This window comes from Ruegeria sp. AP11 (assembly GCF_056535865.1).
Genome location: NZ_JBQFJB010000001.1, coordinates 2,877,053 through 2,931,972 on the forward strand (window position 1 = coordinate 2,877,053; position 54,920 = coordinate 2,931,972).

Genomic DNA, 54,920 nt, shown 5'->3' on the forward strand with positions numbered 1-54,920 from the left:
GGCTTTGATGTCATCCTCGCCAAGCCCCACCAGATTGAACTGGATCGAATCCGGTGCACGACGTTCAGGCGCCAGCGGCGCAGGTACGTCGATATGAGGCGATGCGTTCAGCCGGTCGGCAACATAGTCATGGTTTTCCAACCCGTCACGGACCCGGCGCGCCAGTTCAGGAATTTGCGGACGGATCACGGCGGCGCTGAGATTGCTCATCCGCAGGTTATACAGTGGTAATTTATTCTGCCAGCGGGCAAAGGCCAGCTCAAGCTCAGATCCGCCCGTGTGTTTCTTCCAGTTGTGCTCATATGCACCGGACATGATGACCGTACGGGCAACCAGATCGGCATCGTCAGTGATCAGGATGCCACCTTCTCCGGCATTGATCATCTTGTAGGACTGGAACGAGAAACAACCGACCTTGCCGATGGTTCCGATATTGCGCCCATTCCACGTGGTGCCCAGCGAGTGGGCAGCATCTTCGATCACGGGGATATCGCGCGCGTCGCAAAGTTCCATGATCGCGTCCATATCCGAGGTATGGCCGCGCATGTGGCTGACGATCACTGCCTGCACACCGTCCAGCTTGGCCGCGAAATCGGCCATATCGATGCGGTAATTCTGTCCGACCTCGCACAAAACCGGAATGCAATCCGCATGAACGACCGAGGACGGCACTGCGGCAAAGGTAAATCCGGGGATCAACACCCGTGCATCTCGGGGAAGCCCCAGAGCTTTGAGCGACAGAAACAGCGCGGCTGAGCAGGACGACACGGCCAGCGCGTATTTGCTGCCCAGCAGCGCGGCAAACTCGGCTTCAAGCAGCGCAACCGGCGCGTCTTGGGGTGCAGTATAGCGGAACAGGTCGCCTGATTGCATCAAGACGTCAATGGCATCTCGTGCGGCGGCGGGGATGGGTTCGGCGTCATGAACGTTGGGTACAAGCGTCATATTTGGATTTCCCGAATTGTATCTTTGGGAAATATAAAATCATAAGTCATCCAAGCCAAGACCCGTTTCGCCGCACAGGCGAAATTTCACCAAATCGTCGTGATTGCAGGGTTCAGAATCCCAGACGGTCGCGCAGGGCAAACCAGGTCATCGCCAGCACCAACAAGGGGCTACGCAGAGCGGGGCCTCCGGGAAATGGCAGGGCGGGGACACGGGCCATGGTGTCGAAACCCTCGGCCTGACCCTGAACAGCCAATGCCATCAACTGCCCGGCATGGGTGGCCGTACCCACGCCGTGGCCGGAATAGCCCGATGCCGAAAGGATGTTGGGGGCCAGCCGCGCCAGATAGGGCATCCGCCGCATGGTGATCGCAAGCGTGCCGCCCCAGGCGTAATCGATCCTGACATCACGCAGATGCGGGAAGATCTCGGTCATCGGTTTGCGCACCTTGGCGGCGATATCGGACGGAAAGCGATACCCATAACTCTCGCCACCGCCAAACAGCAGGCGATTATCGGCGCTGAGGCGGAAATAATTCACCACAAACTTGGTATCGGCGACTGCGACGTCCCGCGTCAGAACGCGGGCCGCGTCAGCGCCCAGCGGTTCAGTTGCGGCGATGAAGTTGTTGATCGGCATCACCCGCTTGGCCACTTTGCCGTTCAGGCCGCCTAAGTAGCCATTACAGGCCAGAATGACATGGTCGGAAGTTACCGTGCCCTGCGCTGTGCGCACGGTGGCCGGGCTTGTTTCCTCGATACCGGTGACCTCGGTGCTTTCGAAGATTCGCACGCCGGCTTTGGCGGCGGCCTGAGCCAGACCCAAGGCGAAGTTCAACGGATGCAAATGCGCAGCGCCCCTATCCAGATACCCGCCGCGATAGGTGGGCGAGGGGCAGAGCGCGTGCCCTGCGCCTTCGTCCAGAATCTCCATCTGGTCATAGCCATAGCGGCCGGACAGATGCGCCGCGTGCTCATGCAGCTCTTGCTGTTCCCCATGGCTAAGTCCCAGAACGGCCACGCCCGGTTTCAGGTCGCAGTCGATCTGGTGCCTTGCAATCAGCGATTTGACCAGATCCTTCGCATCCTCGGCCAGATCCCACAGCTTGGCGGCGTCATCGTTACCGACCAGCCGCTCAAGGTCTTCCTGATCCATCCGCTGCGCGCTGCCCAACTGGCCACCGTTGCGGCCCGACGCGCCAAAACCCACGCGATGCGCCTCGAGCAAAACCACATCGAACCCGGCTTCGGCCAGATGCAGAGCGGCGGACAAGCCGGTATACCCCCCGCCGACCACACAGACATCCGCCTTTATGTCGCCTGACAGTTCAGGAAACCGATCCATCGGATTGGCCGTCGCAGCGTACCAACTGGCCGGAAACTCGGCCTTGCGGTCGTTGGCATAAAGCAGGTTCATCGCGGGCCTCAGACGTTCATCAGCAGATGCTCACGCTCCCACGGAGAGATGACCTGCAGGAACTCCTCGTATTCAGCGCGTTTGACGATGCCGTAAACGCGGGCGAATTCTGGGCCAAGCACCTCATGCAGGGCGGTGGCCTCATCAAACAGGTCCAGCGCGTTACCCATGACCTGCGGGATATCTCCGTCCCCTTCATAGGCGTCGCCATAGAACTGACGGCGCGGACGTTCCTGCTGGGTCAGGCCCAGATAACCGCAGGCCAGCGACAGCGCGATGCCCAGATAGGGGTTGCAGTCCATGCCTGCGATGCGGTTTTCCACCCGGCGCGCCTCGGGTCCGGATAGCGGCACGCGGATACCGGTGGTGCGATTGTCGCGCGCCCATTCCAGATTGATCGGCGCGGCGTGGTCTTTCACATAACGGCGGTAGGAGTTCACATAGGGGGCCATGACGGCCAGACCTGCGGGCAGGTGGTTCTGCAGACCCGCAATGTAATGATAGAAAGCGTCGGTCTCGCCCCCTTGCGGGCCCGAAAAGATGTTCTGGCCGGTTTCCATGTCGATGATCGAATGATGGATATGCATGGCCGAGCCCGGCTCATCCTCGATCGGTTTCGCCATGAATGTGGCAAAGCAGTTGTGACGCAGCGCGGCTTCGCGGATCAGACGTTTGAAATAGAACACCTCATCAGCCAGTTTGACCGGGTTGCCATGGCGCAGGTTGATCTCAAGCTGACCAGCGCCGCCTTCCTGCGTGATGCCGTCAATCTCAAACCCTTGATGTTCCGCGAAATCATAGATGTCGTCGATTACGGGGCCGAACTCATCGACAGCAGTCATTGAATAAGCTTGCCGCGCCGCAGCCGGTCGGCCCGAGCGGCCCATCATCGGTTTGATCTCTTGCGCCGGATCGACATTTGGGGCGACCAGAAAGAACTCCATCTCGGGGGCCACAACCGGTTTCCAGCCTTTGTCGTGATAGAGTTGCACAACGCGTTTCAGCACGTTGCGCGGACTGAAGGGGATCGGGTTGTCGTCGCGGTCATAGGCGTCATGGATCACCTGCAACGTCCAATCGCCGGTCCAGGGCGCGGCGGAGGCTGTCGAGAAATCGGGCTTCAGGATCATGTCGCGTTCGATGAATCCGTCTTCACCGGCGGCCTCGCCCCAGTCGCCGGTGATGGTCTGATAGAAGATGCTGTCGGGCAGATGGAAATAGGCCTGTTTGGCGAATTTCGACGCAGGAACGGCTTTGCCACGCGCAATGCCGGGCAGGTCCGAGATAATACACTCGACCTCATCCAGCCGCTGCCCGTCGATATAAGCGCGTGCCGCTTGCGGCAGTTCGTCTTTCCAGTCGGCCATCAGGCCCTCGCTTTCTTCAGGAACTCAGCCATGTAGCGCCCGATTTTGCTGTTATCGTCCGGGGCGTCGCTGCGGTTGGCAGCGGCCTGCATCAGATCGTCGGGGACGACGCCCTTGCCGCGTGTCTCCATCAGGCCCTGGATGAAATCATTGCCGTATTCCGGGTGGGCCTGCACGGTCCAGATCGTATCGCCATAAGAGATCATGGCGTTGCGGCAAAAGTCGTTTGTCCCCATCACCCTGGCGCCTTCGGGCACTTCGGTCACCTGATCCTGATGCCACGCATTCAGCGTGACAGTTTGATCATCAAACGCATACTCAGTGCGCCCGATGGCCCAACCCCCTTTGAACTTTTCCACTTTCCCACCAAGCGCTTGCGCAATGATCTGATGACCAAAGCAGACACCGATCAGCGGATTGCCGGTCGCCTGAATATCACGGATCAATTGTTCGAGCTTTGGGATCCACGGATGATCCTCGTAGGCGCCGTGGCGCGATCCGGTGATGACCCAGCCATCGGCCTGGAGGGCATCGTTGGGGAACTGGTTGTCGACGACTTTATATGTCTGAAATTCAAAGCCGTTCCCGCCCAATAAAGCGCGGAACATACCATCATATTCTCCAAATTGATCATACAATTCATCGGGTGGGTGGCCGGTTACGAGGATGCCGATTTTCATGAGTCACCAAATTTGATCAAATTATACTCTAGCGGAGCACGGACTGCCGGGCAAGGGGATCATACGGCCTCGAGATAGCTGAGCCAGTGGTCTTCGGGCCGCAGATCCGCAAAGCGCGCGATTTCCTGCCGTTTGGTCATCGCCATATAACGGATCAGATCGGCAGGGAAGATGCGGGCAACTACAGGGTCGGTCTCGAAGGCAGAGATGGCCGCAGACCAGTCCGCCGCCAGTTGCGGCAGGCCCTCGATCTCATAGGCATTACCCGAGATCGGGGCAGGCGGCTGCATGTTGTCCTCGATCCCGACCAGAGCGGCCCCGAGCACTGCCGCCAGCATCAGATAGGGGTTGATGTCCCCTCCGGCCACGCGGTGTTCGATGCGTCGCGCGGCGGGCGCACCGCCCGGAATACGCAGCGCGGCGGTGCGGTTTTCATAGGCCCAGCTGGCCCCGGTCGGCGCGTGCGCGCCGGGCACCAGCCGCGTATAAGAGTTGCCATGCGGCGCAAAGATCAGCGTTGAGCCCGGCATCGCCGCCAGGCATCCGGCCACGGCTGAGTGCAGCACATCGGTTCCCTCGGGCCCGCCATTGTCAAAGACGTTCTTGCCCTGCGCGTCGACCACCGAAAAATGCACATGCATCCCGTTGCCCGCATCCTGCGCATAAGGCTTGGCCATGAAAGTTGCCGTAAAGCCGTGTTTGCGCGCAAGACCGCGTGTTAAAGCCTTGAAAAGCCACGTATCGTCGGCGCAACGCAGGGCGTCCTGATGGTTCAGGTTGATTTCGAACTGACCTATGCCGCTTTCGGATATGGCGGTCTGGGCGGGGATCCCCATGGCGGTGCAGCCGTCATAAAGATCGGTGAAAAAGGCATCAAATGCGTCCATCTCGGCCATCGAGAGAACCGACTCTGCCAGCAGCCTGCGCCCGGTCACGGGGTTGATCGGTGGCTGGGGTTCGGCGCCTGAGGAATCCAGCAAAGTGAACTCAAGCTCGGTCGCTGCGATCACCGACCAGCCGCGTTCGGCATAGCGGTTCAGGACGGCAGATAAAGCGTGCCGCGGGTCGCCCGGAAAGGGCGTTCCGTTGTCGTCATACAAGCACATCGGCACCAGCGCAGAGGGTGTTTCCAGCCACGGCATCGGGACGGCTCCACGTTCGGTCGGGCGCAGGACACCATCGGCATCGCCGCTTTCGAAGACCAGCGGGCTGCCTTCGATATCCGCCCCCCAGAGGTCGACATTCAGCGCCGAAAACGGCATGCGCACGGCCCCCTGTTCCAGCTTTTCAGCGTAGGAGGGAGGCACGCGTTTGCCGCGCATCTGGCCGTTCAGGTCGCAGGCGGCGACGCGGAATGTGTGCAGGGCGCTGAGGTCCATATTGGGGCTCCGTTGCTCGTGTTCCTGCAGGTTTAAAGGAGGTCCGGCGCGTTGTCACGAAATTTGATCAAATTATTGCTCACCATATCCCGCCGCCTTTTGCGGTTTCGGAAAATGTCCGTGTTGTACCCTGTCTGGAGGCAGAGTCTTATGTGTTGTACAAGACCTGACGGTCGATTGTGCCCGGCCAAGTGATGCATATATTCTCTCATCATGTTCATCTTTCTTACCATTCTGTTACTGATCGCCGGAGGTCTGGCTTTTTACCTCTGGTCGAAAAGACGGGCGCGTGACGCGCTGTTGGCGACCCCGCTCAACCCGCATCAGCGCGATATCATTGACCGTCAGGTGCCGATCATCCGACGATTGCCGCCGCCGCTGCGCCAGCATCTGGATGGCAAGGTAAACCTGTTTCTGGATCAGGTGAGCTTTTACGGATGTGACGGGCTGGAGGTGACCGAAGAGATGGAACTGTCGATTGCGGCGCAGGCCTGCCTGCTCGTGATCAACAGCGATCTTTGGTACGACAATCTGACGACGATTCTGATCTACCCGAACGCGTTCAAGTCAAAGCAGCAGCGCCATTCAGGTTATGTCGTGACCGAGAAAGAGATCGTGCGCACCGGCGAAAGCTGGGATCGCGGGCCGGTCATTTTGTCATGGGCGCACAGCCAGCAGGGCGCATTGGATGACCGGGACGGACAGAACGTGGTGCTGCACGAATTCGCGCATCAGATCGATGACCTGTCTGGCAGCACCAATGGCGTGCCGATCCTAAGTGCTGGCCAGAGCTTTGCCGAGTGGGAGAAAGTGTTTCTGACCGCCTATGACGCGCATGTGCGGGCGGTTGAAAGCGGGCGTCATACGGTGATCGACCCTTATGGCGCGACGGGCCATGAGGAGTTCTTTGCCGTTTCGGTCGAGGTGTTCTTTGAACGCCCCCGCGCCCTGCAGCGCGAGGTGCCCGAGGTTTATGAGCAGCTTTCGAAACTGTTCCGGCTGAACCCTGTCGCGTGGGCTTAGCGCGCCAGATTCAGACGGAACCGCATCTTGGATTTTCTGGCCTCGGGCAAGTGCCGGTTCAGGCGCTTGTTGACCCTGCCGAAACACCAGACGATCACCAGCGTCAGCAGGATGAAATAGAACGCCAGAATCGGGTAGGGGATGAACGGGTTGAAGGTTTTGTCCGCGAAATAGCTGGCGTAATAGAGCGCATCTCCGCGTTGTTGCCAGGCGGGGAAGGCCGAGAAAAAGACCAGCGTGGTGGATTGGAACACGAAGATCGCTTCGTTGGTGTAGGCGGGCCAGGCGAGCCGCAGCATGGTCGGCCAGACGACCCGGCGGAAGCGGGACCAGCCGGTCATGCCATAGGCATCCGCCGCCTCGATATCACCCTTGGGGATTGATCGCAGCGCGCCATAGAAAATCTCGCCCGAATAGGCGGATGTGTTCAGGAACAGCACGATCAGCGCCCCCAGCCAGGCCGAGGTGAAGGCGTCGAACATCGGATAGGGTTTCTTCAGCGACAGGAAGAAGAAATAGGCGAAGAAGAACTGGATAAAGAGCGGTGAGCCGCGGAACAGGAAGATGAACCATTCGGACGGCTTGCGCAGCCATTTGTTAGATGAAGCTTTGCCAACGGCCAGCGCGGTAGCGAGGAAAAATCCAGTGACCATCGCCATGATGCCGAAATAGATATTCCAGATCATGCCCGAGCCGATCAGGGTGAAATGCTCACACAGGGTGAAATCGGTCTTGGGAAGAAGGCGTTCGCCATAGCCAAGGGATCGCAGGCCATAGTCCTGAATGGTCTGGAGGCAGCTCATGCGGTGGTCTCCTTGCGCAGCAGCTCTCCGCCGGATGTGGCCTGACCGTGGGACAGCCGGCGCATCAGTTTCTCAAGCCCGATCTCGGATACACGCGTCATGCCGAGGTAGAAGATCAGCAGAGCGAGGAAGTACCACATGCGCCAGTCGCCATGGGGATAGTCGGTGAAGCGCGAGGTCTTGGTGCCGCCCAACTCGCGCGCCCAATAGACGATATCTTCGATCCCCAGCAGGAACAGCAGCGGTGTGGCCTTGATCAGCACCATCCACAGGTTGCTGAGGCCGGGCAGGGCATAGACCCACATTTGCGGCACAAGGATGCGCCAGAAGGTCTGGCGGCGGGTCATGCCATAGGCCTCGGCCGTTTCCAGCTGGGCGTGTGGCACGGCGCGCATACCGCCGAACAGGACGTTGGCGGCAAAGGCGCCGAAGACGATTGAAAAGGTGATGACCGCAAGGAAGAAGCCATAGGTCTCGTGTACCCATTCGGGCGCGGTACCCAGCGGCAGTTTGGCGGCCTGACAGACGATGAAGTCATTGCCCTGCCGCACCGGGTCGGTCCAGTCGGGGCAAAGCACCTTGTGACGGAGCCATTCGAAGCCCTGATCCAGCGCGATCACGAAGAACAGGAAGAAGGCGATATCCGGCACGCCGCGCACGATGGCGATATAGGCTTTGCCCAGCCAGCTGAGCGGCGGGATATGCGACCGGGCCGCCATGGCACCTGCAAACCCGAAGCCAAGCGCGACGGGGGCGGTGACGGCCAGCAAACCCAACACCTTGAGGAAGGACAGGTAGAACGACCAGTGGACGCCATTGGTCAGATAGCACGAGAACCAGCGGAACGTGCCCAGCGTGTCGGGATCGGCGCAGTAGGAGAACATAAGGCGTCTTTCGAACGTCTGGCCGGTCTCAGGGCCCGGCATGTCCGGCGCGGGTGCGCGCCGGACGATTGGACGGAAGGCTTAGTTGGTAACGACCGAGCCGTCGCTGTTATAGGTCGGAACGCCTTCGCCGAACCATTTCACGATCAGCTCGTTCAGCGAGCCGTCCGCTTTCATCGAAGTAATGGCTTCGTCGAACTTGCCGCGCAGTTCCGCGTCGGATTCGCGGATGCCCAGACCGATGCCGCCGCCCAGCGGTACGTCGCCGCCAACAAAGACCAGCTCACCGCCCGATTCCTCGACGATCGGGACCAGGAAGTCCTTGTCCGCGAACACAGCGTCCGCTTCGCCGTTGCGCACGGCTGCGATGGTTTCTTCGGGGGTTGCGAACTCGACCAGTGTTGCGCCCGATTCAGCCACATGACCGGCCTGAATGGTGGCGGTCTGCGCAGCAACGATGCCGCTGCCTACATCCACACCTTCCGATGCACCGACATAGGCCGAAGCTGCGGGCGGGAAGTAGTTCTGGGTGAAGTCGATGACCTCATCGCGTTCGTCGGTGATCGACATGCCGGCGATGATGGTGTCGTAGTTGCCTGAAACCAGGTTCGGGATGATCGAATCCCAGTCGTTCTTGACCCATTCGCAGTCCAGATTGGCGCGCTTGCACAGCTCGTCACCCACGTCACGCTCGAAGCCGTCAATCTCACCGGCATCGTTGATGAAGTTATACGGAGGGTAGGCGCCCTCGGTGCCCATGCGCACGGTTTGGGCCATGGCGACACCGGCGGTCAGCGCCAGTGCTGCGGTGGTCAGAATCAGGTTTTTCATTGTTACTCCCCTTATTGGTTCTGTCCGTTGGTTAAGCCGCCTGAGTGGCGGAGAGAAAGCCCTGAAGCCGTTGGGATTCAGGTGCGGTGAAAATGTCTTCGGCCGAGCCCTCTTCCTCGATCAGGCCCTGATGCAGGAACACGACGTGGCTGGAGATATCCGCCGCCATCTTCATATCATGCGTCACGATGATCATGGTACGCCCTTCGGCGGCCAGATCCTTGATCACCTTGATCACTTCCTGTTCCAGTTCCGGGTCCAGCGCCGAGGTGGGTTCATCGAACAGCAGCGCCTCGGGCTCCATGCACAGACCACGCGCAATCGCGGCGCGCTGCTGCTGGCCACCCGACAGCTGCGCCGGATAGACGTCGCATTTGTCGCCGATGCCGACCTTTTCCAGATATTTGCGGGCGCTGTCCTCGACTTCGGCCCTGTCGCGACCCAGCACGGTCACCGGAGCCTCCATCACGTTTTGCAGGATGGTCATATGGGCCCAGAGGTTGAACTGCTGAAACACCATCGACAGGTTGGTACGGATGCGCAGCACCTGTTTGGGATCGGCCGGGCGGCGGGCGTTGCCTTGTCCCGACCAGCTGACCGGCTCGCCCTTGAAGAGGATTTCGCCCTGCTGGCTGTCTTCCAGCAGATTGCAGCAGCGCAGCAGGGTGGATTTACCGGATCCCGATGATCCGATCAGCGACACCACATCGCCGCGATGGGCGGTAATGTCCACTCCCTTGAGCACCTCGAGATTTCCGAAGCTTTTATGCAGGTTCCTGATCTCGATGACGGGAGCGGCTTCTGTCACGGGCAGTCCATGTCTTGTGAAAGGTGTTGGTGCGGTAATAGGGCTGAATTTTTGGATCAATGCAATGCGCAAATGACATGTTGACGCTGCGAATTGACCAAAATGAGCAGTGGTGCTGTCTGAATTGTCAGTTGGTTGGGCGTGTGGCGGGTTGTTGGGGCGAACAGAAAGGTGTGCCTGTGAGGTTTGCGGTGGTTGTTCACATTACGTCGACAGATGAACCTCACCTAATGTCGGTCTTGCGGAGATAGTGTTGAAAAAGTCGGTTGATTGGTTGGTCTGGCGCTGATTCACTCGTTTTGAGAGTGGAGGACTTAGCAATGATGGGACCGAGGCAGGTGGCGCAGGGTGCGCTGTTTTATGAGTTCTCGATTGACGAGTTTGTTCCTGCCGATCACTCTCTACGCGGCATTGATCGTTTCCTTGACCTGTCAGACGTTCGACCGCTTCTGGCACCGTCTTATAGCGCGCATGGTCGTCCTTCGATTGACCCTGAGTTGATGATCCGGATGCTGTTGTTGGGCTACTGCCAAGGCATCAGGTCCGAGCGCCGCCTTTGCGAAGAGGTGCATGTCAATCTGGCGTACAGATGGTTTTGCAGGCTCGACCTGACTGACCCGGTGCCTGACCATTCAACTTTCTCGAAGAACCGGCATGGGCGTTTCCGGGAGAGCGGTTTGTTCCGACATCTCTTCGAAACCGTTCTGAGACGCTGTATTGATGAGGGTTTGGTTGGCGGCGAGAGTTTTGGTGTCGATGCCAGCCTGATCCCGGCGAATGCCAACCAGACACGCGGGATTGAAAGCAAGGAAGGTCTGCCCCCCGAACTGACCACCCGCGTGGTTGAGGAATATCTCGAAACGCTGGATGACGCCGCATTCGGCGCGTCCACCAAAGTCGTCCCCAAATACATCTCGCCGGTGGACCCTGCGGCGCGCTGGACAGGCGCCGATGGAGGGGCCGCATTCTTTGCATATTCCACCAACTACATGGTGGATTTGGACAATGCAGTCATCGTGGATGTGGAACCATCCGTACCGATCCGAACCGCGGAGGCCTTTGCCGCGCGACGGATGATCGACCGCATCACGGATCGCTTTGACATGACGCCAGACAAGTTGGTTGGCGATACAGGCTACGGATCGGCAGAGATGCTGGGCTGGCTGGTCGAAGAACGCGGCATCGCCCCGCACATCCCGGTCTGGGATAAATCCAAACGGACGGACGGCACATTCTCACGCGAAGACTTCATCTACGACCCCGCGACCGACAGCTACTCATGCCCTGGCAACAAGGAGCTGCGAACATATCGCCGGAACTTCTCCAAACCGCGAAAGCCGAACGGCGGCAAAGACGGGTTCATCAAATATCGAGCGTCAAAGCACGACTGCGACGCATGCCCATTGAAGGCAAATTGCTGTCCAAAACAGCCAGCTCGAAACGTGCTTCGCTCCGTCCACGAAGCAGCACGCGACGCCGCCCGCGATATCCGAAAAACAGACGCCTACATGACCTCGTTCATTCAAAGACGGAAAGTCGAGATGCTGTTTGCCCACCTGAAGCGATACATCGGCGTGCCGATGATGCGACTTCGAGGACCCAAAGGTGCATATGAGCAGTTCCAACTCGCAGCCACAGCTCAAAACCTAAGGAAACTCGCAAAACTAGCCCCGCAACCAGAACCAACAGGCTGAGAGGAACATCCCAAGCGGCTTTTGCCATCGCTCATCGGCAGTTCCAACGTCGACTTTTTCAACACTATCCGGACAAAGTTGCCATTCGTTTGGTTTACGTCTCAATGCAACATATCCGCTGAAGAACAGACCAAACTGATAACCGCATCAGAGTTTTCTTTCGATATCGCGCCTCATTGTGAATGTTCGCCGCCAAAGTCGTTCGTATTCAGGCGTCGAACGAATACGGTATATCTCGCTGGCGGTGGTAAGATCGCCCGCCTCGAGTTGATTTGCCAATTCTAGGCCGGTTTCGATCGCTGCTTCAAACATACTGATGATCTCGGACAATTCGGATGCCACATCGTCGTCCACATCACCCTTGCGAATGCGCGCCTTTATCCGGTTGAGATTGATTGGAATTACTTGCTCGGAAATGCCTGTAAAACTGTCCATCTCAGAACCATCTTCATTGGCCGGACGCGCCCAACCGCCAAGATGCGCAACAAGCGCTTTTGTCTGAAGGTGATAAAGGTGGCGGGAATCGTGCTCAATTGCGATGATGGTTTGATAGTCGGAGACAAGCAGTTCGATTTTATTTTCGTTTGCGATTTCCTGAGCCGAAATGCTTATCGGTGAAGTCATCCAAAAAGCTGTGGCAAGCGTCAGTACGGTACTTCTCATCACACCCCTCCATTTCAGAGCAAGGGGAGTTTAACACGCACTCTGCCGTGTGTCGGCATTGGGCTCTAAGCAGACATTAAGTTGGTTCGGCTGACTTAAGAACTTCGAGCAGCGCAAAAGATGGAATTTCTACCCGTTGGCATTCCAACCGGCTCAGGCCTTGGCCGCCCTTTGCCTCGCGCGGGCCGAATCGACGTCGCTGACGCCCAGCAGGCTGACCACGAGGCGCAGTAGCGAATCCTCTTCGCCGGTGCGTTGCCCGTCAGCAAGCGCAACTGACCACATCGCCTGCACCACGGCCAGCCGGTCGTCATAAGCGACGGCCTCTTTGATGGCGCGGGTGAAGCGGACGGTGTCGGGGGCTTCGGCCTCGAGGTCTTCGGCGCGGGCGCGCAGGGCGGCGGCCTCGAACGGGGACAGGCCGTAGCGCTCGGCCGAGATGCGGTCGATCCGGGCCATTTCGGTATCGGCATAGTCATTGTCGGATCGGGCGATGCGCACCAGAAGGGCGGTCAGGGCCAGACGGGCGTCGTCTTCGACAAGCGGATCGGGCTGGGGCTGCGTGAGCCGGGACAGGAAATCACTGAACATTCTGAACCATATAGTTGCTGGTTATGTCGCTTCCAACCGGCTTTGCACGCGTTCGCGCGCGGCCTTGCTGTCGTTGAAGCTGAGGCCCATGGCGATGCGCGCCTCTTCGACGATCTTGATCTCGCCCTCGTCCGAGTTGCCGTCGGCTAGCACCACCTCCCACAGGGCATCCAGCGCGGCCAGCCGTTCCTGCAGATCGGTGGTCTCGCGGATCAGCTTGCCGAACGTGTCGGTCTCGGGCGCGGCGGCGTGCAATTTTTCGCAGGTGGCGCGCACTTTGGCGGCCTCGATCGCATTGTGCTGATAGAGGCGGGCGAGGATGCGGTCGATCAGGCTGATCTCTTCCAGCTTATAGTCGCGGTCGGCCTGCGCCACGCGCACCATCAGCGCCCCCAGCGCCAGTTCGGCATCCGGGTCGGGCAGTTTGTCATGTTGCGGCGGGCGAAAGGCCTGAAAGAGCTTCTTCAACATATGGTTAGAATATTCCCAAATATCCGGCGCGCCAAGCGCTGCTAGGCCTCATAGCCCTGAATGATCACAAGATCGCCGGTCGAAACCGGGTCGCGCAGGGCTTTTGCGGCTTGATACCCCTCACTTTCATAGCAGGCCAGCGCCTGTTCATAGCTGGGGAATTCGATCACGACGGTGCGGGCGCGGGCGTTGCCCTCGACCTCGGTCCGTTCACCGCCGCGCACCAGGAATTTGGCGCCGTATTCGGCGAAAGGGGCTGCATTTGCGGCGATGTAGGCCTTGTAGGTGTCGAAGTCGTCGACATCGACATGGGCCACCCAGTATCCTTTGGCCATTGCGGCATCCTCCTCCACTTATGACGCGCAAGTTGCGGAGGATTAAGCCGGAATGCAATCCCCCAAAAGTGGATCAACCGCCCGATTGCAACGCCTCACGCGCCTTGTCCTGCAGCCAGGCGAGCATCTGCCGGTAGGGGACCGGACCATAGCTGATCCGGGCCACACCCAGCTTGGCAAGCGTTGGCGTATCGGGGGTGCCGGGCAGAGCGATGATGTTGACGGGCAGATCGGTCGCCTCGCAAAGCTGGCCGATCATGGCCTCGTCTTTCAGGCCGGGCGCGAAGAAGCCGCTGGCCCCGGCGTCGGCATAGGCTTTGGCGCGCGCCATGGCATCGTCCAGCATCGCCTGATCATGCGTGTCCGGGTGGGCCTTGAGGAAGATATCTGTGCGGGCATTGATGAAGGCGGGAACACCGGCCACATCGCAGCTTTCGCGCATGGCGGCGACGCGGGCGGATTGGGTTTCGATGTCATAAAGATCTTTGGTTCCAACGATCTGGTCTTCGAAGTTAAAGCCGATCACACCTGTTTCGAGCGCCCGTTTGACATTGGCTGAAATGCCGAACGTGTCCTCGGCATAGGCGCCTTCCAGGTCCATGGTGACCGGGATATCAACCGTCTCGACAATGCGGCGGGCATTGTCCAGCGCCATCTCGAAGGGGATGTTCTGGCCGTCGGAAAAACCCTGCGCCATCGCGACCGGAGCGCTGCCCGTGGCCAGCGCCTTGGCCCCCGCATCGCGCACGGCGGCGGCGCTGCCTGCGTCCCAGATATTATAGAGGATGACCGGATCGCCCTTCTTGTGCAGGGCGGCAAAGGTTTCTGCTTGGGTAATCTGATCGGTCATGGCTGGCCTCCTGTCGCTGCTATGGCGGCAGTTAACCGTGCAAACCGTCGGCGCGTAAAGATGTTTCGCGCCGACGGGTACAATACTGTTATCGGGCCGTGATCAGACTAGACGCGAAGTGTCCTTGGCCGCGCGCACGAATTCGCGGAACAGGGGGTGCGGATCGAAAGGTTTCGATTTCAGTTCCGGGTGGTACTGAACGCCGATGAACCACGGGTGATCCGACCACTCGACGATCTCGGGCAGGCGGCCATCCGGCGACATGCCCGAGAAGTTCAGGCCGGCCTTTTCAAGCTGTTCGCGGTACTTGATGTCGACCTCATAACGGTGACGGTGGCGTTCCTCGATCTGGGTGCCGCCATAGACCTCAGCCACTTTCGAGCCTTCGGCCAGAACCGCGTTATAGGCGCCCAGACGCATCGTACCGCCCTTGTCGTCGCCGACCTTGCGTTCCACCTTGTGGTTGCCCTGCACCCATTCCTTCAGGTGGTAAACCACCGGTTCGAAACGCTTTTTCCCGGCCTCATGGTCGAACTCCTCGGACCCGGCCTCGGTAATGCCCGCCGCGTTGCGCGCGGCTTCGATCACCGCCATTTGCATGCCGAGACAGATGCCCAGATAGGGCACTTTGTGTTCACGCGCGTATTGCGCGGCCTTAATCTTGCCCTCGGTGCCGCGTTCGCCAAAGCCGCCGGGGACGAGGATGGCGTGGTAGCCTTCCAGATAGGGGGCGGCGTCTTCGGTGTCGAACACCTCGGCATCGACCCATTCGATCTTGACCTTGACACGGTTGGCCATACCGCCATGAGTCAGCGCCTCGGCAATCGATTTATAGGCGTCTTCCAACTGGGTGTATTTGCCGACGATGGCGACCTTTACCTGACCTTCGGCGTTGTGGATGCGGTCGCTGACATCTTCCCATTTGGCCAGATCGGGCTTGGGGGCCGGGCTGATCTGGAACGCGTCCAGAACCGCCTGATCCAGACCTTCGCGGTGATAGGCCAGCGGGGCGTCGTAGATGGTGCTGAGATCCTGCGCCGCAATCACGCTGTCGGGGCGGACGTTGCAGAACAGGGCCAGCTTCTCACGTTCTTTCTTCGGGATCGGACCTTCGGAGCGGCAGACCAGAATGTCGGGGGCCAAACCGATTGAGCGCAGCTCTTTGACCGAGTGCTGGGTCGGCTTGGTCTTCAGCTCTCCGGACGCCTTGATGTAGGGCAGCAGCGTCAGGTGCATGAACAGACACTGACCGCGCGGCTTGTCCTGACTGAACTGGCGGATGGCTTCGAAAAAGGGCAGGCCCTCGATATCGCCGACGGTGCCACCGATTTCGCACAACATGAAATCGACCTCATCCTCGCCAATGGCGATGAAATCCTTGATCTCGTTGGTGACGTGCGGGATCACCTGAATGGTCTTGCCGAGGTAATCGCCGCGGCGTTCCTTTTCCAGCACGTTGGAATAGATCCGCCCCGAACTGACCGAGTCGGTCTTGCGTGCGGCCACACCGGTGAAGCGTTCGTAATGGCCAAGGTCCAGATCGGTTTCGGCCCCGTCGTCGGTGACGAACACTTCGCCATGTTCAAACGGTGACATAGTACCCGGATCGACGTTCAGATAGGGGTCCAGCTTGCGCAGACGCACCGAATATCCCCGGGCCTGCAACAGCGATCCCAACGCCGCCGAAGCCAGTCCTTTGCCCAAGGACGAAACCACACCACCAGTGATGAAAATAAAACGCGCCATGTTTTTCGGCTGCTCCCGTGAGACGTCATTATCAGCTGCCCGGCGGTTCGAAAAAACCGCTGCATCACGGGACTTCACATATAAAGGATTCGCGCGTGCAGCGCAAGAGAACCGCAAGATGCTGTTGCAGTTCTCCTCCGATTTTCTAGGTTTTGTGGCTTAGTCGGCCTGCGGGATCAGCGGCGCGTTGTCGCCCTGTGCCGGTGGCAGCAGGTCATCCGCCGACGGAACCGCCGGTGTGCTGTCCTCGGTCGCGGCCGGGGCCGGAACGCCCAGACGGTCGATCACCGAGCTGCCCGAGGATTTCTGGGCCGCCAGAATGGTCAGCGTGATCGAGGTCACGATGAAACAGGCCGCCAGGATCCAGGTCACCTTGCCCAGAGCCGTCGCTGCGGCGCGACCGGTCATGGCGCCACCGCCGCCGCCCCCCATACCAAGGCCACCGCCTTCGGACCGCTGCATCAGAACAACGGCAATCAGGCCCAAGGCCAACAGAAGGTGGATGATGAGAACGACGTTTTCCATGGTGGTCCTGTACAGCGAGACGTGTATCGCGTGGTACTTATGCAAGTTTGATCTTGGGGGCAAGTCAGGAGTTCGCATCACCATGCGTGATGTATCATATCACAGCAAAGGGACTGGACAGAGTGCCGAATCCTGACGCAGGCTCTGGCCCATGCCGCATGACGATCACGACCACCCGCACGCCTTATTGCCGCCGGAACCCGCTTTGCGCGTCAAAGCGCTGGTAACAATTCTGACCCGGAAGGGGCTTATCGACCCGGCGGCGCTGGATGAAATCATCGACACCTATCAGAACCGGATCGGCCCGCAGAACGGCGCCCGCGTTGTCGCCAAGGCGTGGAGCGACCCTGACTTCAAGGCCGCCTTGCTGGAGGATGCGACACCTGTCATTGCCGATCTGGGCTATTTCGGTCGGCAGGGCGAACATATGGTTGTTGTCGAAAACACGCCCGCGCAGCACAACATGGTCGTCTGTACCTTGTGCAGTTGCTATCCGTGGCCTCTGCTGGGTATCCCGCCCGGCTGGTACAAATCCGATGCCTACCGCGCCCGTGCCGTGCGTGAGCCGCGCAAGGTGCTGGCCGAGTTCGGTGTCACCTTGCCCGAAGGCACAGCTGTTCGCGTCTGGGATTCGACCGCCGAGATCCGCTATCTCGTCCTGCCCATGCGCCCCGCCGGAACCGAGGGCATGGCCGAGCATGAACTGGCCGCGCTGGTGACCCGCGACAGCATGATCGGAACGGGTTTGCCCAAGGAGGTCGCATGACCCGCGTACATGACATGGGCGGACGCTTTGGCGACGGTCCGATCCACCCCGAACCTCAGGACGAACCGGTCTTTGCCGAACACTGGCACGCGCGGGCGCTGGCGGTCACTCTGGCGGCGGGTTTTCTGGGTCAGTGGAACATCGATGTCTCGCGCCACGCCCGCGAACGCTTGTCGCCCAAGGATTACACCCGGTTTTCATATTACGAGAAGTGGATGGCCGGGCTTGCCGACCTTCTGGTGGGGCAAGGTGTGCTGACCCTGGACGATCTGCGTGAGGTGTCCGCTGACGCAGATCACCCTCTGGCAGCGCGAAAGCTGTTGGCCGAGAATGTTTCGGCGGCTCTGGCCAAAGGCGGCCCCGCGGACCGTCCGTCGAATGTTGCGGTCAAATTCGAGATTGGACAGGCGGTGCGCACGGCGCGCCCAAGCGCGAACAGATTGGTAGACGGCGGGCATACGAGGCTGCCGGTCTACGCCGCCGGCGCAACGGGCCGTATTCTCAGGCTGCACGGCACACATGTTCTGCCCGATTCCAACGCCCATGGGTTGGGCGAGGCGCCTGAACCGCTCTACGCCGTGATCTTCCCGGCCTCCGAGCTTTGGGCTGACCCGGAACATCCCGGCGATGAGGTGGTTCTGGACCTTTGGCAATCCTATCTGGAGCCCGCATGACCACATGCCTTACCCATACTGCGCTAGAGCCGGTTTTTGCTGAACCCTGGCACGCTCAGGTCTTTGCCGTCACCGTTGCGCTGAACGAAGCGGGGCGTTTTGACTGGCCCGACTGGGCTGACCGCTTTGGCGCAACGCTGAAACGACATGGGCTGAGCCGGGAGCTGGATGGGGGCGAGGATTACTTCAATGCCTGGCTCGAAACGCTGGAAGCGTTGCTGGCCGAGCAAGGCGCCGCCCCCGCCGGTGATGTCGCCACACTGCAGCGCGCCTGGGAAGAGGCTTATCTGACGACGCCCCATGGTCAGCCGGTGTGCTTGATGCCCCGTTAGAGGGGGGCGCTGCCCCCGCCGCCCGTTCCGGGCGACTCCCCCGGGATATTTAGAGCCAGATGAAGCAGGGGATCCGCGCTTCATCTGGCCAAAAATATCCCCGCCGGAGGCATCGCGCGTAGCGCGATTTCCCCATGCGGCGAAATATCGGTTTCCCTGCCGACTGAGCCTCGTTATATCAGCCGGGTTTGATATCTCAGCGCAAAAGGACCGGATATGGCCAATGTGGTTGTTGTCGGCGCCCAGTGGGGCGACGAAGGAAAAGGCAAGATCGTCGACTGGCTCAGCGAACGGGCGGACGTGATCGCGCGTTTTCAGGGCGGGCATAATGCCGGGCATACGCTGGTCATTGATGGCGAAGTTTACAAGCTGAACGCGCTGCCTTCGGGAGTGGTGCGCGGCGGCAAGCTGAGTGTCATCGGCAACGGCGTCGTTCTGGACCCCTGGCATCTGGTGAGCGAGATCGCCTCGATCCGGCAGCAAGGGGTGGAGATCACACCCGAGACGCTGATGATCGCCGAGAATACCCCTCTGATTCTGCCAATCCATGGTGAATTGGACCGGGCGCGCGAGGAAGCGGCCAGTAAGGGCACCAAGATCGGGACGACCGGTCGCGGTATCGGCCCGGCTTATGAGGACAAGGTCGGGCGCCGTTCGGTCCGTGTGGCCGATCTGGCGGATGACGCCACGCTTGAGGCGCGCGTGGACCGCGCGTTGCAGCACCACGATCCGCTGCGGAAAGGACTCGGCATCGAGCCGGTCGATCGCGATGCACTGGTGGCGCAATTGAAAGAGATTGCTACTGAGATTTTGCCCTTTGCCGCGCCGGTCTGGAAGGTGCTGAATGAAAAGCGCAAAGCGGGTAAGCGCATTCTGTTCGAAGGGGCGCAGGGGGCGCTGCTGGATATCGATTTCGGCACTTATCCATTTGTCACCTCGTCCAACGTGATTGCAGGGCAGGCGGCGACGGGTGTGGGCATCGGCCCGGGCTCGGTCGATTTTGTGCTCGGCATCGTCAAAGCCTATACAACCCGCGTCGGCGAGGGGCCGTTCCCGACCGAGTTGGATGATGACGACGGCAATCGTCTGGGCACCCGCGGGCATGAATTCGGGACGGTAACAGGCCGCAAGCGTCGCTGTGGCTGGTTCGATGCCTGTCTGGTGCGCCAGACCTGTGCCACCAGCGGTGTGAACGGTATTTCGCTGACCAAGCTGGATGTTCTGGACGGGTTCGAGACGCTGAAAATCTGCACGGGCTATGAGCTCGATGGCGAGCAACTGGATTATCTGCCCACAGCCGCAGACCAGCAGGCGCGCTGCACGCCCATTTACGAGGAAATGCCGGGCTGGAGTGAATCCACCGAAGGCGCGCGCAGCTGGGCCGAGCTGCCGGCGAACGCGATCAAATATGTGCGCCGGGTCGAAGAATTGATCGAATGCCCGGTTGCGCTTTTGTCCACCAGCCCGGAGCGGGAGGATACCATTCTGGTAACCGACCCGTTTGCTGACTGATGAGCGGCGAGGACAAGCCCGGTCTCAGCTATAAGGCGCGGCGGCGGTGGTCGCTGGTGCTGCTTCTGATCGGGCTGCCGCTCTATATCGTTGCGGTTGTGACGATCGTGAACTGGCTGGATCGCCCGCCGATCTGGCTGGAGCTACTGGTTTATGTCGCTTTGGGCATCGTCTGGGTCCTGCCGTTCAAATTTATCTTTCGCGGGGTGGGCAAGGAAGACCCGGATCAGAACTGAACACCTCGATCTAAGGCGCGGAATGATGCTGGGCAGTGGGCGCTGCTCATCAGAAAAGGGCCAGAGTTGCCTCTGGCCCTGTCGATCTTCGAGGGGGTTATTAAATGCGCCGTGTTCAGCCCGCAGCGCGTTCGTCGTCATCCGGGCGGAACCCGATCTGGGTCGAGGCGGCGAAACGACCGCCACCGGCTTTTTCGATCTTGCCGTCGCGCAGCAACTGGCCGAATGAACGCAGGCTTTCTTCGCGATTGAACGCATCCTGTTTCAGCGAGCGGACCTTGTTCATCAGTTGCGGGCGCGAGAACTGTTCCTGACCTTCGATGAAGGACAAGTATGAGGCGGCGGCCTCCAGCAGATCGGGCAGCGATTGTGCGCCCTGTTCCTGCGCGAAGGTGGCGAAACCGCCTTCTTCATCCGCGTCCTGTTCCGCTGTGGTCACGCGGCGCGGCATGACCGGGCCGGTGTCGGCGTCGTCGGTGTCGATGCGCTGTTCCGCGACCAGCTTCAGCGGCGCCGCGGTCTCGGCTGCGGGGCGTTCACTGGTGACTTCGACCTCGGGGCGGCGGGGGCTGACGACCGAGGCGAGATCGCCGCGATAGTCATCTTCACGCTCTTCGGTGGTGTCCTTGCCTTCGGCACGCTCGGCTTCAGTTGCGGCGACGGCGGTGCGCAGGTGTGAATAGGTTTCGCGCTGATCGCTGGTCGACGGATCGTCGAGCTGCGCCCCTGCTTTGTCCATCAGGCGCGAGACATCCTCGTCGAGACCGGACATATCCGTCCGCTCGGCCGAAACACCGGCTTCAAGCTCGGATTCGACCAGCGCAATCTCGTCCAGCAGCAGCGCTTCATCCTCGGCCGAAATCACATCGCGCGAAATGTCGGCCAGTGTCTCCGAGGCTTCTTCCTCGTCGGTCTCGGACACGTTGAGAATATTGGTCTGGTCTTCGGCCTCTGCCTCGGGCTCTTCATCGAGATCCGAGAACAGAACGTCGCTGTCTGTGACCTGATCCTGCTGTTCTTCTTCCTCGGCGTCCTCGGCGGGTACCAGCGCGGTGACATCGCCTTCGTCCTGCTCGATGGTCACCGGCAAGGCGGCCGTCAGATCGTCGGCGGGGGCTTCGGCCTCTTCCATCTGGGAGGCCGGTTCGGGAAGATCCTCGATCTGATCTTCTTCGGGACCTGTCGACAGGTCGGCCTCGGGGCTCACAGCGGGCGCGGAGTCTACAACCGGCTCGTCCAGATCGGCGGGGCTGAGCGCGCCGGCTTCGAAGGCAGCCGAGATGGCATCGACCTTGGGTTTGGCGGGCTGAATATAGCCGTTGTCTTCATCCTCGGAATAGGCGGTCTGCCCGTCATCGGAATGCGAAACCACGGCCCGGATACGCTGCAGCTTGGCGGCGATGCTGTCGGCTGCAGGTTCCTCGGTCGGGGCTGAGGGGGCGGCGCTGACCGGGGGCTGCGCGGGTGCAGGTGTCGGCGCAATGGCAGCGGGGGTCGGTGCTGCGGCGGCGGTTGTATCTGAGGCGCGCAGAAGCAGGCCGGTGTCGTTCTGGCTTGCCTCGACCTTACGTGCGACATCACGTTGGGCAATACGGGTCAGCATTTCGGCGTCTGGCTGAGGGGGTTCGGACCCGAAATAACGGTCGTCCGCGGCGAGGTCCCTGAAATATTCGGCAATGGCTTTCATCGTTTCGAATGAATCGTCGAAGCCTTCCAAAGTGCACGAGAAGGTTCCGTAAGAAACGGTTAACACCTTGTTGTTCTGTACCATCAGACGCACGTCCTCTACAAACTACCAGGTCACATTGCCAAACACAGATTTAGGCAATCGACTTTAAACTGTAGCCATGAGTCTATCAATTTGTGGTCTCATTATGTCCAAAACCGGGAAATATGGTCAATCTTGCGAAAAATGAGTCAATTGTTCGGTCCGAGGGGCCAATCGGGTTGTTTGGCGGCGGGGAAATCGGGCCTGAAGACGTGAATCTGGTGCTGAATCGCGTCGATTCTGCGGTTGCGGCGGATAGTGGCGCTGCGGCGCTGATTGATTCGGGGCGCATTCCGGACGCCGTGATCGGGGATTTCGACTCGCTTTCGCCTGCTTGCAGGTCGCGGATTCCTGAGGATCGGTTGTTTCCAATTCGTGAACAGGACAGCACGGATTTCGACAAGGCGCTGCGCAGTGTTCAGACCCCTCTGATCCTGGCTGCGGGGTTTCTGGGCGCCCGGGTGGATCACCAGTTGGCAGTGTTCAACAGCCTTGTGCGCAGGCCTGACAAGACCTGTCTGCTGCTGGGCGCACGCGAGGTCGTGTTTCACGCGCCGCCGCGTATCACGCTGGATCTTGCGGCGGGCGCGATCGTTTCATTGTTTCCATTTCGTCGCATAACGGGGCAGAGCCGGGGGCTGGAATGGCCGATTGACGATCTGGTGCTGGAACCGGACGGGCGCGTCGGGACCTCGAACCGGGCGCTGGGTGAATTCACGCTTGAGGTCGACGGGCCGGGGCTGTTGATGATGGTGCCGATCGGGGCGCTGGATCAGGTCATGCAGGCGTTTCTGTCGGGCCGGACCGGGCGTTGGCCCGCTCGTGCAGAATGACATAGAGACCCGCGGCGATGGTGATCAGGATGCCGATGGCGGCCATGCCATTGGGCAGGTCGCGGAAGATCAGCCAGCCGATCACCGTGGCCACCGGGATTTCCAGATACTGCATCGGGGCCAGCGTCGCCGACGGCGCATAGCGCAGCGACCATGTCATCAGCAGATGCGCGACGGTGCCCAAAGCGCCGATCGCAAAAAGCAGCCACAGCGTTTCCCGGTTCGGCATGACGAATGAGAGCTGATCGATACCAGCGCCGGTTCCCAGCAGCAGCACCGGCAACAGTGCCACCGTGGCCATTGCCCCCGACACCGCCTGCAGCGAGACCGGATCGGTCTCTTTCGCGATCTGGCGGGTCACCAGCATGAACAGCGCGAATACCACCGCGACGATCAGCGGCAGCAGGGCAGGGGCGCCCACCTCGGCAAAGCTGGGCTGGATTACCAGCAGCGTGCCGATAAAGCCGATGACGCAGGCCATCAGACGCCGGGGGCCGACCTGCTCGGCCAGAACGAATTTGCCCAGCAACAGCATGATGAAGGGCATCACAAAGGCGATGGCCACCGCATCCGCCAGCGGAAGGAAGCGCAGCGCGCCGAACATGGCCGAGATGCCGATGATGTGCAGGATCGTGCGGATCGCCGTCAGCCGCAGCACCCGCCCGCGCATCCGCCACGAGCGGCCCGTTGCGGCAATCAGTGGGGTCAGAATAAGGACCTGGACCGCAAAGCGTACCAGCACCAGCAGACCGATGGGTGTCGTCTCGCCCAGCACTTTGGCCATGGCATCGCCCAGCGGGGCGAGCACGCAAAAGCCGAGCATCAAGACGATGCCGAAAACGGGACGATCCTGGGTCATGGCGCGACGCTAGCGGTTTCGTGGCGCGGTGAAAAGGTCAGGCGTCGGGCAGCGGCTGCACCTTGGTATAGTCCGGGCCGATGCAGGTGGGCAGGTCGTCGTTCAGGTGCAGCCAGCCAAGCTTTTCCTCATGGGCCACATGCAGGGTGGGCGTCAGCGCCTCGGGGTTTTCCAGAGTGGCCACGTAGAGGTGCAGCACATCCGACATCTTGGCCGAGCGGAACGAGATCGGCGTGCCGCAATGGGGGCAGAAGCTGCGCTCGACCCCCGGAGAGGAATTGAAGCGTTTCGGTTCTTCACCGGTCCAGCGCCAATTGCCATCGCGGATGGCGAAATAAGTGGTCATCGGCGCAGCGCATTGGCGGCGGCAGCTGTCGCAATGGCAGGACACGCAGGACAGGATGGGGGGATCGACCTGATACGCAATCCTGCCGCACAAACAATGTCCACGCATGATGTCCCCTCCGTTATGACCTCAGCAGTTCGGCACGTTCACGGCCAAACCGCCCAGAGATGTTTCCTTGTATTTCTCGTGCATGTCCTCGCCAGTCTGGCGCATGGTTTCAATGGCCGCGTCCAGAGGCATGAAGTGCTTCCCGTCGCCGCGCAGCGCCAACGACGCCGCCGAGACGGCCTTGATCGCGCCCAACCCGTTGCGCTCGATACAGGGCACTTGAACAAGACCCGCGACTGGATCGCAGGTCATGCCCAGATGATGTTCCAGCGCAATCTCGGCTGCGTTCTCGACCTGCTCGGGCGTGCCGCCCATAACGGCGCACATGCCTGCTGCCGCCATGGCTGAGGCGCTGCCGACCTCGGCCTGACAACCTGCCTCAGCGCCCGAGATTGAGGCGTTGAACTTGACCAGGCCGCCAATGGCTGCGGCAGTTAAGAGAAAGTCTTCAATATGGCTTTCGGATGCGCCCGGAACATGGTCGAGATAATAGCGCAGGACCGAAGGCAGCACGCCAGCAGCACCATTGGTGGGGGCGGTGACGACCTGCCCACCGGCGGCGTTTTCCTCGTTCACGGCCATGGCGTAAACGCTCATCCAGTCGTTGATCGTGTGCGGTGGGTTCAGGTTCATGCCGCGCTCGGCCAGAAGCGCGTCGTGGATGCCCTTGGCGCGGCGGCGCACATTCAGGCCACCGGGCAGGATGCCATCGGTGGTCAGGCCGCGCTCGATACAATCGTTCATCACCTGCCACAGACGGGCCGAACCCTTGGCGAAGCTTTCGGCACAGCCGCGCGCGATTTCGTTGGCGCGTTTCATCTCGGCAATGGATTTGCCGCTGGATTTCGCCATCTCAAGCATCTCGGCGGCTGATTTGAACGGGAAGGGCACAGGCGCGCCTTCGTCGGTGGCTTTGCCTTCGGCCAGTTCCTCTTCGGTCAGAACAAAGCCGCCGCCGATGGAATAGAACACCTGCCGCAGGATCACGTCGCCCTGCGCATCGGTGGCCATCAGTATCATGCCATTGGCATGGCCGGGCAGGTTGTGGTCGTAGTCAAAGATCAGATCGGCCTTGGGATCGAACTGCAGGGTGGGCAGCCCGTCGGGTGTGACCGAATGCGTATCCGCAATCGCGGCCAACGCGGCCTCGGCCTTGGTGTTGTCATAGGTGTCCGGCACGAACCCGGCCAGACCCAGAATGGTGGCCCGGTCGGTGGCGTGGCCAACGCCGGTAAAGGCCAGTGATCCGTGCAAGGACCCGCGCAGGCCGGCGAATTCGAAGGGCGAGGCGCGCATCATGTCCAGAAAGCGCGCGGCGGCAACCATTGGCCCCATTGTGTGTGACGAGGACGGGCCGATGCCCACTTTGAACATATCGAAGACAGAGAGAAACATGTCAGGTAGCTGAGCCTTCTGGAGGTGTGGCGTGTATGGGTGAGGTGAACGGGGTCGCCCCAAGACCTTCGGCCGCGATGGCGGTTCGGGTGGCGGGGCGGGTTTCAAGCTTGACCAGGATGCGGTGCAGATAGGGGGTGTCGGCCAGTTGGTACCAGCTGCGATCAGCCTGCGCGGGATAGAGCGCCATCCAGCGCATCATGCAGGCTAGATAGTATGTCAGAACCGAAGGCTGGTCGGCGCGCAGCCAGTCCGGGGCTTGCGCTGCCACCGCATCCAGGTTTTGCAGATGAGTGCGCAGCCTTGGACGAATTCCGGTACGCAGAGTATCGGCCTGATCGGGGGCAATGTATTTTTCCGCATAGAACAGGATGCGCAGATCGGCGTGCAGGGTGTTCGATGCAAAAAACAGCCATTTCAGAAACGCGGCACGCTCCGGGCTGTCTGCGGTCGGGGCGAGTTGCCCGTGCGTATCCGCCAGCCACAGCAGAATGGCCGCGGTCTCGAATACCGGCCCATGGGGCGTTTCGAGCACCGGGATCAGCCCGTTGGGGTTCAGCGCCCGATAGGCCGCACTGTCCTGCGCGTTCTGGCGGCGATCAACCAGAACGGTTTCATAGGGCAGGCCCATCTCTTCCAACACCAGCCGGATCACCAGCGAGGCGTTGTCGGGGGCATAATGCAGGCGGTACGGCGTCTTCATGTCCTCTATCTACGTCGCACGTCACCCTTATACAGCGCCGATTGCGACGTTTCCTATCGGAAAGGCGTATTTCGGACATATGTCTGCAGGGTTGCGGACGATTTGCCTCTCGCAGTTGAGGGGGGCATTCCGTATAAGGCGAGCAGAATGCCTGGGGGTGAAGAATGAGCAATGATTTGTCGCCGATCGACAAAGCCAAATTTGTTGCGGCCTATCGCGCAGCGGATTTGGTGGAAGACGGCATGCGCGTGGGGCTGGGGACCGGCTCGACCGCAGCGTGGCTGGTGCGCCGTTTGGGGGAGCGCGTGCGTCAGGATGGGTTGAAGTTCCGAGGGGTGCCGACCTCGACCGCGACGGCGCAACTGGCGCGCGAGGCGGGAATTGAGGTCATTTCGCTGGATCAGGCCGGGTGGCTGGACCTGACCATTGATGGCGCCGATGAGTTCGATGGCGAGTTCAATCTGATCAAGGGCGGCGGGGCAGCCTTGCTGCAGGAGAAAATCGTGGCCACGGCCAGCGACCAGATGGTGGTGATCGCCGATGCGGGCAAAGAGGTGGAAACGCTGGGCGCGTTCCCGCTGCCGGTCGAGGTGATCCCGTTCGGCTGGCAGACCACCCGCACCCTGATCGAGGAGGCGCTGGATTCACTGGATGTGCTGGGCACCATGGTCACCTTGCGCATGAGCACAGAGGCGCCGAAGGTTACCGACGAAGGCAACCACATTCTGGACCTTCACCTTAAACGCATCGGCAATGCCCGGCAGTTGGCCTTGGTGCTGAACCAGATCCCCGGTGTGGTCGAAAACGGGTTGTTCATCGATATCTGTGACAAGGTCGTGGTTGGCTATGGCAATGGCCGGGTGGAGCTGCGCAACCTCAACGAGGGTACGATTCAGACCGATATGCTGGGCGACGACGGGGACAATCTGTTTTCGGATCTGGCGGATTAAGTCCGGGTAGATGATCCATGGGCGTTGAAAGAAAACCCAAATATCTGTTGGCCCGGGGGTTGGCAGCCGGGAATTCGCGCCCAGATAACCAAGGCCTTTTGGCCATGCGGAATAAAGAAGGAACGCACCTATGAGCTTTGACTATGATCTGTTCGTCATCGGAGGCGGCTCGGGCGGGGTTCGCGCGGCGCGTGTGGCGGCGGGTGAAAACGGGGCCAAGGTGGCGCTGGCGGAAGAGGACCGCTATGGCGGGACCTGCGTGATCCGGGGCTGCGTGCCCAAGAAGCTGATGGTGTTTGCCAGCGAGTTTTCCGGGATGGTTGGCGATGCGCAGGAATACGGCTGGGATATTCAGCCCGGCGCGTTCAACTGGGACACGTTCCACGGCAAGCTGGTTGCCGAGTTGGACCGGCTGGAAGGCATCTATCGAAATATCCTGAAAAACAATGGGGTCGAGAGCTTTGATCAGCGCGCCCGCGTGGTTGATCCGCATACGGTCGAGCTGGCCGATGGCACCCGCAAGACGGCCAAGCACATCCTGATCGCCACCGGTGGACGCCCGGTCGTGCCCGAGCTTCCGGGTTCGGAACTGGCGATTACGTCGAACGAGATTTTCCATCTGGAAAAGCTGCCCGAAAGCATCCTGATCGTCGGCGGCGGCTATATTGCCTGTGAATTTGCCGGGATCATGAACGGGCTGGGGGTCAAGACGACTCAGTTCTATCGCGGTGCGCAGATCCTGCGGGGCTTTGATGATGAAGCGCGCGGGCTGATCAGCGAAGAGATGTGCCAGAACGGTATTGATGTGCATCTGGGCACCAATGTGCTTGAGATGACCAAAGACGGCGACAAGATTCGCGTCAAGGCCACCAACGGGTCCGAGCAGTCGTTTGACGTGGTGATGTATGCGACAGGCCGCGCGCCGAATGCGGATGATCTGGGGTTGGAAGCCTTGGGTGTCGAACGCGGTCGCAAGGGTGAGATCGTCGTGGATGAGTACAGCCAGACCGGCGTACCCTCGATCTACGCCATCGGCGACGTGACCGACCGGGTCAACCTGACCCCGGTGGCGATCCGCGAAGGCATGGCCTTTGTCGAGACCGTGTTCAAAGGCAACCCGACGCCGGTGGATCACGAGCTGATCCCGACCGCGATCTTCACCCAGCCCGAGATGGGCACCGTAGGTCTGAGCGAGGAAGAGGCCGCCGCGCAGGAACCGATCGAGGTCTATGCGACCTCGTTCAAGCCGATGCAGAAGGCGTTTGCGGGTGGCACGCAGCGGGTGCTGATGAAGCTGATCGTGTCGCAGGCGACGCGCAAGGTGCTCGGGTGCCACATTGTTGCGCCCGGCGCGGGTGAGATGATCCAGCTGGCCGGGATTGCCGTAAAAATGGGCGCGACGAAGGAAGATTTCGACCGCACGGTTGCGGTTCACCCGGTGATGGCCGAAGAACTGGTGACAATGCGGCAACCTGTACGCACGGCTTGATTTGCAACCGCGCGCACACACGTTACAAGGGAAGCCGTGATCACACGGTCCAATACAAGGGAAAACACACATATGGCGGGCAACAGCGGCGGCCCCTGGGGGGGCGGAGGCTCATCCGGTGGCGGAGGAAATCGGGGTAACAACGGGGACGGGCGCAAGCCCCCCGAAGGCGATGGCCCGCAGATCCCCGAGATCGACGAGCTGATGAAAAAAGGCCAGGAGCAGCTGCGCGTCCTGATGGGCGGTCGCGGCGGCGGTGGCCGTGGCGGCAGCGGTCAGGGTGGCGGCGGTGGTCCGGCGTTCACCAAAGGCACGGTTGCCATAGGGATCGTGGCTGCGGCGGTGCTGTGGGGGCTGGCCAGCTTCTACACCGTCAAGCCCGAAGAACAGTCAGTTGAGCTGTTTCTGGGTGAGTTCTCGGCTGTCGGTAATCCTGGTCTGAACTTTGCCCCGTGGCCGTTTGTGACCGCCGAAGTTATCCCGGTCACCCGCGAACAGAACGAAGACATGGGCGGCGCGCGTGGCAGCGACGATGGTCTGATGCTGACCGGTGACGAAAATGTGGTCGATATCGACTATCAGGTCGTCTGGAACATCAATGACCCGGCCAAGTACCTGTTCAACCTGCGCGACCCACGTCAGACGATCCGCGCCGTGTCAGAATCGGCGATGCGCGAGATCATCGCGCAAAGCGAACTGGCCCCGATCCTGAACCGGGATCGTGGTATCATCGCCGAACGTCTGCAGGAGTTGATTCAACAGACGATGGACAGCTACGATTCGGGCGTGAACATCGTCCGTGTGAACTTTGACAAGGCTGACCCGCCGCAGGACGTGATCGCCGCCTTCCGCGACGTTCAGGCCGCCGCGCAGGAGCGTGACCGGCTGCAGAACGTGGCGGATGCCTATGCCAACCGGGTTCTGGCGGAAGCGCGCGGTGAAGCCGCGCAGGTGCTGGAAGAGGCCGAGGCCTATCGCGCCCAGCAGATCAACAGCGCCCAGGGTGAGGCCAGCCGTTTCAGTGCCGTTCTCGAGGAATATTCCAAAGCACCGGACGTGACCCGCAAGCGCCTGTATCTGGAACGGATGGAGCAGGTTCTGGGTGACGTGGACAAGATCATTCTGGATGAAAACTCGACCGGATCAGGGCAAGGCGTCGTGCCATATCTGCCGCTGAACGAACTGCGCCGTAGTCAGACCGAGGGGAACAACTGATGCGTAAAGCAACATTCATTCTGCCGGTCATCGTGATTGCGATTGTCGGTGTTTTGTCCTCGATTTTCATCGTGGACGAGCGTGAACGCGCGCTGGTTCTGCAGTTTGGCCGCGTCGTTGCGGTGAAAGAAGAGCCCGGACTTGCGTTCAAGATCCCGCTGATTCAGGAAGTTGTCCGCTATGACGACCGGATCCTATCGATTGACGTACAACCGCTGGAAGTGACGCCTCTGGACGATCGCCGACTGGTGGTTGACGCCTTCGCCCGCTATCGGATTTCCGATCTGGAGCAGTTCCGTCAGGCCGTTGGTGTCGGTGGCATCCCGGTGGCCGAGGATCGTCTGGACCGCATCCTGCGCGCAGAAACGCGTGAGGTCCTGGGTTCGGTATCCTCGCGCGATATCCTGAGTTCGGATCGTGCGGCGCTGATGCTGCGCATTCGCAACAGCGCCATCGCCGAGGCCCGCGCGCTGGGCGTCAGCGTGATCGACGTGCGCTTGAAGGCGACCGATCTGCCGCAAGCGAACCTTGAGGCCACATTCGACAGAATGAAGGCCGAGCGGGAACGTGAGGCAACTGACGAGCGTGCCCGAGGTAACGAAGCTGCGCAGCGTGTGCGCGCGCAGGCTGACCGGACCGTGGTCGAGCTGGTGTCGGACGCCAACCGCGAGGCCGAGATCATTCGTGGTGAGGCCGACGCCGAACGCAACGCGATCTTCGCCGAAGCCTTTGGCAAGGACCCGGAATTCTTCGAGTTCTACCGCTCGCTGTCCGCCTATGAGCGCGCGCTGCAGGGCGGCAACAGCTCGATGGTGCTGAGCCCGGATTCCGAGTTCTTCAACTATCTAAAATCGCCCACCGGGCAGGCGACCCGATAATGGGCATGATCCTTCTGGCCTTCGGGCTGGTGCTGATTGTCGAGGGGCTGGCCTATGCGCTGGCCCCTTCGCTTATTGAACGGATGCTCGAGGCGCTGAGGGCGTTGCCGGAACAGGCACGGCGGCTGCTGGGGCTGCTCTGCGTCGTCAGCGGTTTTATCCTGCTATGGGGCGCCTATCAGGTCGGGTTTTAAGTCAAGGTTCTCACTTGCCGGTGATTTCCCCCCGTTCCCGAGTTGCGGGCTTGGTCAAACTGACTACATTGGTTGTCGAGGGCGGGGCGCAGGCTAGTTCCCGCTGAAATATGTTCGACAAGGAGAACCCCAAGTGCAGGCGAAAGCGCGCAGTATGTCCGTCCGGCAGGACGATGTTGGTGTTATGGTGCGGCTGATGTGGCTGGCCTTTCTGGGGATGGTGTTGGTTCTGGCGCAGACCCTGGCCGCGCAGGCGCGCGACAGTCTTGCGCCGCTGGCCGAAAAGATCAGCCCGGCGGTGGTGAACATCACCACCTCGACCCTGATCGAAGGGCAGACCGGCCCGCAGGGGATTGTACCCGAGGGTTCCCCGTTCGAGGATTTCTTCCGCGAGTTTCAGGATCGCAATGGCGGCAACGGCGAAAACCGCCCGCGCCGCAGCAATGCGCTGGGATCGGGGTTTGTGATCTCGGAAGACGGTTTTATCGTCACCAACAACCATGTCATCGCGGAAGCGGATGAAATTCTAATCGAATTCTTTCCCGGCGACGGTCAACCCTCCGAGGAACTGCCCGCCAAGGTGATCGGTACGGATGAAAAGACCGACATCGCGCTGCTGAAAGTCGAGGCCGAGGGGCCGCTGAAATATGTCCAGTTCGGCGACAGCGACACCATGCGCGTTGGCGATTGGGTTATCGCGATGGGCAACCCGCTGGGACAGGGCTTTTCGGTATCCGCCGGGATCGTCTCGGCCCGGAACCGGGCGCTGAGCGGGTCTTATGACGACTACATCCAGACAGATGCGGCGATCAACCGGGGCAACTCGGGCGGGCCGCTGTTCAATATGGATGGTCAGGTGGTCGGTGTGAACACCGCGATTCTGTCGCCCAATGGCGGCTCGATCGGGATCGGGTTCTCGATGGCATCGAACGTGGTGATCAAGGTGGTCGATCAGCTGCGCGAATTTGGCGAGACCCGCCGCGGCTGGCTGGGCGTGCGCATTCAGGACGTGACCGAGGACATGGCCGAGGCGATGGGGCTGGACAAACCTGGCGGCGCGCTGATCAGCGATGTGCCGGAAGGTCCGGCGAAAGAGGCGGGCCTGCTGGCCGGCGACGTGATCATCAGCTTTGATGGTGTCGAGGTCGAAGATACGCGCGCTTTGGTCCGTCAGGTGGGTGAAACCACGGTGGGCAAATCCGTGCGCGTGGTGGTTCACCGCGATGGCGGCACACAGACAGTTCTGGTGACGCTGGGCCGCCGCGAGGACGCCGAGCGTGCCGACGAAGGCGGAGAGCCCGAGTCTGAGGCACCGACAGAAGAGGACAAGGATGTTCTGGGCCTGACCATCGCGCCGCTGAGCGATAGCCAGCGCGAGGAATTGGGTTTGGATGCTGATGCCAAAGGTCTGCTGGTGACCAATGTCGACGAATCCTCGGAAGCCTTTGAGAAGGGGCTGCGCGCCGGTGATCTGATCACTGAAGCCGGGCAACAAGCGGTAACCTCGATTGCGGATCTTGAAGCGCGGATGGATGAGGCGCGCGAGGCAGGGCGCAAATCGCTGCTGTTGCTGGTCCGCCGTGGCGGAGAACCCAGATTTGTGGCGCTGAGCCTGGAATAACGGCTCAAGCGAACAGATCGGATAAACAGGCCGGGGTCACGATCCCGGCCTTTTTTCATAGTTTGTTAAGAAGAAAGCCATATGCCGGGGATGGCATATGGCTCTGGTACAGGGAGAGATCGGTGGACAGATATCGGGGATGATAAAACCGACCTCCTACGGTAACAGGATTGACCTTAGGGCAATCTATTAGGCTCGTATGTGAAGCGGATCACATCTGTGCCGAAAATTTAGATTAAATCGGATTCGGCCAGTTGTCGCAGGGCGTCGAGATCGTGAATCTGCAGCCCCCCGCGCGAAGCTTCGACCACGTTGTCGCGCTTCCACGTCGAGATGGTCTTCGACACCGCCTCGCGCGTGGCGCCGACGAATTCGGCCAGTTCGCTTTGCGACAGAGTGATGCGCGCGGTCGGCTGATCCTGCTGACCGGCCAGATGCAGCAGCTTGCGCGCCAGCCGGATCGGCATCGGCAAAAAGACCTGTTCGTTCAGCTGATCGCCCATCCAGCGCATGCGCACACCGGCAAGGCGGATCAGGTCAACCGCCAGATCGGGGTTCTTCCGGATCTGATCCATTACATCCTTGTGCCGGACCCGCAGAACCTTGGCAGGGTCTGCCGCTGTCACCGTGGCGGTCCGGGGACCGCTGTCGAACAGCGCAATCTCGCCAAACACCTCGCCCGGGCGCATCAGCCTGAGCGACAGCTTGCGCCCGCTCATGGCCAGGAAGGACACTTCAAGCGTGCCCGAGAGGATTGCAAAAAGCGCTTCACCCGGATCGCCTTGTTCAAACAGTACATCGCCGCTGTCGAGTGTCACCTCGGAAGCCAGCGAGGCCAGCATCTTGCGCAGCTCTTCTGAAGCTTCGGACAGGAATCCACTGTTGGGAAATGCCATCATTCGGGCGGAAGTCTCCGGTGGTGAGTGGTGCGAGTTTGTCCAACCTTCCACAGCTTCGCGCTTAAGCCAAGCTGTTTTATTGGGTTTTCCTGATGTTTGGTGGTCCGCTATTGCTGATCCGGATCGTCCATATAGCGTTGCAACATGCTGAATTGCAGCATCAGAAAGCCCATCAGCGCGATGGGAAATCCAAAGGTTTCGATCTTGACCCAGAGGTCGGTCGACAGGGTGCGCCAGACCAGCTCATTAGCCACCGCAAGCACCGCGAAACAGGCGCAGAGGCGGCGGGTCAGGATCATCCAGCCTTCGTGCTGCATGGGCAACATCTCGTCCAGAACATAGGCCAGATAGGACTTTCGTTGCAGCAGACCGATGCCGAGGATCAGGGAAAAGAAGCCGTAGACCAGCGTGGTTTTCATCTTGAAGAACCGCTCGTCATTGAACCATGCGGTGAGGCCGCCGAAGAAAATCACCATGAAGGCGGTGAAAATCTGCATCCGGCTGAGCTTGCCCGTGAGGTACCAGAGGATGCCCATCGCGGCCAGCATCAGCGGCACAAACAGGATCGTGGCGACGATGAAGCCCGAATATTCAATGCCGCCGATCACGAAATTGTCATCACGCAGGCGCAGGTAGATGAGGAAGAAGGCCAGCGGCGGGCCAAGTTCCAGCACCTGTTTCAGGAATGGGTTGATGTCTTTTTTCTCTGCCATGATTCCGACCTGCTGCTTACCCGCCCATTTCAACTATTACGGCGCCGAGTGCAATCAATGCCATCAGCGCTATGCGTCTGGGGCCGACGGTTTCTTTCAGCACCAGCCAACCGATGAGAGCGGCAAAGACGGTGGAAGTTTCGCGCAAGACCGCGGCCTCTCCGACCTTGTCGAGGCGGGTGGCGAGCATGATGGCGCCGAAGGACAGCGGGGCAATGATCCCACCGGCAAGGCCACGCAGCATCAGCGGGCCGAGGGCCGGGCGGTGGATCATGGTCCGGTATCTGAGCGCGGCATAAATCGGCATCGCGGCCCCGTCGATCATGAAGAACCACGCGAGGAAGGTGAACGGGTCGGCCGTGGCGCGGATGCCGTAGGCGTCATAGGTGGTGTACAGCGCCACGAAGAGGCCGGTGGCAAACGCCAGAGCGAGAGCGATGCCCAGCGTCTCGCGATTGGTTTCGAGATAGCGCAGATTATAGGCGGCGAGGCCGAAGATGCCTGCCAGCAGAGTGGCAACGCCGAGCCATTGGATTGAGGAGAAGGTTTCTCCGAACAGAAGATAGGCCCCGATGACGGTAAAAAGGGGGCCGGTCCCGCGCACCACCGGGTAGACGACTGTGTAGGACCCTTTGGTATAAGCGGCGGCTTGCAGGACCTTGTAGCCGATATGGATCACCCAGACGGTTGCGAAGATTGGCCACATATAGGGTTCGGGCCATGGCACGACGAAGAAGGCAAAAGGCGCTGCCATAAGGCAGTAGCTGGCATCGATCGCGCCACGTGACATCCATGGATCGTGGCGGCCTTTTTGCAGCGCACCGAAAACGGCATGCAGGAAGGCGGCCATCAGCGCCAGACCAAGGGCCAGCTGGTGGCCTGCTTCGGTGCCTTCTAATGAGATCAGCCAGTCGCTCAAATCAGGGCTTCCGCTTGGGTGGAGAGGGTGGGGGGCTGTCTGCCCCCCACACCCCCCGAGGATATTTATGGCCAGATGAAGAGGCGGATCAGGTTTGCAGACCGGTGAGGGCGGCGGCGAACTCTTCCGGATCGAAGGGGGCGAGGTCGTCGATCTGTTCGCCGACGCCGATGGCATGGATCGGAAGGCCGAACTTGTCGGCGAGCGCCACGAGGACGCCGCCCTTGGCGGTGCCGTCCAGCTTGGTCATCACGAGGCCCGAGACATCGGCCAGTTTGCGGAAGGTTTCCACCTGGCTGAGCGCGTTCTGGCCGGTGGTGGCATCCAGCACCAGCAGCGTGTTGTGCGGGGCGGTATCGTCGACCTTGCGGATGACGCGGACGATCTTGGCCAGCTCCTCCATCAGGTCGGCGCGGTTTTGCAGGCGGCCTGCGGTGTCGATCATCAGCAGATCGGCGCCTTCGTTTTGCGCCTTGGTCAGGGCGTCGAAGGCCAGCGAGGCGGGGTCAGAACCTTCGGGGGCCGTCAGGACGGGCACGCCCGCGCGGTCGCCCCAGACCTGCAGTTGTTCGACGGCAGCGGCGCGGAAGGTGTCTCCGGCGGCGATGACAACTTTCTTGCCCGCCGCTTTGAACTGGCTGGCCAGCTTGCCGATGGTGGTGGTCTTGCCCGAGCCGTTGACGCCCACGACCAGCACCACCTGTGGGCGCTTGGGGTAGATCGGCATCGGTTTGGCCACAGGCTCCATCACGCGGGCCACCTCTTGCGCCAGCAGTTGTTTGATTTCCTGGGTCGAGAGTTTGCGGCCAAAGCGCCCCTCGGCCATGTTGGAGGTCACGCGCAGGGCGGTGTCGACGCCCATGTCGGAGGCGATCAGAAGCTCTTCGAGCTGTTCCAGCATGTCGTCATCCAGCGTGCGGCGGACGACGGTTTGGGTGTCGCTGCGGCTGAACAGGCGGCCCAGCAGGCCCTTGTATTCGGGAACCTCGGGCGGCGGCGGTGCGGGTGTGGGATCGGCAGGGATCGGTGCGGGCGGTTCGACCGGTTGAGGCTCTGGCGCCGGGGATGGAACTTCGGGCACCGGTTGCGGTTCGGGCTGCGGCTCGGGGATCACCGGGTCGGGCGTTGTTTCCTCGCCGCCATCCTCGACAATCGCGTCCAGCCCCTGTTCGAGGCGCGAGGAGGATTTGAACAGCTTGTCCTTGAGCTTTGAGAAAAACGCCATGTCTTGGTCTCCGCAGGTGTTCCCCCCACCTAATGCGGAATTGCGGCAGTTGCAAAGGGTCCAATGAAGGCGATCAGGAACCCGGCCTGCGCCCCCCAGTAAAGCGGCCAGACCATATAGGGTGTCAGCCTGAGGGCTGGGTGATCGGCGGGCAGCAGGAATTTCTCGGTCGCTAGGATCAGGTCCGAGGCGATGAAGGCCAGCGCAGCGGGCAGGGCCCAGCGTAATGCGCTTGCCTCGGGCAGGGTCAGAACCGCAATGCCCATGCCGAGGATGATCGGGATATAGGCAAGGACAGGACCTTTAAGCGCGCCAGCGCGGGGGGTGAGCAGGGTGGCCATGATGATGCCCAGTACAAGCAGGGACCAGAAGATCGCCGGTTGGGTCAGGATCAGGTCCGGGTCGCTGGCCGGATGGGTCAGGAACAGTGCGATATAGGTCAGGTGCCCTGCAGCAAAGGCGGCGATCCCGGCCATGAAAGTGGTCTCGGTTTCGCGTGACAGCAGGGCATCGCCGATAGCGCAAAGTGCGAGTGCAAGGATCAGCAGCCAGGGCGCGACCGTGAGCCCTGCGACGAGGGCCAGCAGCGCGACAGAAGCGGTTTTCAGCAGGGTGCGCAGCCCCCCGGCGGCACGGGCGGTGAGGGGCAGGTAGGCCAGCGCGCAGGCGGCTGCGGTCCAGAACAGGAGTGTCGGCATCAATTGTCCCCGTGGGTTTACGCGCATGTCGCCATGGTTTCGGGGATGCATCAAGATGTGACGTGGCGGAGGCCGCGCGAAAGGGTGAATGGCGCAGGCGGGCGGCATCTGACAGAATGTGGGCATGATCAGATTGTCGATGATTCTGCTGGCGCTGGGGGCGCAGATTGCTGCGGCGCAATCGCCTTTGTCGGGGGCGGAGTTTGACGCCTATACCCGTGGAAAAACCTTGTTTTACGGGTTTGACGGTCAGGCCTATGGGGTCGAACGGTATCTGTCCAACCGCCGCGTCATCTGGTCGTTTCTGGATGGCGATTGCAAGGAAGGAGTCTGGTACGAGCGCGACGGTCAGATCTGTTTCCTGTACGAAGACCGACCGGACCCGCAATGCTGGGTCTTTACCGAATCCGGGGGTGGGTTGATTGCTCAGTTCGAGGGTGATCCGACGGCGACCGAGCTTTATGAGGCTGAAGACATTGGCGAAGAGATGCTTTGCTATGGGCCGGAGATCGGGGTCTGAGATCAGGGGCCTGCGGGCTTTAGCTCGTCATAGCTGATCATGACGTGACGCTGAAACGCGGGCCTGCGGCTCAATGCCTCGTAATAGCGGCGTAAGGCAGGGAGTGCCGCGCGCCTGATATCGATATCGTAATACCGGAACAGTATGTGACCCAGTTGAATATCGGCCAGCGTCAGGGTCGGGCCTGCCAGATACTCGGTTCGGGACAGCTGCGCATCCGCGATGGCCAGCCGGGAGTCCAGTGACGAAACCGCCTGTGCAATCCGGGCATCGTCGCGCAATGCCGGAGTGGTACGTGCGACCTGCCAGAAGATCGGCACGGTGAAGCCCATCGCGACGTTGATCTTTGCCCATTCGGCCCATTTGTCGATCTCGGCACGTTGCACGGGATCCGAAGGCCAGAACCCGTCATCGCCATATCGGGATGCAAGATAGCGCAAAATGGCCCCCGTCTCCCACAGGGGAGAGGTGTCGCCATCCTGAAGCACCGGGATGGTCCGGTTCGGATTGAGCTTGCCGAATTCGGGGCTGTCCAGCCCGCCGAATCTGTGGCCGACATCATGGCGTTGGTATTCCAGTTCCAACTCGCCAACGCACCACATCAGCGCCTGCACGTTCGAAGATGTTTTGCGGCCCCAGATCGTCAGCATCGGTCAGAACAGAGACCCTTGATCCGGCGCGGGTGGCTTGGGCGTGCGCTGCTTGGGTTTGGCCGCGCCGCTCTGACCGGTGCTGAGCGTGCCGTCGGCGAATTCGATCTCGAGGTTTGTATGCTGCTCGGCCTGTGCCTTGCGGGTCAGAACCTGATCCCCGGCACGGACAACCGCATAGCCACGGTCCAACGTCGCCTTGTAGCTGAGTGTTTCGCGCAAACGGTCGGTGGCGTCCAATTGTTGGCGCAGGCGGTCCAGGCGGGTGGTCTGGGCGGTGTTCAGACGTTCGGACAGGCGGTTCAGCGTCTCACGGCGGGTCTCCAACTCGCGTTGAATTGGACGTAGCGACAAACGGGATGACAGGTTGCGCCAGCGGTCGCGGCGGGTTTCGACCAGTCCCCGCAGGGTCGAAGGGCGCAGATGCGCCGAGGTATCCAGCAGTTTGACCCGGCGGTTCTGAACACCCCGGATCAGGGCGTTGGGCAAACGCTCGGCCACCTGATCGAGCCGTTGGCGCGGAGTGTCCAGCAATGTCTCGGCGCGCGGCAGGGCGCGAGAGAGGTCGCGCAGGCGTTGGCTGCGCCGCTGTACGGCGTCGGTGGCGGCTCGGGACAGGCGGGCACCTTGTTCATTGGTCCAGGCCAGCAGTTCCATGCGCACGGGCACCGCGAGTTCGGCGGCGGCGGTGGGTGTGGGCGCGCGTCGGTCCGAGACATAGTCGATCAGGGTCGTATCGGTCTCATGCCCCACGGCCGAAATCAACGGGATGGTCGAGGCCGCGGCGGCGCGGGCGACGCTTTCTTCGTTGAAGCCCCAGAGGTCTTCGATCGAACCGCCGCCGCGCGCGACGATGATCAGGTCGGGGCGGGGAAGGGCTCCGCCGGGGGTGAGCTGGTTGAAGCCTTCGATGGCGCGGGTGACTTCGGGGGCGCAGTTCGCACCCTGTACGGCGACGGGCCAGATCAGCACCTTGCGGGGGAACCGGTCGCGCAGGCGATGCAGGATGTCGCGGATCACCGCGCCAGAGGGCGAGGTGACGACCCCGATGATCTGCGGCAGGTAGGGTAGGGGTTTCTTGCGCTCAGCCGCGAACAAGCCTTCGGATTCGAGCTGTTTCTTGCGCTTTTCTAGCAGCGCCATCAGCGCGCCTTGTCCGGCGACGGCGACCTCATCGACGTTCAGGTTGTATTTCGACTGGGCACCGAAGGCAGTGAGGCGACCGGTGACGACGACTTCCAGCCCCTCTTCGGGAACCACGGACAATCCCGAGATCTGGCCTTTCCACGTGGTGCAGGCCAGCACATTCCGGTCATCCTTGATGTCGTAATACAAATGCCCCGAGCGCGCCTTGAATACGCGCCCGACCTCACCGCGCACGCGGATTCGGCCAAAGGTTCCTTCCAGCGTGCGCTTAACCTCTCCGGATATGTCCGAGACGGTGTATTCGGGTGTATTCTGGCCGGGAATGGGGTCGTCTAGCAGGTCGGACATTTCAGCGCCTTGTGTCAAATGCCTGCCCAGCTTAGAACGCCGCGCAGGCGAGGCCAAGCAGATCGGAGAGCAGTCATGAACATCCTTATTCTCGGCAGCGGGGGGCGCGAACACAGTCTGGCCTGGGCGGTGATGCAAAACCCCAAATGCGACCGTCTGATCGTGGCGCCGGGCAATGCCGGAATTGCTCAGATCGCCGACTGTGCGGCCCTGGATATCGAGAATGGCGGGGCGGTGGTCAGCTTTGCCGAGGAAAACGCGATTGATTTCGTGATCGTTGGCCCCGAGGCACCGCTGGCGGCGGGTGTTGCGGATCGTCTGCGCGAGGCGGGTGTGCTGGTCTTTGGCCCGTCGGCGGCTGCGGCGCAATTGGAGGCGTCAAAAAGCTTCACCAAGGAAATCTGCGACGCCGCCAACGCGCCGACCGCAGCTTATGCGCGGTTTACCGAGGCTGACCCAGCCAAGGCATATATCCGCGAGCAGGGGGCACCCATTGTGGTCAAGGCCGATGGCTTGGCCGCAGGTAAGGGCGTGATCGTCGCAATGGACGAACAGACCGCGCTGGAGGCCATCGATGACATGTTCGGCGGTGCCTTTGGCGGTGCCGGCGCCGAAGTGGTGATCGAAGAGTTCATGGAGGGCGAAGAAGCCTCCTTGTTCGTGCTGTGCGACGGTGAGAATATCCTATCCATCGGCACCGCACAGGACCACAAGCGTGTGGGCGAAGGCGATACCGGGCTGAACACCGGTGGCATGGGCGCATATTCCCCGGCCCCGGTGCTGAGCGCCGAGATTGAGGCGCGGGCCATGGACGAGATCATCCGTCCGACCATGGCCGAAATGAAACGGCGCGGCATGCCGTTTCAGGGGGTGCTGTATGCCGGTCTGATGATCAAGGAGGGGCAGCCGAGGCTGGTGGAATATAACGTGCGCTTTGGAGATCCAGAATGTCAGGTGCTGATGATGCGGTTGGGTGCGCAGGCCATGGACCTGATGCATGCCGCCGCCGAAGGGCGTTTGAGTGAGACGCGGGTGAACTGGGCTGATGATCATGCGATGACAATTGTGATGGCCGCGAACGGGTATCCGGGCTCCTATGAGAAGGGATCGGTCATTGCTGGGCTGGATGCGTTGCCGGAAGACAGCAGCAACATGGTATTTCACGCCGGGACCAAGGCGGTGGACGGGCAAGTTGTAGCCTCGGGTGGCCGTGTCCTGAACGTTACCGCGCGTGGGGAAACGTTGCAGGCGGCGCGGGATCGGGCCTATGCGATGGTGGAGGGCATCGATTGGCCCGAAGGGTTTTATCGGCGCGACATCGGTTGGCGGGCGCTGTGATCTGATTGCCGGGCTGCGCCCGTCTCTATTTTTGGGGGTACGAGGGGCGCTGCCCCTCGCGCTCCCCGGGATATTTTTGGCCAGATGAAGAGCGGATCAGCAGGTCAGAGCTGCGCTGAGATCCTTGCGGTGCCTGAGTGGGCCGAGATCAGTGGTTTGCCAGCCGTCTTTGTAGAAAACACCGATAACGCGGGACCAGTCGGCGCTTGCGAGGACGAGGGCCGAGCGCTTGCCGCATTTGCGTATGCCGCCTGAGATGAAATCCTCTCCGATCTTGTGATTGGTCAGGCCGGGGATTGTGGCGATTTCGGTGAGCTCTCGGTTTTCGTAGCGCCAGATGCGCAGGGTTTTGGCGAGGTGCGGGCGGTCGATATAGGCGATCTCAACATGGCCGTCGCCGTCGAGATCGGCGGCTCCGATTGGGGCGAGCCAGCGGTTGCGGGTGCCGATATGTGGGGTGGCGACGATTTTGACGCCGCGCGCGTCGTAGATGGCCAGTTGTGCGCCGGTATCTTGTTGTGATTCAACAACGATAACTTCGGTTGTCCCGTTTTGATCGATGTCGACAAGTCGTGGTTCGAGATCTTCGAATACACGGTCGTCAGGCAGGCTTATTGTGATGACAGGCTGTTTGGAGAAGGGTTCGATTATCTGTTCGACCCGACCGGTGTAATTATCCTTTGCCACGGCAGAATTGTTGACTGTAATTACGAGCGAGCCGTATTCGATGTCGTCGCCCAGCACGCCGTGCGCATAGCGTGTGGTTGGATCACTGTAGCGAGCCGATGTGATCGTGTTTGCACCCGAGGCAACGCTAGCCCCAGCCATCCACAAGCACAGTGCCGCAAGCGCGCCGCGTGTCCCACTTTGCCACAGGCGGGCGGGCAGACGCGGCGCTTTGGAGTGCATCAGATCTGTTTTTCCGGCATCTGTACGACCAGACCGTCCAGCGCGTCTGAGACCTTGATCTGGCAGGTCAGGCGCGAACGGGCCGGGTCGGGCTCGTAGGCGAAGTCCAGCATGTCTTCTTCCATGTCGTCCTTGGCCGGGATTTTCTCGACCCAGTCGGGGTGGATGTAGACATGGCAGGTCGAGCAGGCGCAGGCGCCGCCGCAATCGGCCTCGATGCCGGGGATGTTGTTGTCGCGGGCGCCTTCCATAACGGTCAGCCCGTTGGCGACGTCGACTGTATGTTCGGTACCGCTGTGCTCGACATAGGTTATCTTTGCCATTGCTTGCGTCTTCCTTTTGCGATGTTCGAAACCTTCCTTAGTCAAGGCATTTGGGTCTGACCAGCCTCATTTGCGACTCATCGCGCCGCGACTGGGCTTTCTGACCATATGTTCCATTTTTGTTCCAATGTTGATTGCCCCTGTTCGCCTTGCCGTTTCAACCCGAGACTGGCCACGCCCGCCTGCCTGCCCGCCGCCCAACTGAATACCCCGCCCGAAGGCGCGCGGGTGACTGCGGCGGGGCAGGTGATCCTGCGGCAAAGGCCGGGGACGGCCAAGGGGGTGATCTTCGTCACGCTTGAGAATGAGATGGGCATCGTCAACGTGGTGGTCTGGCGGGCGATCTACGAACAATTCCGCCGCGCAGTGACCTCGGGGCGGCTGTTGCGGATGACGGGCCGGATGCAGCGGGCGCATTCGGTGACCATGTGATTGCGGAAGAGATTGAGGATATTTCAGGGCTGCTGGACGTGCTGGTGCGGGGGAGGGGTAGATTGAGGCACTTATCTCAGATCGCGAACTCTATCGAAGCTCAATTGCACTCTTTAACAATGTCGCTTCGGGTGCAAACGTTGATAGCAGGCTTTCGGCAATCGTAATGGCGCCTTGATTTGCGGCAGGCCCCATCAAAATTTCCAACTCAGAGAACACACCATCCCTCAACGGCACGTCGACGTAAGTTTCCTTTGGTATTATCCGCGCGCAATACTCTGAAAAATCCATATGCATAATGCCGGGTGTGATCGCGAAGGGAATTCGATATCGCCACTCATTCTCAAATTCCCAATCATCAGATTTTGTCAAGCCAACATGGGCGAGTTGAATTGACATCGCAGGATTATCTGGCCCATGCCCTTCAGCGTGGAAGGGTTGCAAGACCTTTGGTACATCCCCAGCTTTCTCCCGTGGTACGTAAGAAACCGGATCTGGGCCAGTGATTTGCTCAAACCGGTGTAGGAGCACTCTACCATCCGGACCCGGATTTAGAGCTGCCGGGATTGGCGGCGCCAGCTTTGCAGCATTGATTTCTTTGGTACCCCAATTGCCAAAGGAGATTTCACTTTTGGGAACAAACATATCACTCGGCATTCGAAGGCGAACGCCGTCTAGCCCTGAGTACATCCTCCACATGGGTAGCGTATCACGAGCGGAATTGTTCCATGATGACGAAAATACGAGATTCTCTGCAAGTTTGAAGTCAGGATTCTTTCCTTCAAGAGGATCGTTTAACGTACTCAATTGAGAAAAACGAAAAGTCCTGTGCTTGAGGATTAAAGCAAGCGTTTCAATTGATGTGTAGTGGTAGAGACAATCGGGTGTGTTAGGATTCATGTGCTGATCTACGAAGGCTATTAAGTAATCGGAAAGAATTGTGGGACAGCGAAAATCATCGCTTAAACAAAGTGCTTTGCGACTGCTTGTCCCGGTGGTCCCCACGCAACTCTGTATGCAGGGCGCGCCCGGCCTGAACGGCTGGACGGGCGCTGACAGTTTCCAGCCAGCGGGTGAAATGCGGTTTGTCCTCCAGCACCTGTTGCTGGCCTTCCCACAGACTGGCCCAGCCCCAGATTGACATGTCGGCGATGGAATAGAAGTCTCCGGCGACATATTCGTTCTCGGCCAGACGGCGATCCAGAACGCCGTAAAGACGCCCGACTTCGGTGCGGTAACGGTCTTGCGGGTAAGGCAGGTCTTGTGGCGGGTCCAGTTGAGGGGCGTATTTCAGGAAGTGATGCGCCTGACCGGCCATCGGGCCGACGCCGCCCATCTGCCACATCAGCCATTCCTCGACCGCGATACGGTCACGTTCGGTTTCGCCATAGAACCGACCGGTCTTGCGGGCGAGGTACATCAGGATTGCGCCACTTTCGAAGACCGAGACGGGCGCGCCGCCGGGACCGTCCGGATCGACGATGGCGGGCATGCGGTTGTTTGGGGATATCTTCAGAAACTCGGGGTCGAACTGGTCGCCCTTGCCGATATTGATCAGGTGAGTGTCATAGGGCAGCTCCATCTCTTCCAAAGCGATGGACACTTTCCAGCCGTTGGGCGTGGGCCAGAAATACAGATCGATCATGATATCTCCTCAGGTTGCAGGGATCATGAGGGTTTCCGGCGTTTCGGCAAGAGGGCGCGCGGCTGTGTTACGAAAGCGTGACCGATATCTTCCGGGCCTTGACCAAATGCGGGACGCGGCGTAAACGCATGCCCAATACGTGGCGATTTGTTACCGGATTGCGGGCCACGCTAAACAACACCGCTAAAAGGTCAGGATGAAAGACCCCTTTCGCTTGGCCGCGTCTGGGGTTTTTTGTTTGCCTCACTAAGCGAGGCTGAAAGGATTGAGATGAGCGAGAGCTGGAACAAGCGCACCCAAGCCGTCCATGGCGGCATCCGTCGCAGTCAGTATAACGAGGTCAGCGAGGCGATCTTTCTGACCCAGGGATTCGTCTACGAGAACGCTGAACAAGCCGAGGCCCGGTTTATCGAAAGCGGTCCGGATGAATTCATCTATGCCCGTTATGGCAACCCCACCGTGTCGATGTTCGAACAGCGCATCGCGGCGCTGGAAGGGGGCGAGGACGCGTTTGCGACCGCCTCGGGCATGGCGGCGGTCAATGGCGCGCTGACTTCGATGCTGAAAGCGGGGGACCATATCGTTTCAGCCAAGGCGCTGTTCGGGTCCTGTCTGTATATCGTCGAGAACATCCTGACCCGTTATGGCGTCGAGGTCACGTTCGTGGACGGCACCGATCTGGATCAGTGGAAAGCTGCGATCCGGCCCGACACCAAGGCAGTGTTCTTCGAATCCATGTCCAACCCGACGCTTGAGGTGATCGATATCACCTCTGTCGCGCTGCTGGCGCATGCGGTGGGCGCGCTGGTGATCGTGGATAATGTATTTTCCACGCCCGTCTTTTCGCGCGCCATCGCGCAGGGCGCGGATGTGGTTGTCTATTCCGCGACCAAACATATCGACGGTCAGGGCCGGGCGCTGGGCGGTGTCATCATCGGCACGAAAGAGTTCATTCGCGGCACAGTCGAACCTTATATGAAGCACACTGGCGGCGCGCTCAGCCCGTTCAGTGCGTGGATCATGGTCAAAGGGCTTGAGACCATGGCACTGCGCGTGAATGCGCAGGCCGATAGCGCGCAGCAGATTGCCGAAACGCTTGAGGGGCATCCGGCGCTGGAGCGGACGCTGTATCCCGGCTTGAAGACCCATGCACAGAACGCGCTGGTGCAGGATCAGTTGGGCGGCAAGGGCGGTACGGTTCTGTCGCTGGACATCAAAGGTGGCAAGGCGGCTGCGTTTGCGTTCCTCAATGCGCTGACGATCCCGGTGATCTCGAACAACCTTGGCGACGCCAAGTCGATTGCGACACATCCCGCCACAACCACGCACCAGCGCCTGAGCGAAGAGCAGCGCGATGAGCTTGGCATCACGCCGGGCCTGATCCGCCTGTCCGTGGGGCTTGAGGACGCGGGCGATCTGCTGGCGGATATCGAGCGCGCGCTGGCGGCGTCGCAGGCCTGAAGACACGGCCCTAATCCATGGTCAGGCGGTATTGATCCGCCTGATCCGGCGTTTTCAGTCGAAAAATGACGGTTTTTTGCCACTGATTCCCATCCAGGATGCTATTGCGCGCGTATCGTTCCGGACTGGTAATTAAACCTCGGTCGTATATAAACGTCGGCCTAGCAAGGGACCCGTGCCAATGAACATTCATCCGCGCGATATCAACGAGACACCTGATCAAGATCAGGCCGCTGCGGCGCTGAAGCTGCTGCGCGAATGGGCGAAAAACGCCTCGGCTGCTGAAATCAGCCAGCTTGATCCGGCGGTGGCGCAGCTTGTTCCCGGTCTTTTGCCGACGAATTATCCGGCCCTGTCGCGCGAGTATCCCGAAGGGTTCGAGGCTGATGCGGCCTATAAAGCGACCTTGCCGGATCTGCAAAACGGTCCGTCCAGCCTGATCCGTGGGTCAAAGCAGCAGATACAGCATGTCGGCATCTCGAATTTCCGCCTGCCGATCCGGTTCCATCGCAAGGACGGTGCCGACCTGACGCTTGAGACCTCGGTGACCGGCTCGGTCAGCCTGGAGGCTGAGAAGAAGGGCATCAACATGTCCCGGATCATGCGGTCCTTCTACAAACATGCCGAGCGCACCTTCAGTTTCGAGGTGATGGAGGCGGCGCTGAACGACTATATGTCCGATCTGGACAGTCTGGATGCGCGGATTCAGATGCGGTTTTCCTATCCGGACCGGATCGAAAGCCTGCGCTCGGGCCTGTCGGGTTATCAGTATTATGACATCGCCATGGAACTGGTTGAACGCGGCGGCGAGCGTCTGAAGATCATGCATCTGGACTATGTCTATTCTTCGACCTGCCCCTGTTCGCTGGAACTGAGCGAACATGCGCGCGCCACGCGCGGGCAACTGGCGACGCCGCATTCGCAGCGCTCGGTGGCGCGAATCTCTGTCGTGGTGGATCGCAATGCCGACTGTCTGTGGTTCGAGGATCTGATTGCGCTGTGCCGCCGGGCGGTGCCAACCGAGACGCAGGTGATGGTCAAGCGCGAGGATGAACAGGCCTTTGCCGAACTGAACGCGGCCAATCCGATCTTTGTCGAGGACGCCGCGCGTTTGTTCTGCGCCGAGCTGCGGGCCGATCATCACGTCGGCGATTTCCGTGTGATCGCAAGCCATCAGGAGAGCCTGCACAGCCATGATGCGGTGTCGATTCTGACCGAGGGCTCGACCTTTGATTCCGCCAGTCTGGACCCGCGTTTGTTCACCACGCTGTTCCATGTTGGCTGATTGACCCCGCGTAAACTTCTGGAATAGTGATCAAAAATTCCGCATTGGCGCATTATTGCCGCAATGCAGCAAGAAATGCTGCATCCGCTTCCTGATTCGCGTTAGACTGCGCCCGAGTGCAGCTGCTGCACGCCCGCAATTTCAAGGGGAGTGCAGCCCGAAAGGAAGCCGGGACGTGCGACGCCTTGGACTGCGAAACAACAAACCCGACCGAACAAATCGGGCGGGCAGGGCGCGTTACTCTACTTCCATCTGCCTCGGTTCTATGAGGAGAGACTTAAAATGAACCCGATTTCTCAACCGCTTGAGTTTCAGGCAGCGGCCATTCGTGTGGCCGGATACGCCATAGCCAGCCAGATGGAGGTCATGCAGATCATGACCCGCGCGGCGTTTGAATTTCCGATGGTCCCCCTGCAGGGGATGACCGCGAGCCAGGCATCGGCCTTGGCAGCGCGCCAGGCAGCACCGCGCAAACAGGCGGCGGCGCCCGCGAAACCGGTTGCCAAGCCAAATGCGGCTGCGAGGCCGAAGGCGGTTGCCAAACCCAAGGTTGCTGCGAAACCCAAGGCTGCACCGAAGGCGAAAGTGGCTCCGAAGACGAAGTCTGTGGTCGCCAAACCCGCTCCGGCAGCGAAACCTGCGGCAAAGGTGGCCCCGGCGAAGACTGCCGCCAAACCCGTTTCGACCGAGGCCAAGGCCGTTGCCGCGATGAAGTCCACAGTGGCTGCCAAGCCTGCGCCAAAGCCTGCGACCACGCCCAAGCCAACCGCAAAAGCGGCGCAGTCAGCACCGGCCAAGCCTGCCGCTGCCAAACCCGCAGCGGCCAATCCGGTTACGGCTAACCCCGCGCCGGTAAAGGCAGCGTCTCAGAAACCCGCCGTCGCGGAAGCGGCAGAGCAGGTCGCGCCTGCCGCACGCCGCACCCGCGCGCCGTCGAAACCGCCTGCGATGCCGACCACGAGCGCGAAATCCGACACCTAAGGCGGATCATCTGCTTGACACCGTCGGGCTGGCGCGCCAACGCTGCCCGTCATGATGGATCTTCGCCCGGTTGGATATGTGATTGGCCTGCTGGTCGCCATTCTTGGGGCGACCATGCTGCTGCCGATGCTTGCCGACATGATCGAAGGGCGGGGCGAGTGGCACGTTTTCCTTGAAAGCGCGGTCATTACGTTGCTGACCGGCAGTGTTCTTGCGATGAGCTGCTCGAACGGAGTGGGCGAGGGGCTGACCATTCGTCAGACCTTTTTGCTGACCTCGGGTGTCTGGGTGGCGCTGCCCGTATTCGGCGCCATCCCGTTTCTGTTCGGCGAGACCGAGCTGCGCTTTGTTGATGCCTATTTCGAAGCGATGTCGGGCCTGACCACAACCGGCTCGACCGTGATCTCGGGCCTGGATGAGTTGCCTCAGGGCCTGCTGCTGTGGCGCGGTGTACTGCAATGGCTTGGCGGTATCGGCATCATCGTCGTCGCCATGGTGTTCCTGCCTGAACTGCGCGTTGGCGGCATGCAGATCTTTCGCTCGGAAGGGTTTGAGACAATGGGGAAAATCCTGCCCCGCGCGCAGGAGATTGCGGGGCAGATTTCGCTGATCTACGTGTTTCTTACCGTGGTCTGCGCATTGGTCTATGCCGGGTTCGGCATGAACTTCTTCGATGCGGTCGTACATTCCATGACCACGATCGCCACCGGTGGGTTTTCGAATTACGACAGCTCATTCGCGCGCTTTTCGGGGCCGACGGAATATGCCGCCGCCGTCTTCATGATCCTCGCGGCGCTGCCTTTCGTACGCTATGTGCAACTGGCCAACGGCCACACATGCTCGCTGTGGAAAGACAGCCAGATCAGGGCGTTTCTGGCGACCATCGCGGTTCTGGTGGTGATCATGTCGGTGTTCCTGACCTCGGTCTTTCCGCACCATTGGGAGCAGGCGTTCCGCGAGTCGTTGTTCAACATCACATCGATCATCTCGGGCACCGGGTATGCGAGCGTCGACTATATGGGCTGGGGCAGTTTCCCGATCATGCTGTTTTTCCTGATCGGGCTGATCGGCGGCTGCGCGGGCTCGACCGCGTGTTCGATCAAGGTGTTCCGCTATCAGTTGCTGTTTGCGTCGATCAAAACCCAGATCCGCCGCATCCGCTCTCCTCATGGGGTGTTCATGCCGCGCTATGACGGGCGGGCGATTGGCCGGGACGTTCTGACCTCGGTTATGAGTTTCTTCATGTTCTTCGTGCTGTCGTTGGGGGTGCTGTCCTGGGCGCTGGCGCTGACCGGGCTGGATTTCATCACATCGGTGTCGGGGGCCGCAACGGCGCTGGCCAATGTGGGGCCAGGGCTAGGTGACCAGATCGGCCCGGCAGGGAATTTCGCCGGTCTGAACGACAGCGCCAAGTGGCTGTTGATCATCGGTATGCTGGTGGGGCGGCTGGAGCTGCTGGCAGTCTACGCCATTTTCACGGTTCAGTTCTGGCGCGGGTAGTGCCTGCGCCCTTTCTCCCGCAGCCCCACAAAAAAAGGCGCCACACCCGGATGCAGCGCCATTTTGTTGGTCTTGAGAGTTCAGTCCCAGCAGTGAACCAGAACGGTCATCCCGTTGGCGCGGCGGCTCAGCTCATTGGGTGAGATTCGGGCCGTGGCTTGCGCAGGCTGTCCCGAGATGCCTGCCTTGGTCAGAACCTCGGTCAGGCGGTCCACATTGGCGGCAAGGCTGACCGAACCGGGCAGGGTGCGCCCGTCGGACGGGGTGGGCAGCAGCATGCCCACGACGCTGCCGCTGTCGTCAAAGACCGGCCCGCCCGCGTCTCCTGGCTGAGCCGCCAATGCGAGGCGATTGACGCCGGCTTCGCCGTTCAGGCCGCGGATATCGGCGATCTCGCCAAAGGTCAGGGTTGGGGCACCTAGCGCGCCTTCGTAGGAAAAGCCGGAAACGGCGACCTGTGACTGAATGCGTGGCTGATCGGGACGGAATTCGGCAACGCTGATCGGAGCCAAATTCTGGCTCGGTCGCAGAACGGCCACACCCAGATCGGCGTCCTGCCACGCAACCTGAACCTCCTGATCGCCGTCCAGGGTGATGCGGGTGCAGTTTTCGGCGGCCTCGGTGACGGTCAGCACCGTTCCATTGGTATCGGCAAAGAAGCCCGACCGCGACAGGCGGGGTTTGCGAATCTGCAGGCCCGACATCAGATCGATGCGCTGTTCGGCATCCGCCCCGGCACCGGCGTCCAGGACCGCATCATTGGTGGTGAAGCTGGCGCGCATCGCGGCCAGAACCCGAGCGCGGCGGGCGTCATCGCCGTCGGGCCAGACCAGAGTGAAACCCTTGATCTTGCCGTCTTTCAACGCCGCTTGGGTGAACGAAACCATGCCTTTGCCGCGCCCTTCGATGGTGAAGCTGTTGCCGCGCAGGGCGCGTTCACCATCAAGCGGGACGATCTCAAGCGATTGCATCACCTGATACAGTGCGCGCAGAGTTGCCGGAGAGCCTTCCTGTGAGATCAACAGGGCCTTGGCCCCCAGATCGGAGGTGGGTTTGAAATGGGTAAACGGAGCCTCGTAGCGGTCGAAGGCCAGAACGCCCAGCGGCATATCCATCTCGATCCCGGCCTGTGGGTCGGAATACCGCGCCATTCCGGCGCTGAGCAGCGGCGCGTTGTAGTCATCCATCAGGTTTTTGCGCTGCAGCGTGGTCAGGACACCGGTCGCATCGAACCCGTTGAATCGCTGCCAGTCAGCCATCGACCGCCGGGTGCCCTGACCGAACGCGCCGTCGATGGTCGAGTTGTAAAACCCGGCCGCCTGCAGCGCAGTTTGCAGGTCGCGGCGTTCCTGCGCGCTCAGCAGGCGTTCGCCTTGCAGTGCCTGAGCGCGTGTCTCATCCGCGTCTTGCAGGGTCAGACCCGCCTGAGGCTGCTCGGGCTGGGGTTCGGGCTGGACCGGGGGCGTGACCACGCCTCGGTTCAGGATGTTGGCGCCGACGGGCCAGAACTGTTGTCCCAAGGCGTTGGAAAAGGCGATGAAACTATCGGAAGGGATCTGACGTTCCGCCCGATAGACGCGCAAAACCTGCTCGGCGTCGTCGCGCAAATAGGGCCCGATAACAATGGCATACCAGCCGGAATTCAGGCGAAAGCCGTTCACGTCGGGCAGAGTGTTCGCATAGGATTGCGCCCGTTCCTGCGCCTCGCGCAGCGAGGGCTGCGCTTCGATCTGAACCCAGACGCCAGCGTCCTGCTGGGCAAAGGCGGCGCGCAGGCCGAAGAGGAAAAAGAAAGTAATAACCGTAAATATGCGTGTCATTGTCTGCCCGTGTTATGCAGTGTTTTCACTTTGGCGCAGATTACGCGGAATCGCCGACGGATTGCCATGCCCGGAATACGGGGAATTCTGGGTGTGGCTGCGCAGTGACAGAGGGCCGTTGACGCCCTCGGGCACCTTGCATAGGAAGGGCCGAACCCACCGGAACCGGGCGCTTGGGCGTCCAAGGGAAATGACATGACCGAACCCAACAGCGCACCACGTTCATTTCAGGAGATTATCCTGCGGCTTCAGACCTATTGGGCGTCAAAAGGCTGTGCCATCCTGCAGCCTTATGACATGGAGGTCGGCGCAGGTACGTTCCACCCGGCGACCACCTTGCGGGCCTTGGGATCCAAGGCGTGGGCGGCGGCCTATGTGCAGCCCTCGCGCCGTCCGACAGACGGGCGCTATGGTGAAAACCCGAACCGGTTGCAGCACTACTATCAGTATCAGGTGCTGATCAAACCCAGCCCGCCGGATTTGCAGGAGCTGTATCTGGGATCGCTGCAGGCCATCGGCGTCGACATGGACCTGCACGATATCCGGTTTGTCGAGGATGACTGGGAAAGCCCCACTCTGGGCGCCTGGGGTCTGGGTTGGGAGGTCTGGTGCGATGGCATGGAAGTCAGCCAGTTCACCTATTTCCAGCAGGTCGGCGGCCATGACTGCGCGCCGGTATCGGGTGAACTGACCTATGGGCTGGAACGTCTGGCGATGTATGTGTTGGGCATCGACCACGTGATGGACATGCCGTTCAACGATCCTCAGTCGCCGAGTCCGTTGACCTATGGCGACATTTTCAAACAAACCGAGGAAGAATACGCCCGCTGGAATTTCGACGTGGCCAACACCGAGGTTTTGCTGCGCCACTTCGAAGAGGCCGAGGCCGAATGCGCCAGTATTCTGGCGCAGGAGCATGACGATCCAAAAACCGGCAAGCGCATCATCATGGCGCATCCTGCCTATGACCAGTGCATCAAGGCCAGCCACATCTTCAACCTGCTGGACGCGCGCGGGGTGATCTCGGTCACCGAACGGCAGGCCTATATCGGTCGGGTCCGGGCGCTGGCCAAGCAATGCGCCGATGCGTTCGTGCAGACCGAGGCCGCCGGGTACGAGGTCTGATGCCGCGCCTAGGCCAGACCGGGCAACAGCGCCTTCAGGCCGTCTGCGATCATGCTGATGGCGATGGCCGACAGGATCATGCCCATGAACCGGCTCATGATCACGCGGGCGTTGGCCGACAGCCGTTCGGCCAGCCAGGCTGCGTTCCAGAATGTGATCAACAACAGGGCGACGACGATCAGAAATACTCCTGCATAAGCAATGGCTTCGACCGGAGTTTTGATGTGGTGGGCATAGAGGATCAGCGTCGTGATCGTGCCGGGGCCGACCAGAATGGGAAAGGCCAGCGGATAGAACGCGACCGTTTCGGGCGCGGGGTAGGATTGCTTTTCCCCGTCAGTGCCGTGATGCGAGCTGCTTTCGTTGCCGTTCAGCATGTTCAGGCCGATCATCAGCACGACCAGACCGCCCGCGACACGCAGATGGTCGACGCTGATGCCAAACAGGCCCAATGTCTGGCTGCCGACCGAGGCAAAAGCGCCTCCGAGGATCAGACAATAAAGCGCCGTTTTCAGCGCGACTTTGCGCTGATCGGCGGCGGGCAGGTCCTGGGTGACGCTCAGAAACACCGGCAGGTTGGTGATCGGGTTCATGATCGCAAACAGCGCTCCGAAAAATCCGACGGCAACGGTGGTTTCCATGTTATTCGCCTTAAATCTGCCCGTAACGATATGAAACCTGAACGATTTTCCCGGAACATGAAAGAGGCTGCGTAAACAATGACCGGAAAGCTTCTGGCGTTGATCCTTCTGTTTTCTGCCCTGCTGGCGGGTGGAAGCATGTATTATCTGCAGGTTTACGGGTTCTACTATGAAGTCGAGCCGAGGCCGGGTGAAGATGTCGTGCTGCTGGCGGCAGGGTCCGATACACCGGAACCAATCAGCTATTCCGCGTTTCAGGCGATTGATGCTGACAGCTCTCCGATCCGGTACCGGGCCTGTTTTGAAACCGATCTGACGCCGGAACAGATGGCGGGATTCGTCGCGGTAGATAGCCCTGAACCGCTGACCGCGCCGGGATGGTTCGATTGCTACGACGCTATCGCGCTGGCGGATGCGCTGAAATCGGGGCAGGCGCGGGCCTTTATGGGCGCGAAGAACATCCATTATGGCGTAGACCGCATCGTGGCCGTCACGCAGGACGGCAAGGGCTATGCCTGGCACGCGTTGAACAATTGCGGTGAAAAAGCCTATGACGGCACGGTAGTGGGCGAGGAATGCCCGCCCAGACCGCAGGAGTAACATAGATGACGTCGGTCGTTGATATCCCGGATTTCATGACCGCCACGCTGGGCTTTGCGGTCTATTTGCTGGGGGCCGAGATCAACGCCCGTGTCGCCACGCTGCGCAGCTTCAACATTCCAGAACCGGTGACCGGAGGGCTGCTGGCCTCGCTGGTCGTCCTGCTGTTGTATCTGGCCTTTGGTATAGAATTGTCCTTTGGCCTGACTGCGCGGGATTTCCTGCTGGTGCTGTTTTTCGCAGGCATCGGGCTGAACGCCCGGCTATCGGATTTGATTGCGGGCGGCAAGCCATTGCTGTTGCTTCTGATTTTGACACTATTAACCATCGTCGCGCAGAATGTGATCGGTGCCGCAGGGGCGGTTTTGTTCGGCTATCCGGCGCAGGCGGGTGTTCTGTTTGGCTCTGCCGCGCTGATCGGCGGTCATGGTACTGCCATCGCCTGGGCGCCCGAGGTTTCTGCCGCCACCGGGCTGAATGGCGCGACCGAGCTGGGCGTGGCGGTTGCCACCTTGGGCCTTGTGCTGGCCGCTCTGATCGGGGGGCCGATTGCGCGGCTGTTGATCGAAGGGCGCAAGCTCAGCCCCGATAGGCCCGATGAAGAACATACGGTCGGTCTGCCCAACGAGGATGCGCCGAAGTCCAAAATCGATCATCTGACGGTCATGCGGGTTTTGCTGTATCTCAACCTTGCGATCATTTCAGGGGCGGTCCTGAGCGAGGCCATCAGCGCCGCAGGGCTGAAACTGCCGCTGTTTGTGCCTTGCCTGATCATGGGCATCGTGATCGCCAACCTGCGCGCCATGCTGGCACCAAACGCAAAGCCGGTTGCGCGCACGCCGTCGCTGGCG

Annotated in this window: 57 protein-coding genes, 1 pseudogene and 1 riboswitch (2 of these 59 running past the window's edge); of the genes and pseudogenes, 24 read left to right on the forward strand and 34 right to left on the reverse strand. The window is 60.6% G+C overall.

What is annotated here, in order from left to right:
* From ACR3E4_RS14375 to ACR3E4_RS14395, 5 genes are all read right to left on the reverse strand, one after another.
* Window positions 1–945 carry the 5' portion of a DegT/DnrJ/EryC1/StrS family aminotransferase gene (locus tag ACR3E4_RS14375; RefSeq protein WP_480536168.1) on the reverse strand. Its footprint begins 255 nt before the window's first position, so only the first 945 of its 1,200 coding nucleotides appear in the window; the start codon lies at window positions 943–945; its stop codon lies off the left edge, out of view.
* A 112-nt stretch (window positions 946–1,057) separates the two neighbouring features.
* On the reverse strand, window positions 1,058–2,362 hold the full coding sequence (locus ACR3E4_RS14380) for an NAD(P)/FAD-dependent oxidoreductase (RefSeq protein ID WP_480536167.1): 1,305 nt from the start codon (window positions 2,360–2,362) through the stop codon (window positions 1,058–1,060).
* Between the two features lie 8 nt (window positions 2,363–2,370).
* Window positions 2,371–3,729: a glutamine synthetase family protein gene (locus ACR3E4_RS14385; protein WP_480536166.1), complete on the reverse strand. Its 1,359-nt coding sequence runs from the start codon at window positions 3,727–3,729 to the stop codon at window positions 2,371–2,373.
* Complete coding sequence (locus ACR3E4_RS14390; protein WP_480536165.1) at window positions 3,729–4,409, reverse strand: type 1 glutamine amidotransferase; 681 nt, start codon at window positions 4,407–4,409, stop codon at window positions 3,729–3,731. The genes ACR3E4_RS14385 and ACR3E4_RS14390 overlap by 1 nt, the downstream gene beginning before the upstream one ends.
* A 59-nt stretch (window positions 4,410–4,468) precedes the next feature.
* The gene (locus tag ACR3E4_RS14395; protein ID WP_480536164.1) at window positions 4,469–5,788 is read right to left on the reverse strand and encodes a glutamine synthetase family protein; all 1,320 of its coding nucleotides are present in this window, start codon (window positions 5,786–5,788) and stop codon (window positions 4,469–4,471) included.
* Window positions 5,789–6,001: 213 nt separating this feature from the next.
* On the opposite strand from ACR3E4_RS14395, the gene ACR3E4_RS14400 reads away from it, so the two are divergent.
* Window positions 6,002–6,811 carry a M90 family metallopeptidase gene (locus tag ACR3E4_RS14400; protein ID WP_480536162.1) on the forward strand — a complete coding sequence of 270 codons (810 nt, stop codon included), beginning with the start codon at window positions 6,002–6,004 and terminating at the stop codon, window positions 6,809–6,811.
* Here ACR3E4_RS14400 and ACR3E4_RS14405 read toward each other — a convergent pair.
* From ACR3E4_RS14405 to ACR3E4_RS14420, 4 genes are all read right to left on the reverse strand, one after another.
* Window positions 6,808–7,614 (reverse strand): ABC transporter permease, encoded by an 807-nt coding sequence (locus tag ACR3E4_RS14405; RefSeq protein WP_480536161.1) that lies wholly within the window; start codon window positions 7,612–7,614, stop codon window positions 6,808–6,810. The two genes, ACR3E4_RS14400 and ACR3E4_RS14405, sit on opposite strands and share 4 nt — an antisense overlap.
* Window positions 7,611–8,498, reverse strand: coding sequence for an ABC transporter permease (locus ACR3E4_RS14410; RefSeq protein ID WP_480536160.1), 888 nt, complete (start codon window positions 8,496–8,498; stop codon window positions 7,611–7,613). The genes ACR3E4_RS14405 and ACR3E4_RS14410 overlap by 4 nt, the downstream gene beginning before the upstream one ends.
* Before the next feature lie 81 nt (window positions 8,499–8,579).
* Window positions 8,580–9,329 (reverse strand): transporter substrate-binding domain-containing protein, encoded by a 750-nt coding sequence (locus ACR3E4_RS14415; protein ID WP_480536158.1) that lies wholly within the window; start codon window positions 9,327–9,329, stop codon window positions 8,580–8,582.
* Window positions 9,330–9,360: 31 nt separating this feature from the next.
* Complete coding sequence (locus tag ACR3E4_RS14420; RefSeq protein ID WP_480536156.1) at window positions 9,361–10,137, reverse strand: ABC transporter ATP-binding protein; 777 nt, start codon at window positions 10,135–10,137, stop codon at window positions 9,361–9,363.
* 320 nt (window positions 10,138–10,457) lie between these two features.
* On the opposite strand from ACR3E4_RS14420, the gene ACR3E4_RS14425 reads away from it, so the two are divergent.
* Window positions 10,458–11,831 (forward strand): transposase, encoded by a 1,374-nt coding sequence (locus tag ACR3E4_RS14425; protein ID WP_170361228.1) that lies wholly within the window; start codon window positions 10,458–10,460, stop codon window positions 11,829–11,831.
* A 147-nt stretch (window positions 11,832–11,978) separates the two neighbouring features.
* Here ACR3E4_RS14425 and ACR3E4_RS14430 read toward each other — a convergent pair whose 3' ends face one another.
* From ACR3E4_RS14430 to secG, 7 genes are all read right to left on the reverse strand, one after another.
* Window positions 11,979–12,494 carry a hypothetical protein gene (locus ACR3E4_RS14430; RefSeq protein ID WP_480533134.1) on the reverse strand — a complete coding sequence of 172 codons (516 nt, stop codon included), beginning with the start codon at window positions 12,492–12,494 and terminating at the stop codon, window positions 11,979–11,981.
* Window positions 12,495–12,647: 153 nt separating this feature from the next.
* The gene (locus ACR3E4_RS14435) at window positions 12,648–13,085 is read right to left on the reverse strand and encodes a tellurite resistance TerB family protein (RefSeq protein WP_480533132.1); all 438 of its coding nucleotides are present in this window, start codon (window positions 13,083–13,085) and stop codon (window positions 12,648–12,650) included.
* 21 nt (window positions 13,086–13,106) lie between these two features.
* Window positions 13,107–13,556, reverse strand: a complete 450-nt coding sequence (locus tag ACR3E4_RS14440) for a tellurite resistance TerB family protein (RefSeq protein ID WP_480533130.1) — start codon at window positions 13,554–13,556, stop codon at window positions 13,107–13,109.
* A 41-nt stretch (window positions 13,557–13,597) separates the two neighbouring features.
* Complete coding sequence (locus tag ACR3E4_RS14445; RefSeq protein ID WP_480533128.1) at window positions 13,598–13,891, reverse strand: DUF1330 domain-containing protein; 294 nt, start codon at window positions 13,889–13,891, stop codon at window positions 13,598–13,600.
* Window positions 13,892–13,964: 73 nt separating this feature from the next.
* Entirely contained in the window at window positions 13,965–14,741 is a 777-nt protein-coding gene (locus ACR3E4_RS14450) for an isocitrate lyase/PEP mutase family protein (protein WP_480533126.1), read from the reverse strand.
* Window positions 14,742–14,843: 102 nt separating this feature from the next.
* Window positions 14,844–16,487: a CTP synthase gene (locus tag ACR3E4_RS14455; RefSeq protein WP_480533124.1), complete on the reverse strand. Its 1,644-nt coding sequence runs from the start codon at window positions 16,485–16,487 to the stop codon at window positions 14,844–14,846.
* 159 nt (window positions 16,488–16,646) lie between these two features.
* Window positions 16,647–17,012, reverse strand: coding sequence for a preprotein translocase subunit SecG (secG, locus tag ACR3E4_RS14460; protein ID WP_480533122.1), 366 nt, complete (start codon window positions 17,010–17,012; stop codon window positions 16,647–16,649).
* Window positions 17,013–17,163: 151 nt separating this feature from the next.
* Here secG and nthA point away from each other — a divergent pair, with 151 nt between their 5' ends.
* The 5 genes from nthA (at window position 17,164) to ACR3E4_RS14485 (ending at window position 20,532) form a co-directional block, all read left to right on the forward strand.
* Window positions 17,164–17,778, forward strand: coding sequence for a nitrile hydratase subunit alpha (gene nthA, locus ACR3E4_RS14465; protein WP_480533120.1), 615 nt, complete (start codon window positions 17,164–17,166; stop codon window positions 17,776–17,778).
* A complete protein-coding gene (gene nthB, locus ACR3E4_RS14470; protein WP_480533118.1) occupies window positions 17,775–18,452 on the forward strand; it encodes a nitrile hydratase subunit beta in 678 nt (225 codons plus the stop codon). The genes nthA and nthB overlap by 4 nt, the downstream gene beginning before the upstream one ends.
* Window positions 18,449–18,784 carry a nitrile hydratase accessory protein gene (locus ACR3E4_RS14475; protein WP_480533116.1) on the forward strand — a complete coding sequence of 112 codons (336 nt, stop codon included), beginning with the start codon at window positions 18,449–18,451 and terminating at the stop codon, window positions 18,782–18,784. Before nthB ends, ACR3E4_RS14475 begins: the two co-directional genes overlap by 4 nt.
* A 216-nt stretch (window positions 18,785–19,000) precedes the next feature.
* Window positions 19,001–20,296: an adenylosuccinate synthase gene (locus ACR3E4_RS14480; protein WP_480533114.1), complete on the forward strand. Its 1,296-nt coding sequence runs from the start codon at window positions 19,001–19,003 to the stop codon at window positions 20,294–20,296.
* Window positions 20,296–20,532 (forward strand): DUF2842 domain-containing protein, encoded by a 237-nt coding sequence (locus ACR3E4_RS14485; protein WP_480533112.1) that lies wholly within the window; start codon window positions 20,296–20,298, stop codon window positions 20,530–20,532. Before ACR3E4_RS14480 ends, ACR3E4_RS14485 begins: the two co-directional genes overlap by 1 nt.
* A gap of 115 nt (window positions 20,533–20,647) precedes the next feature.
* On the opposite strand, the gene ACR3E4_RS14490 is transcribed toward ACR3E4_RS14485, so the two are convergent.
* Window positions 20,648–22,303: a hypothetical protein gene (locus tag ACR3E4_RS14490; RefSeq protein ID WP_480533110.1), complete on the reverse strand. Its 1,656-nt coding sequence runs from the start codon at window positions 22,301–22,303 to the stop codon at window positions 20,648–20,650.
* Window positions 22,304–22,479: 176 nt separating this feature from the next.
* On the opposite strand from ACR3E4_RS14490, the gene ACR3E4_RS14495 reads away from it, so the two are divergent.
* Window positions 22,480–23,133 carry a thiamine diphosphokinase gene (locus tag ACR3E4_RS14495; protein WP_480533108.1) on the forward strand — a complete coding sequence of 218 codons (654 nt, stop codon included), beginning with the start codon at window positions 22,480–22,482 and terminating at the stop codon, window positions 23,131–23,133.
* Here the strand turns inward: ACR3E4_RS14495 and ACR3E4_RS14500 are convergent.
* From ACR3E4_RS14500 to ACR3E4_RS14515, 4 genes are read right to left on the reverse strand one after another with little or no spacing between them, the layout of a single operon-like run.
* Window positions 23,078–23,992, reverse strand: coding sequence for a DMT family transporter (locus ACR3E4_RS14500; protein WP_480533106.1), 915 nt, complete (start codon window positions 23,990–23,992; stop codon window positions 23,078–23,080). The two genes, ACR3E4_RS14495 and ACR3E4_RS14500, sit on opposite strands and share 56 nt — an antisense overlap.
* A 37-nt stretch (window positions 23,993–24,029) precedes the next feature.
* Window positions 24,030–24,446, reverse strand: coding sequence for a GFA family protein (locus ACR3E4_RS14505; protein ID WP_480533104.1), 417 nt, complete (start codon window positions 24,444–24,446; stop codon window positions 24,030–24,032).
* A gap of 21 nt (window positions 24,447–24,467) precedes the next feature.
* Complete coding sequence (locus ACR3E4_RS14510; RefSeq protein ID WP_480533102.1) at window positions 24,468–25,841, reverse strand: L-serine ammonia-lyase; 1,374 nt, start codon at window positions 25,839–25,841, stop codon at window positions 24,468–24,470.
* A 1-nt stretch (window position 25,842) separates the two neighbouring features.
* Entirely contained in the window at window positions 25,843–26,544 is a 702-nt protein-coding gene (locus ACR3E4_RS14515) for a glutathione S-transferase family protein (protein ID WP_480533100.1), read from the reverse strand.
* Between the two features lie 164 nt (window positions 26,545–26,708).
* Here ACR3E4_RS14515 and rpiA point away from each other — a divergent pair, with 164 nt between their 5' ends.
* The 6 genes from rpiA to ACR3E4_RS14545 all read left to right on the forward strand — a co-directional run bounded on the left by rpiA (window position 26,709) and on the right by ACR3E4_RS14545 (window position 32,891).
* A complete protein-coding gene (rpiA, locus tag ACR3E4_RS14520; protein WP_480533098.1) occupies window positions 26,709–27,494 on the forward strand; it encodes a ribose-5-phosphate isomerase RpiA in 786 nt (261 codons plus the stop codon).
* Window positions 27,495–27,624: 130 nt separating this feature from the next.
* Window positions 27,625–28,983, forward strand: coding sequence for a glutathione-disulfide reductase (gor, locus tag ACR3E4_RS14525; RefSeq protein WP_480533096.1), 1,359 nt, complete (start codon window positions 27,625–27,627; stop codon window positions 28,981–28,983).
* A 72-nt stretch (window positions 28,984–29,055) separates the two neighbouring features.
* Entirely contained in the window at window positions 29,056–30,198 is a 1,143-nt protein-coding gene (hflK, locus tag ACR3E4_RS14530; RefSeq protein ID WP_480533094.1) for an FtsH protease activity modulator HflK, read from the forward strand.
* On the forward strand, window positions 30,198–31,076 hold the full coding sequence (gene hflC, locus ACR3E4_RS14535) for a protease modulator HflC (RefSeq protein WP_480533092.1): 879 nt from the start codon (window positions 30,198–30,200) through the stop codon (window positions 31,074–31,076). The genes hflK and hflC overlap by 1 nt, the downstream gene beginning before the upstream one ends.
* Complete coding sequence (locus ACR3E4_RS14540) at window positions 31,076–31,270, forward strand: DUF2065 domain-containing protein (protein ID WP_480533090.1); 195 nt, start codon at window positions 31,076–31,078, stop codon at window positions 31,268–31,270. The genes hflC and ACR3E4_RS14540 overlap by 1 nt, the downstream gene beginning before the upstream one ends.
* 154 nt (window positions 31,271–31,424) lie before the next feature.
* Window positions 31,425–32,891: a DegQ family serine endoprotease gene (locus tag ACR3E4_RS14545; protein ID WP_480533144.1), complete on the forward strand. Its 1,467-nt coding sequence runs from the start codon at window positions 31,425–31,427 to the stop codon at window positions 32,889–32,891.
* Window positions 32,892–33,121: 230 nt separating this feature from the next.
* On the opposite strand, the gene ACR3E4_RS14550 is transcribed toward ACR3E4_RS14545, so the two are convergent.
* From ACR3E4_RS14550 to ACR3E4_RS14570, 5 genes are all read right to left on the reverse strand, one after another.
* A complete protein-coding gene (locus tag ACR3E4_RS14550) occupies window positions 33,122–33,790 on the reverse strand; it encodes a Crp/Fnr family transcriptional regulator (protein WP_480533088.1) in 669 nt (222 codons plus the stop codon).
* A gap of 107 nt (window positions 33,791–33,897) precedes the next feature.
* The gene (locus tag ACR3E4_RS14555; protein ID WP_480533086.1) at window positions 33,898–34,503 is read right to left on the reverse strand and encodes an inner membrane-spanning protein YciB; all 606 of its coding nucleotides are present in this window, start codon (window positions 34,501–34,503) and stop codon (window positions 33,898–33,900) included.
* A 16-nt stretch (window positions 34,504–34,519) separates the two neighbouring features.
* Window positions 34,520–35,422, reverse strand: coding sequence for an EamA family transporter (locus ACR3E4_RS14560; protein WP_480533084.1), 903 nt, complete (start codon window positions 35,420–35,422; stop codon window positions 34,520–34,522).
* Between the two features lie 88 nt (window positions 35,423–35,510).
* On the reverse strand, window positions 35,511–36,647 hold the full coding sequence (ftsY, locus tag ACR3E4_RS14565) for a signal recognition particle-docking protein FtsY (protein ID WP_480533082.1): 1,137 nt from the start codon (window positions 36,645–36,647) through the stop codon (window positions 35,511–35,513).
* Between the two features lie 29 nt (window positions 36,648–36,676).
* Window positions 36,677–37,345, reverse strand: a complete 669-nt coding sequence (locus ACR3E4_RS14570) for a lysoplasmalogenase family protein (protein ID WP_480533080.1) — start codon at window positions 37,343–37,345, stop codon at window positions 36,677–36,679.
* Between the two features lie 124 nt (window positions 37,346–37,469).
* Here ACR3E4_RS14570 and ACR3E4_RS14575 point away from each other — a divergent pair, with 124 nt between their 5' ends.
* On the forward strand, window positions 37,470–37,865 hold the full coding sequence (locus ACR3E4_RS14575; RefSeq protein ID WP_480533078.1) for a hypothetical protein: 396 nt from the start codon (window positions 37,470–37,472) through the stop codon (window positions 37,863–37,865).
* A gap of 2 nt (window positions 37,866–37,867) precedes the next feature.
* Here ACR3E4_RS14575 and ACR3E4_RS14580 read toward each other — a convergent pair whose 3' ends face one another.
* Together ACR3E4_RS14580 and xseA are read right to left on the reverse strand one after the other, a co-directional pair.
* Window positions 37,868–38,515 (reverse strand): glutathione S-transferase family protein, encoded by a 648-nt coding sequence (locus tag ACR3E4_RS14580; RefSeq protein WP_480533076.1) that lies wholly within the window; start codon window positions 38,513–38,515, stop codon window positions 37,868–37,870.
* A gap of 3 nt (window positions 38,516–38,518) precedes the next feature.
* On the reverse strand, window positions 38,519–40,009 hold the full coding sequence (xseA, locus tag ACR3E4_RS14585; protein WP_480533074.1) for an exodeoxyribonuclease VII large subunit: 1,491 nt from the start codon (window positions 40,007–40,009) through the stop codon (window positions 38,519–38,521).
* Window positions 40,010–40,084: 75 nt separating this feature from the next.
* Here xseA and purD point away from each other — a divergent pair, with 75 nt between their 5' ends.
* The gene (gene purD, locus ACR3E4_RS14590) at window positions 40,085–41,347 is read left to right on the forward strand and encodes a phosphoribosylamine--glycine ligase (RefSeq protein ID WP_480533072.1); all 1,263 of its coding nucleotides are present in this window, start codon (window positions 40,085–40,087) and stop codon (window positions 41,345–41,347) included.
* 96 nt (window positions 41,348–41,443) lie between these two features.
* Here the strand turns inward: purD and ACR3E4_RS14595 are convergent, their stop codons facing one another.
* Together ACR3E4_RS14595 and ACR3E4_RS14600 are read right to left on the reverse strand one after the other, a co-directional pair.
* Entirely contained in the window at window positions 41,444–42,256 is an 813-nt protein-coding gene (locus ACR3E4_RS14595) for an FG-GAP repeat domain-containing protein (RefSeq protein ID WP_480533070.1), read from the reverse strand.
* A complete protein-coding gene (locus ACR3E4_RS14600) occupies window positions 42,256–42,579 on the reverse strand; it encodes a 2Fe-2S iron-sulfur cluster-binding protein (RefSeq protein WP_480533068.1) in 324 nt (107 codons plus the stop codon). The genes ACR3E4_RS14595 and ACR3E4_RS14600 overlap by 1 nt, the downstream gene beginning before the upstream one ends.
* 108 nt (window positions 42,580–42,687) lie before the next feature.
* On the opposite strand from ACR3E4_RS14600, the pseudogene ACR3E4_RS14605 reads away from it, so the two are divergent.
* Window positions 42,688–43,178, forward strand: a pseudogene (locus ACR3E4_RS14605) (OB-fold nucleic acid binding domain-containing protein).
* Here the strand turns inward: ACR3E4_RS14605 and ACR3E4_RS14610 are convergent.
* Entirely contained in the window at window positions 43,102–43,911 is an 810-nt protein-coding gene (locus ACR3E4_RS14610; RefSeq protein WP_480533066.1) for a hypothetical protein, read from the reverse strand. The pseudogene ACR3E4_RS14605 and the gene ACR3E4_RS14610 sit on opposite strands and share 77 nt — an antisense overlap.
* 55 nt (window positions 43,912–43,966) lie before the next feature.
* A complete protein-coding gene (locus tag ACR3E4_RS14615; protein ID WP_480533064.1) occupies window positions 43,967–44,656 on the reverse strand; it encodes a glutathione S-transferase N-terminal domain-containing protein in 690 nt (229 codons plus the stop codon).
* A gap of 129 nt (window positions 44,657–44,785) precedes the next feature.
* Window positions 44,786–44,863: riboswitch (SAM riboswitch) on the forward strand.
* 63 nt (window positions 44,864–44,926) lie between these two features.
* Here ACR3E4_RS14615 and metZ point away from each other — a divergent pair.
* From metZ to ACR3E4_RS14635, 4 genes are all read left to right on the forward strand, one after another.
* On the forward strand, window positions 44,927–46,117 hold the full coding sequence (gene metZ / locus ACR3E4_RS14620) for an O-succinylhomoserine sulfhydrylase (RefSeq protein ID WP_480533062.1): 1,191 nt from the start codon (window positions 44,927–44,929) through the stop codon (window positions 46,115–46,117).
* 181 nt (window positions 46,118–46,298) lie between these two features.
* A complete protein-coding gene (gene folE2, locus ACR3E4_RS14625) occupies window positions 46,299–47,402 on the forward strand; it encodes a GTP cyclohydrolase FolE2 (RefSeq protein ID WP_480533060.1) in 1,104 nt (367 codons plus the stop codon).
* 282 nt (window positions 47,403–47,684) lie between these two features.
* On the forward strand, window positions 47,685–48,383 hold the full coding sequence (locus tag ACR3E4_RS14630; protein WP_480533058.1) for a hypothetical protein: 699 nt from the start codon (window positions 47,685–47,687) through the stop codon (window positions 48,381–48,383).
* Between the two features lie 51 nt (window positions 48,384–48,434).
* Window positions 48,435–49,883: a TrkH family potassium uptake protein gene (locus tag ACR3E4_RS14635; protein ID WP_480533057.1), complete on the forward strand. Its 1,449-nt coding sequence runs from the start codon at window positions 48,435–48,437 to the stop codon at window positions 49,881–49,883.
* An 80-nt stretch (window positions 49,884–49,963) separates the two neighbouring features.
* Here the strand turns inward: ACR3E4_RS14635 and ACR3E4_RS14640 are convergent, their stop codons facing one another.
* Entirely contained in the window at window positions 49,964–51,703 is a 1,740-nt protein-coding gene (locus ACR3E4_RS14640; protein ID WP_480533056.1) for a serine protease, read from the reverse strand.
* Between the two features lie 195 nt (window positions 51,704–51,898).
* Between ACR3E4_RS14640 and ACR3E4_RS14645 the strand changes: the two genes are divergently transcribed.
* Complete coding sequence (locus ACR3E4_RS14645) at window positions 51,899–52,828, forward strand: glycine--tRNA ligase subunit alpha (RefSeq protein WP_480533055.1); 930 nt, start codon at window positions 51,899–51,901, stop codon at window positions 52,826–52,828.
* Between the two features lie 8 nt (window positions 52,829–52,836).
* On the opposite strand, the gene ACR3E4_RS14650 is transcribed toward ACR3E4_RS14645, so the two are convergent.
* The gene (locus ACR3E4_RS14650) at window positions 52,837–53,469 is read right to left on the reverse strand and encodes a MarC family protein (RefSeq protein WP_480533054.1); all 633 of its coding nucleotides are present in this window, start codon (window positions 53,467–53,469) and stop codon (window positions 52,837–52,839) included.
* Between the two features lie 78 nt (window positions 53,470–53,547).
* On the opposite strand from ACR3E4_RS14650, the gene ACR3E4_RS14655 reads away from it, so the two are divergent.
* On the forward strand, window positions 53,548–54,069 hold the full coding sequence (locus ACR3E4_RS14655; protein WP_480533052.1) for a DUF6446 family protein: 522 nt from the start codon (window positions 53,548–53,550) through the stop codon (window positions 54,067–54,069).
* 5 nt (window positions 54,070–54,074) lie between these two features.
* On the forward strand, window positions 54,075–54,920 hold the 5' portion of the coding sequence (gene gltS / locus ACR3E4_RS14660; protein ID WP_480533050.1) for a sodium/glutamate symporter. The gene runs 363 nt beyond the window's last position; 846 of the gene's 1,209 nt are visible here — the first part of the coding sequence; it begins with the start codon at window positions 54,075–54,077; the stop codon falls past the right edge of the window.

Bases quoted from the DNA above. Each gene is read 5' to 3' on its own strand.
- hflC (WP_480533092.1), top strand. From the start codon at position 30,198: ATGCGTAAAGCAACATTCATTCTGCCGGTCATCGTGATTGCGATTGTC.
- folE2 (WP_480533060.1), top strand. From the start codon at position 46,299: ATGAACATTCATCCGCGCGATATCAACGAGACACCTGATCAAGATCAG.
- secG (WP_480533122.1), bottom strand. From the start codon at position 17,012: ATGGAAAACGTCGTTCTCATCATCCACCTTCTGTTGGCCTTGGGCCTG.
- ACR3E4_RS14480 (WP_480533114.1), top strand. From the start codon at position 19,001: ATGGCCAATGTGGTTGTTGTCGGCGCCCAGTGGGGCGACGAAGGAAAA.
- ACR3E4_RS14425 (WP_170361228.1), top strand. From the start codon at position 10,458: ATGATGGGACCGAGGCAGGTGGCGCAGGGTGCGCTGTTTTATGAGTTC.
- ACR3E4_RS14395 (WP_480536164.1), bottom strand. From the start codon at position 5,788: ATGGACCTCAGCGCCCTGCACACATTCCGCGTCGCCGCCTGCGACCTG.
- ACR3E4_RS14510 (WP_480533102.1), bottom strand. From the start codon at position 25,841: ATGTTTCTCTCTGTCTTCGATATGTTCAAAGTGGGCATCGGCCCGTCC.
- ACR3E4_RS14485 (WP_480533112.1), top strand. From the start codon at position 20,296: ATGAGCGGCGAGGACAAGCCCGGTCTCAGCTATAAGGCGCGGCGGCGG.
- ACR3E4_RS14635 (WP_480533057.1), top strand. From the start codon at position 48,435: ATGATGGATCTTCGCCCGGTTGGATATGTGATTGGCCTGCTGGTCGCC.
- ACR3E4_RS14490 (WP_480533110.1), bottom strand. From the start codon at position 22,303: ATGGTACAGAACAACAAGGTGTTAACCGTTTCTTACGGAACCTTCTCG.
- ACR3E4_RS14385 (WP_480536166.1), bottom strand. From the start codon at position 3,729: ATGGCCGACTGGAAAGACGAACTGCCGCAAGCGGCACGCGCTTATATC.
- ACR3E4_RS14575 (WP_480533078.1), top strand. From the start codon at position 37,470: ATGATCAGATTGTCGATGATTCTGCTGGCGCTGGGGGCGCAGATTGCT.
- ACR3E4_RS14655 (WP_480533052.1), top strand. From the start codon at position 53,548: ATGACCGGAAAGCTTCTGGCGTTGATCCTTCTGTTTTCTGCCCTGCTG.
- ACR3E4_RS14430 (WP_480533134.1), bottom strand. From the start codon at position 12,494: ATGAGAAGTACCGTACTGACGCTTGCCACAGCTTTTTGGATGACTTCA.
- ACR3E4_RS14555 (WP_480533086.1), bottom strand. From the start codon at position 34,503: ATGGCAGAGAAAAAAGACATCAACCCATTCCTGAAACAGGTGCTGGAA.
- ACR3E4_RS14570 (WP_480533080.1), bottom strand. From the start codon at position 37,345: ATGCCGACACTCCTGTTCTGGACCGCAGCCGCCTGCGCGCTGGCCTAC.
- nthB (WP_480533118.1), top strand. From the start codon at position 17,775: ATGACCCGCGTACATGACATGGGCGGACGCTTTGGCGACGGTCCGATC.
- ACR3E4_RS14650 (WP_480533054.1), bottom strand. From the start codon at position 53,469: ATGGAAACCACCGTTGCCGTCGGATTTTTCGGAGCGCTGTTTGCGATC.
- ftsY (WP_480533082.1), bottom strand. From the start codon at position 36,647: ATGGCGTTTTTCTCAAAGCTCAAGGACAAGCTGTTCAAATCCTCCTCG.
- nthA (WP_480533120.1), top strand. From the start codon at position 17,164: ATGCCGCATGACGATCACGACCACCCGCACGCCTTATTGCCGCCGGAA.
- ACR3E4_RS14545 (WP_480533144.1), top strand. From the start codon at position 31,425: ATGTCCGTCCGGCAGGACGATGTTGGTGTTATGGTGCGGCTGATGTGG.
- ACR3E4_RS14410 (WP_480536160.1), bottom strand. From the start codon at position 8,498: ATGTTCTCCTACTGCGCCGATCCCGACACGCTGGGCACGTTCCGCTGG.
- ACR3E4_RS14550 (WP_480533088.1), bottom strand. From the start codon at position 33,790: ATGATGGCATTTCCCAACAGTGGATTCCTGTCCGAAGCTTCAGAAGAG.
- ACR3E4_RS14615 (WP_480533064.1), bottom strand. From the start codon at position 44,656: ATGATCGATCTGTATTTCTGGCCCACGCCCAACGGCTGGAAAGTGTCC.
- ACR3E4_RS14380 (WP_480536167.1), bottom strand. From the start codon at position 2,362: ATGAACCTGCTTTATGCCAACGACCGCAAGGCCGAGTTTCCGGCCAGT.
- ACR3E4_RS14500 (WP_480533106.1), bottom strand. From the start codon at position 23,992: ATGACCCAGGATCGTCCCGTTTTCGGCATCGTCTTGATGCTCGGCTTT.
- ACR3E4_RS14595 (WP_480533070.1), bottom strand. From the start codon at position 42,256: ATGCACTCCAAAGCGCCGCGTCTGCCCGCCCGCCTGTGGCAAAGTGGG.
- ACR3E4_RS14475 (WP_480533116.1), top strand. From the start codon at position 18,449: ATGACCACATGCCTTACCCATACTGCGCTAGAGCCGGTTTTTGCTGAA.
- ACR3E4_RS14445 (WP_480533128.1), bottom strand. From the start codon at position 13,891: ATGGCCAAAGGATACTGGGTGGCCCATGTCGATGTCGACGACTTCGAC.
- ACR3E4_RS14515 (WP_480533100.1), bottom strand. From the start codon at position 26,544: ATGAAGACGCCGTACCGCCTGCATTATGCCCCCGACAACGCCTCGCTG.
- ACR3E4_RS14415 (WP_480536158.1), bottom strand. From the start codon at position 9,329: ATGAAAAACCTGATTCTGACCACCGCAGCACTGGCGCTGACCGCCGGT.
- gor (WP_480533096.1), top strand. From the start codon at position 27,625: ATGAGCTTTGACTATGATCTGTTCGTCATCGGAGGCGGCTCGGGCGGG.
- ACR3E4_RS14455 (WP_480533124.1), bottom strand. From the start codon at position 16,487: ATGGCGCGTTTTATTTTCATCACTGGTGGTGTGGTTTCGTCCTTGGGC.
- ACR3E4_RS14580 (WP_480533076.1), bottom strand. From the start codon at position 38,515: ATGCTGACGATCTGGGGCCGCAAAACATCTTCGAACGTGCAGGCGCTG.
- ACR3E4_RS14610 (WP_480533066.1), bottom strand. From the start codon at position 43,911: ATGAATCCTAACACACCCGATTGTCTCTACCACTACACATCAATTGAA.
- ACR3E4_RS14645 (WP_480533055.1), top strand. From the start codon at position 51,899: ATGACCGAACCCAACAGCGCACCACGTTCATTTCAGGAGATTATCCTG.
- ACR3E4_RS14440 (WP_480533130.1), bottom strand. From the start codon at position 13,556: ATGTTGAAGAAGCTCTTTCAGGCCTTTCGCCCGCCGCAACATGACAAA.
- ACR3E4_RS14600 (WP_480533068.1), bottom strand. From the start codon at position 42,579: ATGGCAAAGATAACCTATGTCGAGCACAGCGGTACCGAACATACAGTC.
- purD (WP_480533072.1), top strand. From the start codon at position 40,085: ATGAACATCCTTATTCTCGGCAGCGGGGGGCGCGAACACAGTCTGGCC.
- ACR3E4_RS14450 (WP_480533126.1), bottom strand. From the start codon at position 14,741: ATGACCGATCAGATTACCCAAGCAGAAACCTTTGCCGCCCTGCACAAG.
- metZ (WP_480533062.1), top strand. From the start codon at position 44,927: ATGAGCGAGAGCTGGAACAAGCGCACCCAAGCCGTCCATGGCGGCATC.
- ACR3E4_RS14390 (WP_480536165.1), bottom strand. From the start codon at position 4,409: ATGAAAATCGGCATCCTCGTAACCGGCCACCCACCCGATGAATTGTAT.
- ACR3E4_RS14435 (WP_480533132.1), bottom strand. From the start codon at position 13,085: ATGTTCAGTGATTTCCTGTCCCGGCTCACGCAGCCCCAGCCCGATCCG.
- ACR3E4_RS14640 (WP_480533056.1), bottom strand. From the start codon at position 51,703: ATGACACGCATATTTACGGTTATTACTTTCTTTTTCCTCTTCGGCCTG.
- ACR3E4_RS14505 (WP_480533104.1), bottom strand. From the start codon at position 24,446: ATGCGTGGACATTGTTTGTGCGGCAGGATTGCGTATCAGGTCGATCCC.
- xseA (WP_480533074.1), bottom strand. From the start codon at position 40,009: ATGTCCGACCTGCTAGACGACCCCATTCCCGGCCAGAATACACCCGAA.
- ACR3E4_RS14540 (WP_480533090.1), top strand. From the start codon at position 31,076: ATGGGCATGATCCTTCTGGCCTTCGGGCTGGTGCTGATTGTCGAGGGG.
- hflK (WP_480533094.1), top strand. From the start codon at position 29,056: ATGGCGGGCAACAGCGGCGGCCCCTGGGGGGGCGGAGGCTCATCCGGT.
- rpiA (WP_480533098.1), top strand. From the start codon at position 26,709: ATGAGCAATGATTTGTCGCCGATCGACAAAGCCAAATTTGTTGCGGCC.
- ACR3E4_RS14400 (WP_480536162.1), top strand. From the start codon at position 6,002: ATGTTCATCTTTCTTACCATTCTGTTACTGATCGCCGGAGGTCTGGCT.
- ACR3E4_RS14405 (WP_480536161.1), bottom strand. From the start codon at position 7,614: ATGAGCTGCCTCCAGACCATTCAGGACTATGGCCTGCGATCCCTTGGC.
- ACR3E4_RS14630 (WP_480533058.1), top strand. From the start codon at position 47,685: ATGAACCCGATTTCTCAACCGCTTGAGTTTCAGGCAGCGGCCATTCGT.